At 56.9% G+C, this 57,671-nt stretch carries 39 protein-coding genes and 5 pseudogenes (2 of these 44 cut by a window edge); 9 read left to right on the forward strand and 35 right to left on the reverse strand.

The features are described 5' to 3' along the window. The 3 genes in view from M9Q49_RS07855 to M9Q49_RS07865 are tightly spaced (at most 5 nt apart) and all read right to left on the reverse strand, a layout consistent with a single transcriptional unit that may run on beyond the window. Nucleotides 1-2,313, reverse strand: the 5' portion of a protein-coding gene (locus M9Q49_RS07855) for a DEAD/DEAH box helicase (RefSeq protein WP_254508165.1). 819 nt of this gene lie to the left of the window's left edge; 2,313 of the gene's 3,132 nt are visible here — the first part of the coding sequence; its start codon is at nucleotides 2,311-2,313; its stop codon lies beyond the left edge, outside the window. Then, nucleotides 2,313-3,626, reverse strand: a complete 1,314-nt coding sequence (locus M9Q49_RS07860; protein ID WP_254508166.1) for an ATP-binding protein — start codon at nucleotides 3,624-3,626, stop codon at nucleotides 2,313-2,315. The genes M9Q49_RS07855 and M9Q49_RS07860 overlap by 1 nt, the downstream gene beginning before the upstream one ends. A 5-nt stretch (nucleotides 3,627-3,631) precedes the next feature. Beyond that, a complete protein-coding gene (locus M9Q49_RS07865) occupies nucleotides 3,632-6,277 on the reverse strand; it encodes a tellurite resistance TerB family protein (RefSeq protein WP_254508167.1) in 2,646 nt (881 codons plus the stop codon). Between the two features lie 501 nt (nucleotides 6,278-6,778). On the opposite strand from M9Q49_RS07865, the gene M9Q49_RS07870 reads away from it, so the two are divergent. Further along, the gene (locus M9Q49_RS07870) at nucleotides 6,779-8,392 is read left to right on the forward strand and encodes a hypothetical protein (RefSeq protein ID WP_254508168.1); all 1,614 of its coding nucleotides are present in this window, start codon (nucleotides 6,779-6,781) and stop codon (nucleotides 8,390-8,392) included. A gap of 568 nt (nucleotides 8,393-8,960) precedes the next feature. Next, a complete protein-coding gene (locus M9Q49_RS07875) occupies nucleotides 8,961-9,893 on the forward strand; it encodes an esterase/lipase family protein (protein WP_254508169.1) in 933 nt (310 codons plus the stop codon). Nucleotides 9,894-9,945: 52 nt separating this feature from the next. Here M9Q49_RS07875 and M9Q49_RS07880 read toward each other — a convergent pair whose 3' ends face one another. The 6 genes and pseudogenes from M9Q49_RS07880 to M9Q49_RS07905 form a co-directional block, all read right to left on the reverse strand. Further along, complete coding sequence (locus M9Q49_RS07880) at nucleotides 9,946-10,626, reverse strand: MGH1-like glycoside hydrolase domain-containing protein (protein ID WP_254508170.1); 681 nt, start codon at nucleotides 10,624-10,626, stop codon at nucleotides 9,946-9,948. 31 nt (nucleotides 10,627-10,657) lie between these two features. Beyond that, nucleotides 10,658-10,852: pseudogene (locus M9Q49_RS07885) on the reverse strand (response regulator); the annotation flags it as partial. A gap of 36 nt (nucleotides 10,853-10,888) precedes the next feature. After that, nucleotides 10,889-12,499, reverse strand: a complete 1,611-nt coding sequence (locus tag M9Q49_RS07890; protein WP_254508171.1) for a methyl-accepting chemotaxis protein — start codon at nucleotides 12,497-12,499, stop codon at nucleotides 10,889-10,891. Between the two features lie 44 nt (nucleotides 12,500-12,543). Continuing rightward, on the reverse strand, nucleotides 12,544-12,993 hold the full coding sequence (locus M9Q49_RS07895; protein ID WP_254508172.1) for a chemotaxis protein CheW: 450 nt from the start codon (nucleotides 12,991-12,993) through the stop codon (nucleotides 12,544-12,546). A 21-nt stretch (nucleotides 12,994-13,014) separates the two neighbouring features. Beyond that, nucleotides 13,015-15,273 (reverse strand): chemotaxis protein CheA, encoded by a 2,259-nt coding sequence (locus M9Q49_RS07900; RefSeq protein ID WP_254508173.1) that lies wholly within the window; start codon nucleotides 15,271-15,273, stop codon nucleotides 13,015-13,017. Between the two features lie 52 nt (nucleotides 15,274-15,325). Further along, the gene (locus tag M9Q49_RS07905; protein ID WP_254508174.1) at nucleotides 15,326-17,251 is read right to left on the reverse strand and encodes a protein kinase domain-containing protein; all 1,926 of its coding nucleotides are present in this window, start codon (nucleotides 17,249-17,251) and stop codon (nucleotides 15,326-15,328) included. A gap of 590 nt (nucleotides 17,252-17,841) precedes the next feature. Between M9Q49_RS07905 and M9Q49_RS35710 the strand changes: the two genes are divergently transcribed. Beyond that, entirely contained in the window at nucleotides 17,842-18,906 is a 1,065-nt protein-coding gene (locus tag M9Q49_RS35710) for an integrase core domain-containing protein (RefSeq protein WP_254508175.1), read from the forward strand. Nucleotides 18,907-19,313: 407 nt separating this feature from the next. After that, a pseudogene (locus M9Q49_RS35940) lies at nucleotides 19,314-19,985 on the forward strand (serine/threonine-protein kinase); the annotation flags it as partial. Here M9Q49_RS35940 and M9Q49_RS07925 read toward each other — a convergent pair. After that, the gene (locus tag M9Q49_RS07925; protein ID WP_254508178.1) at nucleotides 19,944-20,096 is read right to left on the reverse strand and encodes a hypothetical protein; all 153 of its coding nucleotides are present in this window, start codon (nucleotides 20,094-20,096) and stop codon (nucleotides 19,944-19,946) included. The pseudogene M9Q49_RS35940 and the gene M9Q49_RS07925 sit on opposite strands and share 42 nt — an antisense overlap. 462 nt (nucleotides 20,097-20,558) lie before the next feature. On the opposite strand from M9Q49_RS07925, the gene M9Q49_RS07930 reads away from it, so the two are divergent. Both M9Q49_RS07930 and M9Q49_RS07935 read left to right on the forward strand, forming a co-directional pair. Continuing rightward, on the forward strand, nucleotides 20,559-24,512 hold the full coding sequence (locus M9Q49_RS07930) for an SUMF1/EgtB/PvdO family nonheme iron enzyme (RefSeq protein WP_254508179.1): 3,954 nt from the start codon (nucleotides 20,559-20,561) through the stop codon (nucleotides 24,510-24,512). A gap of 86 nt (nucleotides 24,513-24,598) precedes the next feature. Further along, nucleotides 24,599-24,892, forward strand: a complete 294-nt coding sequence (locus tag M9Q49_RS07935; protein WP_254508180.1) for an integrase core domain-containing protein — start codon at nucleotides 24,599-24,601, stop codon at nucleotides 24,890-24,892. 286 nt (nucleotides 24,893-25,178) lie between these two features. On the opposite strand, the gene M9Q49_RS07940 is transcribed toward M9Q49_RS07935, so the two are convergent. The 5 genes and pseudogenes from M9Q49_RS07940 to M9Q49_RS07960 all read right to left on the reverse strand — a co-directional run bounded on the left by M9Q49_RS07940 (nucleotide 25,179) and on the right by M9Q49_RS07960 (nucleotide 37,738). After that, a complete protein-coding gene (locus M9Q49_RS07940; protein ID WP_254508181.1) occupies nucleotides 25,179-32,882 on the reverse strand; it encodes an Ig-like domain-containing protein in 7,704 nt (2,567 codons plus the stop codon). A gap of 437 nt (nucleotides 32,883-33,319) precedes the next feature. Then, nucleotides 33,320-33,969 (reverse strand): annotated as a pseudogene (locus tag M9Q49_RS07945) (SOS response-associated peptidase). Nucleotides 33,970-34,881: 912 nt separating this feature from the next. After that, on the reverse strand, nucleotides 34,882-35,274 hold the full coding sequence (locus M9Q49_RS07950) for a hypothetical protein (protein WP_254508183.1): 393 nt from the start codon (nucleotides 35,272-35,274) through the stop codon (nucleotides 34,882-34,884). Nucleotides 35,275-35,287: 13 nt separating this feature from the next. After that, nucleotides 35,288-36,463 carry a hypothetical protein gene (locus M9Q49_RS07955; protein ID WP_254508184.1) on the reverse strand — a complete coding sequence of 392 codons (1,176 nt, stop codon included), beginning with the start codon at nucleotides 36,461-36,463 and terminating at the stop codon, nucleotides 35,288-35,290. 81 nt (nucleotides 36,464-36,544) lie between these two features. Next, the gene (locus tag M9Q49_RS07960) at nucleotides 36,545-37,738 is read right to left on the reverse strand and encodes a sulfatase-like hydrolase/transferase (RefSeq protein ID WP_254508185.1); all 1,194 of its coding nucleotides are present in this window, start codon (nucleotides 37,736-37,738) and stop codon (nucleotides 36,545-36,547) included. A gap of 467 nt (nucleotides 37,739-38,205) precedes the next feature. Here M9Q49_RS07960 and M9Q49_RS07965 point away from each other — a divergent pair, with 467 nt between their 5' ends. Further along, a complete protein-coding gene (locus tag M9Q49_RS07965) occupies nucleotides 38,206-39,300 on the forward strand; it encodes an integrase core domain-containing protein (RefSeq protein ID WP_254508186.1) in 1,095 nt (364 codons plus the stop codon). A gap of 152 nt (nucleotides 39,301-39,452) precedes the next feature. On the opposite strand, the gene M9Q49_RS07970 is transcribed toward M9Q49_RS07965, so the two are convergent. The 13 genes and pseudogenes from M9Q49_RS07970 to M9Q49_RS08020 all read right to left on the reverse strand — a co-directional run bounded on the left by M9Q49_RS07970 (nucleotide 39,453) and on the right by M9Q49_RS08020 (nucleotide 50,505). Beyond that, a complete protein-coding gene (locus tag M9Q49_RS07970; protein ID WP_254508187.1) occupies nucleotides 39,453-40,115 on the reverse strand; it encodes a CheR family methyltransferase in 663 nt (220 codons plus the stop codon). Between the two features lie 24 nt (nucleotides 40,116-40,139). Then, nucleotides 40,140-40,307 (reverse strand): annotated as a pseudogene (locus tag M9Q49_RS35945) (hypothetical protein); the annotation flags it as partial. Continuing rightward, complete coding sequence (locus tag M9Q49_RS07975) at nucleotides 40,300-41,364, reverse strand: protein-glutamate methylesterase/protein-glutamine glutaminase (protein WP_254508188.1); 1,065 nt, start codon at nucleotides 41,362-41,364, stop codon at nucleotides 40,300-40,302. The pseudogene M9Q49_RS35945 and the gene M9Q49_RS07975, both read right to left, overlap by 8 nt. A gap of 36 nt (nucleotides 41,365-41,400) precedes the next feature. Further along, nucleotides 41,401-41,970 carry a methyl-accepting chemotaxis protein gene (locus M9Q49_RS07980; protein WP_254508189.1) on the reverse strand — a complete coding sequence of 190 codons (570 nt, stop codon included), beginning with the start codon at nucleotides 41,968-41,970 and terminating at the stop codon, nucleotides 41,401-41,403. After that, nucleotides 41,883-42,881 carry a PAS domain-containing protein gene (locus M9Q49_RS35715; protein ID WP_254508190.1) on the reverse strand — a complete coding sequence of 333 codons (999 nt, stop codon included), beginning with the start codon at nucleotides 42,879-42,881 and terminating at the stop codon, nucleotides 41,883-41,885. Before M9Q49_RS35715 ends, M9Q49_RS07980 begins: the two co-directional genes overlap by 88 nt. A 137-nt stretch (nucleotides 42,882-43,018) precedes the next feature. Then, on the reverse strand, nucleotides 43,019-43,507 hold the full coding sequence (locus M9Q49_RS07990) for a chemotaxis protein CheW (RefSeq protein ID WP_254508191.1): 489 nt from the start codon (nucleotides 43,505-43,507) through the stop codon (nucleotides 43,019-43,021). Nucleotides 43,508-43,528: 21 nt separating this feature from the next. Further along, the gene (locus M9Q49_RS07995) at nucleotides 43,529-45,247 is read right to left on the reverse strand and encodes a chemotaxis protein CheW (protein WP_254508192.1); all 1,719 of its coding nucleotides are present in this window, start codon (nucleotides 45,245-45,247) and stop codon (nucleotides 43,529-43,531) included. Nucleotides 45,248-45,523: 276 nt separating this feature from the next. Continuing rightward, a pseudogene (locus M9Q49_RS35950) lies at nucleotides 45,524-45,808 on the reverse strand (Hpt domain-containing protein); the annotation flags it as partial. A gap of 52 nt (nucleotides 45,809-45,860) precedes the next feature. Beyond that, a complete protein-coding gene (locus M9Q49_RS08000) occupies nucleotides 45,861-47,813 on the reverse strand; it encodes a protein kinase domain-containing protein (RefSeq protein WP_254508193.1) in 1,953 nt (650 codons plus the stop codon). A 517-nt stretch (nucleotides 47,814-48,330) separates the two neighbouring features. Then, nucleotides 48,331-48,651 carry a hypothetical protein gene (locus M9Q49_RS08005; protein ID WP_254508194.1) on the reverse strand — a complete coding sequence of 107 codons (321 nt, stop codon included), beginning with the start codon at nucleotides 48,649-48,651 and terminating at the stop codon, nucleotides 48,331-48,333. A gap of 110 nt (nucleotides 48,652-48,761) precedes the next feature. Beyond that, nucleotides 48,762-49,205, reverse strand: coding sequence for a hypothetical protein (locus M9Q49_RS08010; protein ID WP_254508195.1), 444 nt, complete (start codon nucleotides 49,203-49,205; stop codon nucleotides 48,762-48,764). A gap of 44 nt (nucleotides 49,206-49,249) precedes the next feature. Then, nucleotides 49,250-49,912, reverse strand: coding sequence for a hypothetical protein (locus M9Q49_RS08015; RefSeq protein ID WP_254508196.1), 663 nt, complete (start codon nucleotides 49,910-49,912; stop codon nucleotides 49,250-49,252). A gap of 5 nt (nucleotides 49,913-49,917) precedes the next feature. Next, on the reverse strand, nucleotides 49,918-50,505 hold the full coding sequence (locus M9Q49_RS08020; protein ID WP_254508197.1) for an SOS response-associated peptidase: 588 nt from the start codon (nucleotides 50,503-50,505) through the stop codon (nucleotides 49,918-49,920). A 219-nt stretch (nucleotides 50,506-50,724) separates the two neighbouring features. On the opposite strand from M9Q49_RS08020, the gene M9Q49_RS08025 reads away from it, so the two are divergent. Beyond that, entirely contained in the window at nucleotides 50,725-51,186 is a 462-nt protein-coding gene (locus tag M9Q49_RS08025) for an HTH domain-containing protein (RefSeq protein WP_254508198.1), read from the forward strand. A 501-nt stretch (nucleotides 51,187-51,687) separates the two neighbouring features. On the opposite strand, the gene M9Q49_RS35380 is transcribed toward M9Q49_RS08025, so the two are convergent. The 6 genes from M9Q49_RS35380 to M9Q49_RS08050 all read right to left on the reverse strand — a co-directional run bounded on the left by M9Q49_RS35380 (nucleotide 51,688) and on the right by M9Q49_RS08050 (nucleotide 56,239). Further along, nucleotides 51,688-52,341, reverse strand: coding sequence for a carbonic anhydrase (locus M9Q49_RS35380; protein WP_261365032.1), 654 nt, complete (start codon nucleotides 52,339-52,341; stop codon nucleotides 51,688-51,690). 523 nt (nucleotides 52,342-52,864) lie between these two features. Continuing rightward, entirely contained in the window at nucleotides 52,865-53,113 is a 249-nt protein-coding gene (locus M9Q49_RS08035) for a hypothetical protein (RefSeq protein WP_254508200.1), read from the reverse strand. Between the two features lie 814 nt (nucleotides 53,114-53,927). After that, nucleotides 53,928-54,269, reverse strand: a complete 342-nt coding sequence (locus M9Q49_RS35955; protein ID WP_390844803.1) for a response regulator — start codon at nucleotides 54,267-54,269, stop codon at nucleotides 53,928-53,930. Nucleotides 54,270-54,743: 474 nt separating this feature from the next. After that, nucleotides 54,744-55,283 (reverse strand): response regulator, encoded by a 540-nt coding sequence (locus tag M9Q49_RS08040; RefSeq protein WP_254508201.1) that lies wholly within the window; start codon nucleotides 55,281-55,283, stop codon nucleotides 54,744-54,746. A 165-nt stretch (nucleotides 55,284-55,448) separates the two neighbouring features. Continuing rightward, nucleotides 55,449-55,757, reverse strand: a complete 309-nt coding sequence (locus tag M9Q49_RS08045) for a hypothetical protein (RefSeq protein WP_254508202.1) — start codon at nucleotides 55,755-55,757, stop codon at nucleotides 55,449-55,451. A gap of 206 nt (nucleotides 55,758-55,963) precedes the next feature. Next, nucleotides 55,964-56,239, reverse strand: coding sequence for a hypothetical protein (locus tag M9Q49_RS08050; protein ID WP_254508203.1), 276 nt, complete (start codon nucleotides 56,237-56,239; stop codon nucleotides 55,964-55,966). Between the two features lie 509 nt (nucleotides 56,240-56,748). Between M9Q49_RS08050 and M9Q49_RS08055 the strand changes: the two genes are divergently transcribed. Then, nucleotides 56,749-57,303 (forward strand): ferritin-like domain-containing protein, encoded by a 555-nt coding sequence (locus tag M9Q49_RS08055; protein ID WP_254508204.1) that lies wholly within the window; start codon nucleotides 56,749-56,751, stop codon nucleotides 57,301-57,303. Nucleotides 57,304-57,350: 47 nt separating this feature from the next. Here M9Q49_RS08055 and M9Q49_RS08060 read toward each other — a convergent pair whose 3' ends face one another. Beyond that, a protein-coding gene (locus M9Q49_RS08060) for a hypothetical protein (RefSeq protein ID WP_254508205.1) crosses the window boundary here: on the reverse strand, nucleotides 57,351-57,671 show its 3' portion. It continues 99 nt past the right edge of the window; the window shows 321 of its 420 coding nt (coding positions 100-420); its start codon lies beyond the right edge, outside the window; it ends in the stop codon at nucleotides 57,351-57,353.

Below are 57,671 nucleotides of genomic sequence, written 5' to 3' on the forward strand. Positions count from 1 at the left end.
GGGAAATGGCAGCTGGACCGGTTCGGTGACGAATTCAGCTTCTTCATCGCTATCGTCTTGAATTGCCGCGAGTTGTCCTGGAGCCAGATCGAGGTGACTCGAACTCTGGAATCCCAGCGATTCGAGTTCGCTGACGGCTGCAAGGACTTGACTCGTTGCCTCGTCAATATCGATATGGTCAGCGGCGAGCGCCTTAACCAGCAGAGATTCGTCCAAGAACCGATCAAATTTTCGTAGCTCGCGAATCTTCGAGGATTTCGCGATATCAAGCGACGAGAGGGTGGCACACTTCAGTTGCGTCAGAACTTTCAGGAATGTTTGCTGCGAAAGCGGAATTTCGAGCGCGACGTCATGGTCGATTACTTTGAGGTTGAGGCCTTCGAGAATCCACCGCAAGGTATTTTGTGTTGTAGAACCGACCCAAGTGAACCAAAGCAACGAGTTGTCAGCAGTTTCAATAAAACACTTTGTACCAATCCGTGCCTCGCTCGCAGTGATCCGGGCCTCTTCGAGCAATTGCGCAGATGTTTGGTCCACATAGTTATACTGCGAAGACCCAAACAAGATTTCCCGCATCTTTTCCCGAACCCGCTGATGTACTTGGCCTCCGCCTCCCAAAAACCGAGGCGGTTTTCTGCCATGCGCCGGGCGCACCAGAATTTCGACACGCTTGGTGTCGATCGCATCGACTTGCCACCGTCTTCCACCCAGAAGCAAGTGATCGCCCTCCGTCGGAAGCAACATCGCCGGCAGCGTTCCGATCAGGCGGTCATCATGGCGCACTGAGAACTCGAGGCCGGTTTCAAAGGCACTGTAGAAGTCGAAGTCATGAACGACCCGCTCGCCATCCGGGGCCAGGATCAACGTCTTGTCGGGAGTCTGTTCGATAAGCTGAGATCTGCCGAGCGCGCGAAGTACTTGGGCAAATAACTTGGCGTCTAGTTTTCGGAAGGCACCCTCGCTTACCAGCCGCTGAAACAACTCTTCGGCGCGGGACCCACCAGTTTCAGTCAAACAGCTCAATATCTGTTGCGTCAGCGTGCTAAGATCCATTGAAGCGATTGTCGGCGGCTCAACCCAGCGTTCGCGCATGAGCTCGGCAGTTGCGATCGCCTGCAGCAGCGAAGCGTGCAATCGGTCCACCAAGTGTGCTTTTGCACTGGCCCGCCGTTCTGTCAACATGACTCGCATGCAATGGGGCTCGTCGTCCCGACGTCCGCTCCTTCCGAGTCTCTGCACTAGCGAGTTCACTGACCAAGTCGGTCCGATCTGGCCGACAGTCGTGACGTTGCCAATATCAATACCAAGTTCCAACGTAGATGAGCAAAGCGTTGTAGCGGGAAGACTACCCCTCATTGCCAGTTCGGTGTCCTCACGAATCTCACGGCTCACGGAACCGTGATGCACCCAGTACTCTTGAATGCGGCCCGATCGCTGGCAGATGGAGTTGAGTTCATCTGCGAACTGTTCAACTTGTTCCCGCCGATTACAGAAAATCAGGTTCTTTCGCCCCGCGAAGTGCTGATCAATGTTCGCCAGCAATGACGCCGGGATCTGGGCGAATCCTTGATCGTCGCCAGGCGCATCGAGCGTCTTTTCAGCTCGGTCTTCATCGTTCAAAAACGTCTGGATGCCAAACAGGACCCGCTTTTTCTCATTTGAGTCGACTATTTGTGCGACCGACGATGGCTTGTCGGGAGCAATCCACTGCTTGTAGGTTTCAATCGCGTCGCCAACTGTCGCTGACAAACCGACAATTCGGAAACTCGTATGGGTGTAGCGCCGCAATCGGCACAGCAGACTTCTGAGCTGCAAACCGCGCTCGCGGCCGATCAACGCGTGGATTTCATCAATAACGACGTATCGCAGTCCCTGAAACATGGAACTTAGAAACTGTGAGCGATTCACAAAGAGCGACTCAATCGATTCCGGCGTGATGAGAAGCACACCACGCGGATCTGCAGTTAATTTGGCCTTCTTTCCTGCGCCGACATCTCCGTGCCAACGATGAACCGGAATCTCCGCCCGCTCACAGAGCGCATCGAGCCGCCGAAATTGATCGTTGATAAGCGCCTTGAGCGGCCCAACATAGACCGCGCCGATTGAACTCGGCTGGTTTAGGACGAGGTCCGAAAGAATGGGCAGAAATGCTGCTTCCGTTTTACCGGACGCGGTACGAGCGGAAATCAAGAGGTGCTGATCGGTCTGCAGAATCTGCTGAATGGATTCAACTTGAATCGGCCGCAGGCTTTGCCAACCCAGGTCCCAAAGGGAATTCTGGATCGGTCGCGCCAAGAGTTCGAACGCGCTCATCAGAGACTGAACTCGCTGAGATCGGTTTCCGACGTTTCAGATTTGCCCTGTATGCTATGGGGATCTGTAGGTGAGACGAACTCCTTGGATCGAAGCAATTCTTGCCACTTTGTCGAAGTGTTCTGCTCGAGAATCCCCAAAAGGTTTACAAAGTCTCGCACAGTCTGGCGTGGCGTCTGAAAGTACGCGGCGCCCATCCGCTGCTGACAGTCCTGGAGGTAGCTGATGATTCCCTCGTCAGAAATCAAGTGCTTGGTCGGATCACCCCCAGCAAAAACACTTCGAACATTGCTCAACAACACGAAGCAGTCTTCGGGACTCAGATTCTGCAGTTTGATGATTGGGGTGGAGAAATCCCTGCGATCCTCCGATGCGAAGCGATTTGGTGCAAGCCGAGTTTGCAGTGCCTCGTAACTGTAGAGCCCGCGACGTTTGTCTTCGACACACTCGTCCGTTCCCGCCAGCAAAAAGCAAAGTCCTTCGGCGCGCCCTTGGAGGCAATCGTTGATGATCCGCAAAATCGCCTCGAGATTCTTGTTGCGCGCGATCGTATTTGTGAGCCGATGTGTCAGCACCACAAGTTCATCGATGTTGACCAGCAGTCCCTTGTAGCCGGCGAGCCGCGCGAAGGCGGCCCACAGCTTCAAGTAGTCGTAGCCGTTGCTGTCGTCGATAATCGTGCGTACGCCAAGGGCTTCGCGGGCTTCTGTCTTCGTGGCATACTCGCCCCGAAACCAGCGAAGCGCTTTGTCCTGCAGGTCTTCGTTGTGGCTTTGATACGCGTCGTAGTACTTTGTCATTACGGTAGCAAAGTCAAATCCAGCGACTAGGTCTTGCAGGCCACGCAGTTGCTTTGTGATTTGAAGGCGAGTGTCCTCCGCGTCACCGCCGCCAGTTTTCACTTCGTGGTCGATTTCGCCGATCCATCGCTCCACACAGCTGTGAAGTGCTCCGCCCTCGGGCTTCGCGCGGGTAGCAAGGTTGCGCATCAATTCAGCATAGAGCGCCCGACCCTCGCCTCCGGTGCCATACAGTCGTCGGTCGGTAGTAATGTCTGCCTGCAAAACGATAAATTTGCGCTGCAGTGCTACATTACGAATGAGGTTCAGAAAGAATGTCTTGCCACTCCCAAAACGCCCAACGATGAATCGTACGGTCGAGCTGCCTTCCTCCACGATTTGCAGATCCTTAACCAGCGCCTCAACTTCCTCCTTTCTGCCAACTTGGATGTGGGGGAGGCCGATTGCCGGCACAACGCCGGCTTTCAGCGACTGAAGGATGGCAGTGCGTTCCCGAACCGGAATCTTCGACATTGGGTTCACTTGCGCAGGATGTGGGAATGAATGACGAGCTGATCTCCTTCTTCAATCAACCAGTCGCCAAATTGCTCTTGAGACCATTCATTGATTGACTCGATCGCCCCGTTCAGCATTACATGGTGCGACTTGGCAAGTTCGCGAGCCTCTGTGATTGTCCATGCTGGCTTCGTGAGGAGGGCGCGGAAGAACGGCTGATAGCGAATGTCCAGGCTTGCGTCAGCCGAGTGCTCCGCATTTAGAATCGCAGCCCGATCAATGACTGCGGTCGATTCGCTAGCAGGCCTCAGTGTAGCGGTCGATAGCGTCAATGTCGAAGCGAGCGGCGCCGACGAGATTTCTGGTTCGTCTTCGACATCCATCGCATCCTGCAAGATTCGGGCAACTTCCTTTGTCTCATCCATAATTCTAGACACAGCACGCAGATCGAGGCGAAATTCCTCGGGTTTGGCAACTACGGTTTGCTTCGGAGCTTCGATCGGCTTTGCTGTTGCGAGGGGAGCAAGCAACTTGTCCAGGTCAGCTGCGTCAAGTTCCAGCTGCGAATAAAGTCGCCTCAGTGACGCCATTTCCCCAGAGGTGATCACCTGATCGGCAGCCGCAATGCCAACCAAGAATTCACCAATTAGTCTGCGCTGCTGCTTCCCTAGCTTTTTGCGGATCGCAGCGGAGACTCGAGCCTCCTTGGGCGGATTTAGGCAAAGCAACTGTCGTCGGCATTGAAAACGTTTCACCTCATCCGCGGTCAAAGTGAACTGGTCTTCAAGTTGCTTGGCGATAATCGCCAACTCTTCCTCATCCACTTTGTCGTCTGCGGCCGCGATATGCACGCCTAGTTCGAGCAATAGGGCCGCCGCCTGATAGGTTGCGGCATTTGATCGCTCGACTGACTCCCGCTCGAAAAGTACAACATTGTCGTCCCAGCGATAGTTTTTTCCCGTCAACCGCGCGTCGGGTTCAACCCCAATCGCGAGGCAGTCCGCGGTCGACAGCAATCTGTCGCACTGCGATTTGAGCAATGTTGTGCGTTGCTCGAATCCTTTCAAGGCGGCCAGTGCTGCAACTGGAACAACGGGCAGACCGTTCGAGCTGGATCGATCGGCCCAGAGCTGAATCCACTGATCCGTTTCGGGATGCTCCCCGATGCGAAGTTCGCTTGGCAGCGCCTCAAAGGCATCGGCGCTGAGAGGTCCCTTCCCGGTGCGGCTAACTTTGTCGAAAGCGCGCAATTCTTCGATGCATTGTTCCCAAATCTCCAAAAGGGGTTTGAACTGTGACGAGATTCCCAGCACGTCAGGGAGTTCTAGTAAGGAGCGGGAGAATTGACCTGCCAATTGCGATTGATTCAGCGTCGCACTGGCCGCGTGGTAGTGCACGGGGCGGCTGCGCTTCGCCGATTTGAGCAACACTCCATTTCCAAATCGATCGTAATATCGCTTCGCAAATAACTCCTTGAAGCGAGTTTCTTGACGCCGGACGACAACGCTAGACGGAGTTCGAGGATCAAGCTGCGCCGCGAGGAAGGCGACATCCACCGGCAATGGCAAAGACCTCTCCTGAAAATAGGCCAGGCATTGCGCGAGCAGCTGTTCGTCCCACTTCGAAGTCGACGAGATTGCTGAACGGAATAGCTGATCGGTGAGCCCGCCAAGCCGGCCTGCCAACGCAACAGTGATCCACAAAAGTGACGCAGAATATCGATCGAACGAGCGAGAGTCGCGATAAATCGTTCGCAGTCGCAGAACTTCTTCGATGATTGGCAGATGATCCGCCCCATCAATCAGTACGCGTCGCTCCAGCCCGTAGAAGTAAATGAAAACGTAGCCGAGTTCAATCGCTGGATCGCGTCGTCCTCCCGCAAGCCAGTCCAGGTATTTTGCGCGTTGCTGGGATGTGGCTTCTGCATAACTGGGCCAGTAAGGAAGGCGGTCCTTGGGATTTGCGCCGGGTGGAGCGATCGGCAGTGAACCGTCGATTAGTGAAGCGTCGGGGGCCTTGAATGAAGGCAGGCCTGCTGTGACGTAAACCAACGGCTCGCTAAGCGCGAACCGACCCAAATTGAGGGTTGTGCCTCGGCCGAAAAAGTCACCGGCGCCTGGTCGGAGGTTGGCGCCTTGCTCATTGAGAGTATGTCCGCCCCGGCGCGATACTGGAGAAATGAAAAAGTTGGATAGGGAAAATCCTGGTTTCTGCGGAATCGACTGGACAGTCGTACTCTCTCGTGACTTCAGCGGGACCACAACGGCTTCGCTTGCAACTGCGCCATGCGGAGGTGGGGTTGCTGCTTTCGTTGACTCCACCGTTTGCAACTTCGGAGCAGAATTAGTTTCTTTAGACTGAATCGGAGCTGAAGACGACACGGGGCTCGTCGCAGAATCAGAGTCCGCAATTTTTGGCGAATCGTTTCCCAGGAATTCTTGGAACCGGGCAAGGTTAAGGCTACGCTCACTGTGATACTTAACCGCCTCACCGATTTGCGGTCCTAATTTGCGCCATTGCCAAACGCCGAGTTCGATTAAAACTGCCGCAGCAACCAAAAACATACTGAGGCAAGCGCCGAAAGCAATCGTGAGAATGATTGCCGCCGTTATGTGCCCAGCAACCAATAGTGCAAAGAGCAAACCAGGGTGGATATCTTCTTGTCCCAACCCGTCGTCGTCGCTTGGTCCGGGAGTTGGAGATGATGAGACCGAAAACGTTCCATGGCAATTCGGGCACTGCAGCGATGTGCCAATGTGCTCGGTTCGCAAACTGAGGAGTTGCCGACAGAATGGGCAAGCTGCGTTCATAACGGCGTTAGGCTCAATTGCATTTGGCAGGCGACTCGCCGAGTATCATAGCTGCTCTATTTTTGGTTTCCACTGTTGCGACTGCAATGAACGGAATTATCGGATTCTGCGTTGAAGCGGAGCCGTCCGGCATCGGCCGTGGGACTGGACGGTTCCGTAGTGCTTGGCAGCAGTCCTCGCAGGCGGGCTCACGCCGTAACAAATACGGTTTCGGCAGATTTGCAATCTGGCGACAATGCGAGTGAACGCACTGACGGTAGAATAGTGATCAGCACTGCCTCGTACGGTCTGACCGGCAGTTGCGCCACATCGCTTGGGACGCCAAATGGAACGTGGCAATCGTTGGTCAAGGAGTGCAGCGTGTCGAAGTCAGAGATGGACCAAGTCCAAGAACAAGCCCGCCAGGTCTTCGTCGCCGCCGGGAGACTCGGCGCGGATTTCTGCGAAGAATCACGCTCGCGCGCTTTCTATTATGACGCGTCGGCTTGGGAACGGCATAAGCCGATGTTCGATCAGATGTGGAATTCGCTGCTTCAGCTAAGAGCCGCGATGCAGTATCCGCCCCTCGGTTTGGAGCAAGTCGTCGAGCAACTCAATGATGCTGCTCGTATCGCCAAGAGGATGCGCGCAGCCATCCTACCGCAACAAGCCCCGGCCAGCTGGACGGGACGGCCCATTGGCGTCGTCCTCGGGGTGACAAATCCTGGTCCGCCACAGTTCACCTCGTACATGGAATTCTTTCCCGACCTGAACACGGTTGCTGAGCGTGGTTTGAGGGCCCTGCATGGGATTGCCCAAGCCTCGTCGACGGAAGATCCTTTTGCGCTTCTGGAAATAGAACGGGCGGCGGACACTGAGGATTTCACACTCATCAACCGCTTTCCCAATACGGCCGAGGGACACGTTCGCTTTCTGGAATTCGTCTATCTGGAGATCCGCGAACAGGCCGATGCGCTGCGCGCCGGAAAGTACACGCATGCGAGTATCGAAAACCAGTTGCGCCAGGGAGTGAAGTGGAGCGAGGCAAAACGTCGCGCCCAAGAGCTGAGCGAACTTCCGGCGGCGTTGGCCCAAACCCTGGCGAGCGTGCTGAACCGGACCCTCGATCTAGGCACCGTCGCACAGATCGAAGAGCTACTGAAACCGGTCGTGCGGGCGCTGCGTGACTTTCTCGAAAGGCATCGGTCGGCGCAGTTGGCGGCAGCTTTGAAAGCGGTACGCCACGAACTAGAGATTTGGAATAGCCTCAACTCTCCCAGCGAATCCGGGTATCTGCTGGAACGAGTGCCCAAAGGGCATCGATTGCATGGAGCGATCGCCGCGCTGCAAGTCTTTTTCGGCGGGACGCTACCGCGCCAGGTGGCGGGACACTGGCGAAAATTCCTGGAACTGACGCGCTCCGACGATGAAGACGCTGAATCCGAGGCAGAGTGGTTGATAACTTGGCTGGACGGCGAGCTGAGGAAGCTGGGTACAGCGCTCAAGGCATCCGACTCGCAGGCGGGCGAGAAATCGAAAGTCCTAGAGGACCTCCTCTGGCCCTCGGACGCGTGCGCGATCGCGCTCACCGCACGCTTCCGCGGGCAGGCCCACGACGCGCTGGTAGAGCGACTGCAAACCATTCTTGATAAGCAGCTTCCCGACAGGCCGCGAATGACGATTTTGCAGTCGCTGCAGGATCGCGGCTGCGACCTTTTGATTGAGTGGCGGGACGGAACCAAGCACGGGATTCAGTTAAAAAGTAACTTCGACATCGAAGAAAAAACGTTCACGGGCACGACCATCGTGCAAATGCAGGACTCGCGTCAACACGGTCTGGCGAAACTGTATGTCGTTTTCTGCGGGGACCTCACGTCCCAGTCGAACCGCCAAAAGGTGAGATCCATCCTGAGTCGGATGAGCGCGATGAACGATCCCTACCTGCTGGGGGTCCCGCCGGAAAGAGCTTTGCCGCTCCTCTTCCCGGCGACGTGAGTTCATTTTGTGCGCGAACCCGCGCGGCAGTGTCGGTTCTGTCTTGGTCTCTCGGTTCCATCTTGATCCCAGCAGAGAGGAAATGCTGATGTCCTTGGATGACAACTGAGCTACCGATTCGCATTGATCGGCAAGCCGCGATATCCGAGCGAGCTACTGGTTTTTCGTCGCCTTTACTGATAAGTCACAAGTCCTAGAATAGTCTTGCGATGCAGTTCGGAAAGTGATTGTGGTTCCTATCGGCGTCATGGTCATGTCGCCGGCGCGATACGCAACTTCTTTCAATTGGCATTAGGGAAGGGCAAATGCCTTTTCGTGCTTAGCCGCTTGGCAATGGATAGCTTCATTCAGAATCCATCCGTCTCGGCGTGCATGGCCGCAAGTTAGTAGGGCAGGGCCTGATTCGCACCGCTCGGCCTCGTCGCGCCGCCAACGGTGAAGTGCTCATGATCCGCGGCGCCCACAAAACAATCTCCGGACTATCGCCGTCACTTTGGAAAATGCGCCGCGCTCCTATTTTGCCGGCTTTGTCGAACCAAGTGGAGCGGCGTCGCGAGCCCGGCTCAATTTGCTCGAACCCAATCAGGCTGGAAAGATCCCGGTGGTTTTGATTCACGGGCTGTTTTCCGATCCGCAAAGCGGGGCGGATATGATCAATGACTTGCGCGCTGTTCCCGGTTTTTTAGATCGTCACCAGCTCTGGGTTTTTCGCTATCCCACCGGCCAGGGATTTCTTCAGTCCGCAACGATCTTGCAAGCGGAACTGCGAGCCGTCGTGGCGGCACTCGACCCTGAACAAAGCGATCCTGCTTTGAGAAACATGGTGCTGATCGGGCATAGCATGGGCGGGCTCGTCGCCAAACTGCAGATAACTCACTCGGAGGATTTGATCTGGAACAAACTTGCCAATCGTCCTCTGGAGACAATCGTAACGACAGAGGAAGCGCGGGCGTTCCTAGCCGAGAACTGCTATTTCGATCCTTCCCCTCATGTCGATCGCGTGATTTTTATCGCATCGCCTCACGCGGGGTCGTTGTCGTCGAGCGGACTGATTGGACGTGGAGCGGCCATGCTGGTGGAACCATCACCCGCACAGGCGGCGATGCACGAACAAATGATTCGCGACAATCCTCAGACTTTTAACCCATTGATTGAAGCGCGCATGCCAACGAGCATCGACGTGCTCTCTCCTCAATCGCCACTTCTAGACGTCATGCGGAAAATGAAGCTGAAAGCTGGCATTAAGGTGCACAGCATCATCGGGTGCTCTCATCCATTGTCGCTCGACGGCCCCTCCGACGGAGTCGTGTCGGTGCGTAGTGCTTCCCATCCTGGTTGTAAAAGCGTGCTGGCCTTCAACGCGACACATGCACACGTGCATCGCGCACAGCAAACTAGCGAGGAAGTCGTGCGCATTCTGAATCGGGGATACGACTACCATGCGAGCATGAAGCCGCGCCCTGAATCTCGGGCTCGACTGGCAATCGAAAAGTCCCGTTAAGCGGAGATTTGTGAAGTTTACTCCTGATCGCTTTGTGCAGTTTACTCAAGGCCTAGGGTTTCGCTCCCACTTTGTGAAAGGCAGACATCTTGCCCGCTGCCAAGCCCCGTTCCGCGTCCAAAGAGCCGTAGAGCTGGATGAACTTCGCCACCAATCCCGTCCAGCCGGTCTGATGACTTGCGCCTAACCCTGCACCGTTATCGGCGTGAAAGTATTCGAAGAACTGCAGGCAATCCTGCCACTGAGTGTCAGACTGGAATTTCTCCGTCCCGCCATTCACCGGACGGCGGCCATGTTCGTCGCGCAAAAAGATTCGAGTAAGCCGGTCCGAAAGCTCCTTGCTCACCTCGAACAGGTTCAGCGTGTTGCCGGAACCGGTGGGGCATTCAATCTTGAAGTTGTCACCGTAGTACAGATAGTACTGCAGCAAGGCGCGGATGATCATGGCGTTGACTGGCATCCATACCGGACCGCGCCAGTTGGAGTTGCCGCCGAACATCCCAGTATTCGATTCGGCCGGCAAGTAGTCCACTCGGTACTCTTGACCATTCAGGTGGTAGACGTAGGGATTTTGCTCGTGGAATTTCGAGATTGAGCGGATGCCGTAAGGCCCGAAGAACTCGTTCTCGTCGAGCATCCTTGTCAGGACCCGACGCAGTCGCTCTGGATTGAGCACGGCGAGCAAGGAGCGATCGTTGACGCCGAAATGCTCCGGGCCGACGGGGTGCATCATCGTTCCGAGTTCCGGAATCCGCCGCAGTCTTGAGGCCATCCATCTCGGGCATCTCGATATCGAGAATCACGAGGTCGGGATTGAGCATCTTCATCTGGTCGAGCGCGAGCTTGCCCGTCGCAGCCGTGCCGGCTACTTCGATGTTGGATTGTGAGGTCAGCTCTTCCGTGACGATTCGTCGGACAACGAAAGAATCGTCAACGACGAGGACGCGAATCTTCTCCATGAATCCTGTTCCTCGTGGCTATCGCCCATTGACCGCTCAGCCCTGCAACTTTGTCACCAGATGTTGTAGCTCGACCGCCATGCGCGCCAATTCGTCGGCCGATGCCTTCGTATTTGCTGCGCCGCTAGTTGTGCTGCGCGCGGCTTGGGCGACCCCGGTTACATTTTGCGCGATCTCGCGGCTGCCGAGGGCCGCTTCATTCACATTGCGAGCAATTTCAGCCGTCGTCGCTGTTTGTTCTTCGACGGCGCTGGCAATGGTGCTTTGAATGTCGTTGATGTGGCTGATGATGGTGCCTATCTGAGCGATCGCGTCCACCGCTCCCTTTGTGTCCGATTGGATCGCTTCGATCTTGCGGCTAATGTCCTCCGTGGCCTTGGCGGTTTGCTTGGCGAGTTCTTTCACTTCGTTGGCAACCACGGCAAAACCCTTCCCCGCTTCACCGGCGCGGGCGGCTTCGATGGTGGCGTTCAGCGCCAACAAGTTCGTCTGCTGGGCAATCGACGTGATGACCTTGATCACATTGCCAATTTCGGCGCTGCTGGCCCCCAATTTCGAGACCGTAGCGTTGGTCTTCTCGGCCACTTTGACAGCAGAGGTCGCGACGCGGGCAGCTTCGTTGGCGCTCTTGGCAATTTCCCGAATGCTCGCTCCCATCTCCTCCGTGGCGCTGGCAACGGTGCCGATATTGCGGCTTACCTGTTCGGCGGCGGCCGACACGACGCTTGCTTGCGACGCCGTCTCTTCTGAATTGGCCGCCATCAGTTGGCTGACGGACGTTAACTCTTGAGCGGCGCTAGAAAGTGAATGAACCGTATTTCCCAACGACGATTCGACTTGCTTGAGCTGCGTAATATCGGTGGCATACTTCACCACTTTGAAGGGACGGCCGGCATAGTCCAGAATCGGAAAGTACGACCCTTCGATCCAAACTTCCTTGCCGTCTTTGCCCAGCCGCCGAAACCGCCCAGTCTGCTGACGGCCAGCCGCCAGGTCGAGCCAGAATTGTCGATAGGCGGCACTGCTGGAATGGGTTGAATCGACAAACAGGCTGTGATGTTTTCCTATGATCTCGTCGAGCCGATAACCCATTGCCTGCAGAAAGTTCTGGTTGGCATTGGTGATGACGCCGTCCAATCCGAACTCCACAACCGCCTGGACACGGCCAATCGCTGCCACCTGGCCTTCATTGTCGGCGTTCCGCAGGAGGGTTTCGGTCACGTCGGTAGCGAACTTGATGATCTTGAAGGGCTTTCCGTCGCGATCGAGGATCGGGCTGTACACGCCGTGAATATAGATCTCGCGTCCACACTTGGCGATGCGACGAAAATCGCCGGTGATGTCCTCGCCGCGATTCAAGCGCTGCCAGAAATCGCGATACTGTTCGCTATTGCGGGTCGCCTCATCGACAAATTCGCTGTGCCGCCTCCCTTTGATTTCGTCGAGCGCGTAGCCCACGCATTTCAGAAAGTTCTGGTTGGCGTGAATGATCGTGCCGTCCAATTCAAACTCGATCACCGCTTGCGAGCGTTGAATGGCGGCAATTTGACCCGCGTGATCGAGTTCCAGGCGTTGTTGGGCCGTCTGCCGTTTGGCATTAGATGTTTTGACAGCGGCCGGCGGTTTGGTCGATCGTTTCTTGCTCATTCTCTTTACTCGTCGTGCAGGAGGAATTCTCTGTGTAGCTCTGATTAGGTCTTGGTTGCGGGTTGGTTCGTAATCGCGACGATTCGCTCGGGGTCCAGAATCACCAACAACCGGTCGGACAATTTGTAAACGCCTTGAATGAACTCGCCGGCCGCTCCTTGGAGCGTTTCCGGCGGCAGCTCGAATTGCTCCTGCGAGACCTCGAGCACATCGCCGATATCGTCCACGAGCAAACTGACCGCGCCGTCGTCGGTTTGCAAAACGATGTTCAACGGCTCACTGATCTCAGCGAGTTCGGGTAAGTGCAACCGCCGCCGCAGGTCAATCGCCGTCACAATTTGCCCTCGCAAATTGATGAGCCCCCGCACCGCCGGGTGCGCGAGAGGAACGCTTGTCAGCGGTTGACTACGGACAACTTCCTGCACCCTTAGCACGTCGAGTCCGTAGCACTGCCCGGCTAGATAAAAGGTGCAAAATTGTTGGGGAAGGGACATTCGTGAGGGCTCGGTTGCCGGTTATTTGACTGAATGCAAATGAGGTGGTTTCGTAGCTTCGATCAAGGCCGCGACATCCAAAAATTCGGTGACCTGGTCGTGGACGACTGCCGTAAACAGCACGCCCTCGCGATTGGCGAGCGCGCGAATGGCCAGCGGATCGTTAACGATGTCCAAGATGGCCCCGACGATCAGCCCGATCCGCTCCGCACCAGCGTCGTAAACTACGACCGAGACCAGATCGCTAAGCGCCGCCGGACCTGGGCCGCACGGCGACGGTGGAACTGCTAACGCGGCCAGTCCGGCTGAAACATCAAGCAAGGGGAGTATCTCACCGCGATATTGCACGACGAGCCGTTCACCCAGTGACTCCAGGCGAGAGCGAGAAAATTCTTCGAGGCGGGCCACGTCCGCGAGCGGAACCGCCATCCGTCCGCCGGCCGTCGGAGCAAACAACAACAGCGCATGACTTTCGATGGGAGTTGTGATTTCGGCAGTCTCCTCACCCAGCGCACGTCCTCTGGCTCCCGAAATGACGCTCGCTCGCTGCGCCAACCCGACGGGATCGAGCACTAGAGCAACTCGCCCATCGCCCATGATCGCCGCACCGGCGAAGGCCGAGATTCCCTTGAACAGCTTCTGCAGCGGCTTAACGACGATCTCTTCCGTGTCCCGAATCGCCTCGACCACGAGCCCAAAGGGCCGCTCGTCGGCCTGCAGTACAACGATGTTGAGCTCGTCACCCTCTTTGCGCAGCGTGGCAAGCTGCAGTTGCTCATCCAGAAAGACCAGCGGCAGCAGTTTTCCTCGCAAGCGATAAACAGGCACGCCGTGCAGCCGTTCAATCCCGTGCTGCGCATGCTCGGCGTCGAGCCACACGAGTTCCAGCAGGTTGACCTGCGGAATCGCGTACCGTTCACCGCCGCTCGCGACGATCAGCGCAGGAATAATGGCCAGCGTCAGGGGAATCTTGGTGCGGATCGTGGTTCCCTGACCGGGAGTGCTTTCGATATCGACCGTGCCGCCGATTCGCTCTAGGTTGGTGCGGACGACATCCATTCCCACGCCGCGACCGGAAAACTGCGTCACGCGATCGGCCGTGGAGAAACCGGGCACGAAGATCAATCGCAGCAGGTCTTGCCGCGACATGCGGTCGGCGACTTCCGCCGTGATGAGATTTGCTTTGAGTGCTTTGTCGCGCACTTTCGTTTCGTCGATGCCGCCGCCGTCATCGGAGATCTCGACGATCACCTTGCCACCTTCGTGAAAGGCGACCAGTTTCAGCCAACCTTCTTCCGGTTTACCGTGCGATTTGCGGACAGCCGGCGGCTCGATCCCATGATCGACAGCATTGCGAATGAGATGCGTGAGCGGATCCCGAATTGCTTCGATGAGCGTTTTATCGAGCTCCGTCTCTTGGCCGTCGATCTCGACGCGCACTTGCTTTCCGCAGGCGACCGACAAGTCCCGCACGATGCGGGGGAACTTACTCAGCACATTGCCGATCGGTTGCATCCGCGTTTTCATCACGCTGGTTTGCAACTCCGTGGTCAGCAGATTCAATTGCTGCACGGCTCCGAGAAAACCGCTGTCTTCGTGTGATTGGCTGTGCTGCAGAATTTGATTCCGCGCGAGCACTAACTCGCCGACGAGCGTCATCAGCTTGTCGAGCAGGCCGACGTCCACGCGAATGGCAGCATCAGCGACATGGCTTGTTACCTTCTCTGCGGACTCGCCGCTGGGCACTGGAGTGTCCGCGAAGGTGAACTCGAGTTCAGCCGACGGCGATTCGCTAATCTCGAGGGTGGAGGCCGGCGGCGGCAACTCGATGCGAGTCTCCAGCGTCGGAGCGGGTATCGCCGATGTGGCTGGCAGAGGCTTTGATTCCCCAACGTTCTGTTGCCGCAGGCGATCGACCTCAGCAGCGACGCCGGTGTAGTCACCTGATCCTTCTACACCTGTCGACTCGATGTTCGAGAGTATCTCGCGAATTGCGTCCACCACCCGCAAAAGCGCCGTCGCGATCGGCGGGTTGAATGTGATTTCCCCTGCTCTCAACTTGCTGAGCAGATTCTCCGCTGCATGAGAAACCTCTTGGAGCTTGACCAGCCCCATGAAGCCAGCCGTTCCTTTGACGCTATGGAACGTGCGAAAGACTTGCGCGAGCGTGCTCTTCTCAGCAGGGTTGATCTCCAACTTGACCAGATCCGAATCGAGCAGCGCTAGATTCTCATGGGTCTCCAGCAGGAATTCGCGGAGGATTTCATCATCGGGCGACATAGTCGATTCACTGGCCCCGCGTTACCGCCGCGTACAAACCTCCTTGATGCTCTTAAAAAATCGAATCCAAAAGTGGTCCTACCACACTGGCCGGAAACGCCTTTTCTACAATCGCAATCACGCCCAGCTTCCGCACGGGATCGAGCACCCGCGATTCCGTTTCGGTCGTAACCATGATGATCGGAATCGCGGCTGTGGGCGGATTCTGCTTCAAATAGCTGACGAGCGCCCTGCCATCCATCAGCGGCATATTGTAGTCCGTCACAATTAAATCGCAAATTTCGAGGGCTGCCACGGCAATGGCAAAAGCGCCGTCGGGGACCTCCTGAAATTGCGTGAAGCCGAGTCCCTGCAGTACAGTCCGGACCTGAACTCGCGCCGTCGCACTGTCATCGACGATCAGCACTCGCAGCGCGGCGCGATTGTTTTTGCCCGGCGTTTGGCCGCTGGCAGCGGGTACCGGCGTCAATGTCATTGAGGCGCCCGTCACCTGTTTCACCGCATCCGCCAATTGCTCTGGCGTGAAAGGCTTGTGGAGCAATTGCACGCGATGCAAGGCAATCGATGCTGCGGTATCGGCTTCGCTCCCCTCGCTAGTGATCAGCACGAAACCGGGCGATTCGCCCTTGAACTCCGCGCGAATCTGTTCCGCCAATTGCAGTCCATCCAGATCGGGCAAATGAAGCGACGAGATCACCGCCTTGGGGCGCAGTTTGCGAACGAGTTCGATGGCGTCATGGCCTTTCGCTGCCGCACCAAGCACCGAATAGGATTGGTCCTGCAGATAACCCTTGATAATGGACGCCTGCACGCGCGATGGTTCGACGATCAGCACCGAGGCTTGGGAAGAGCTAGCGCCGCTCTCCATGGTTTGCTCGGAGATCCGAGTGTGAACCGTGGAGCCCGAGGAGCCACTATCACCGAACGTGATCTCGAGGCCATTCCCAGTGTCAATCTCATCGACCGGGAGATTTTGGGAAATGGTTTCTAATTCCGAAACCACTTCCGCCATCGACTGAATGCGCTCATCCGGTTCTATGGAGAGCATCCGCTGGAACAGGCCGTCCAACTCGGCGGTGACTTCGGATCGCTCCGCAGTGAGCGATGGAATCTTTCCATCGCGATGCTTGAGCAAGACCGACATCATCGTCGGTCCGCTGAATGGTGGCCTTCCCACCAGCAGAAAGTAAAGTGTGCAGCCCAGGCTGTAGATGTCGGCGCGGTGATCAATCGTGGTGGAATCAACGGCTTGCTCTGGCGGCATGTAGTCGGCTGTGCCGATCACGCCGCCAGCCATGGTTACATCGAAACCACTGGCCGGACCCGTTGCGCCATGATTAAGCCGGGCCAGTCCCAGGTCGGTCACTTTGACGACGCCCTGTTCATCGAGCAAAAGATTGTGCGGCTTGATGTCGCGATGAATGATTCCTTGAGCGTGCGCATAAGCCAAGCCGCGAGCTGTCTGCAGAATGCAATGCACTGCGAGGGAAACAGGAAAGACACCCTGATCCGCGACGCAAGCCGCCAGATCGCGCCCGTTCACAAGTTCCATCACGAGAAAATGGCCAACGTCCGATTCATCGGCGTCATACGCCATGACGACATTGGGGTGGCCCAGACTCGCAATCGTTTCCACTTCACGCTGGAAACGCTTTACGAAGATTGGATTCTGCGAGAGCTTACCCGCGAGTACCTTGAGCGCCACGAGCCGCTTCATGCGGCGGTGCCGGGCCTTGAACACCGTGCCCATCCCGCCCGCACCCAAACGTTCAAGGACGTCGTAATTCCCGATCCGCAGCGTCGAACCGCGTCCTTCGTTAAGGGCAGCAACTTGAAACCGAGTCAGCAAATCTTGAGTCGTGAGCAATTTGGCGAGTTGCTGCGAATCGTGCTGTGCCGTCGCCAGCAACGGCTGCAGTGTTTCTTCGGCGACCAGACCACTTTCCTGGAGAGCTTTGGAAAAGGCCGCAAACGACACGGATTCGATATTCGCTTCCATAGATAAATGAACCGTTCGGTTTCCGCCACGCAGGGGATTTCTCAGGTAGCAGCTTCATCGCTGACCAAATTACAGATCGAGAACCTTCGACAACAACACAGTGAGTAGGTAGCCATCGTAACCGCCGACAATACGGCTTCCAACTGAATTGAACTTCAATAGCTCTCAGCCGATGCCCCGCGGTTGATGCAACACATAGGACAAGCTGCTTTTCGTTGCCATTTGATGATGGCGATTGCGGCGCAGGTAGCCGCAGAATCACTCGAACGGGAATAGTGATGTGCGATTGCCACCTCCCTGGTCGGAACTCTCCTATTAACCGCGCTCTCTTCTTGGCCGATTTTTTGGCACGCGACTTCTGCTGTTAACCACCGGGTCATCCCCTTGCGCGAAGGGATTTTGATAACTAGCTAGAGAAGCTAGGAAAGATCGAACCGCGGTTCGAAGTCGAGCTATGTTTCAGATGGCCAGCGCTCACCTTCGCTGTGCAAAAAAGATGAGAATTCTTGGATACACAGCGGCTTTCCTAGTTTAACACGATGGTCAACGTTTTTCAGTCTCTCTGGCTTGTGATCGCCGGCGCCACGCAGAAGGAGCTCGCTCGGCAGGTCAAATATCTGAAGGTTGAGAACGAAATCCTGCGGTCGAGGTTGCCGCAGCGCATCACAGTCACGCCAAAGGAACGCGTCCGCCTGATCAAGTTCGCACACAAGCTCGGCGGGAAGGTTCTATCCCAGCTCGCGACGATCGTTCACCCATCCACGATCATGCGCTGGATTGCCGCAGAGAAGAAGAACAAGCCCAAGCCGAAGCCCCGGGGCCGGCCGCGAACTCCGGAGCAACTTCGAAAGCTGATTCTGAAGATGGCCAAGGAGAACGAGTGGGGCTACACCCGGATCATGGGTGAGCTGAAGAAGCTCGGGATCAAGCCGCCCAGCCGGAACACGGTGCGGGCCATCTTAAAAGGTCACGGGTACGATCCCGGGCCCAAGCGCGGCGAAGGAACCTGGGACGAGTTCCTCAAGCAACACGCCGCCTCGCTGTGGCAGTGCGACTTCTTCTCGAAACGCATCCTGACGCTCCGCGGCATCCGCGAGGTGTTCGTCCTGGCATTCCTGCACGTCGAAACGCGGCGCGTAGTCCTGTCACCGGCGACCTTCCACCCAGACGAGTCCTGGGTGGTCGGGCAGATGGAGCAATTCGTGCAGAAAGCTCGTAGCCAGAAGCTCCGCGTCGCCACCATCCAGCGAGACCGCGGCTCGAAGTTCACCTCTGCCGTCGATCAGGCACTACGCTCGAAGCGGGTGAAGGTGAAGAAGAATGAGTTCCTCGCCCCGAACACCAACGCCTTCGTCGAGCGGTTTGTGCAGTCGATCCAGCAGGAGTGCCTGGACCGATTCGTTGTGTTCGGGAGCGGGCACATGGGCGCGATTTGCTCTGAGTACCTGGAGCACTATCACACGGAGAGACCTCATCAGGGTGCGGGCATCGATAACGAGTTGCTGAATCGGAAGAAGATGCGAGGCCGGCCGAAAAAGAACGCTTCGTTAGGCGACATCGTGCCGCTGAACGAGATTCGGTGCTCGGAGCGGTTGGGTGGGCTGCTGAAGAGTTATTGGAGGAAGGCGGGGTAGATCATCCCAATTTCGAAGCTCTCCTACTAACCTCGCTCTCTTCTTGACCAATTTTCGCACGCAAGTTCTTCTGTTAATCGCTGGTCATCCTGTAGCTGATCCCTGTTTGTCCGCATCATAGAATCCGGCTAACATAAGGGAGTTCTTCCCCTGGAGACTTGTAATTGAAGGTCGACGAATTTGCCCGTGCGATGATCGCCAGTGGGCTATCGTCGGCTGACGAAATCAAAGCCCTTTGGGCTGCGCTGCCAGCAGGTACTCGCCCCCGCGATGGACAGGCGATGGCGCAACTCCTCGTCGAGCGCGGACTCCTCACGTCGTTTCAATCGCAAGAGCTTCTCAGCGGCAAGCCAGGCCCCCTGGTGCTGGGCGATTACATCCTCCTTGCCAAAATTGGCGCTGGCGGAATGGGCCAGGTCTTCAAGGCTCAACATCGCCACCTTGAGCGGTTTTGCGCGATCAAGTTGCTCCCAACCGCGCTCACGGCTGATGAAGCGGCGGTGAAACGCTTCCAGCGTGAAGTGAAGGCGGCGGCCCGGCTCTCGCATCCGAACATTGTGCAGACCTACGACGCTGGCGTGCAGCGTGGCAATTGGTATCTCGTTATGGAGCTCGTCGAAGGACGCGATCTCTCCGCAGCCGTCGCTTCGGGTCCGCTGCCGGTGGACCGGGCGATTGACTATGTCCGTCAGGCTGGACGCGGGCTCGCGTACGCGCACGCTGAAGGGATCATCCATCGCGATATCAAACCGGCCAATCTGCTGCTCGACAAAAAAGGGACGATCAAGATCCTCGATATGGGCCTCGCTCGCATCGATAGCGCCGCACCTGATGGACTAACACAATCAGGTCAGGTAATGGGCACGGTCGATTACATGGCGCCCGAGCAGGCCTTCGAGCCGGAGTTGGTGGATGGACGCGTCGATATCTATAGCCTCGGTTGCACTCTCTACCGACTGCTGACCGGCGGGAATCTCTACGGCGGCGACACGATGCTGCAAAAGCTCGTCGCCCATCAGAGCAAGCCGATCCCATCGCTACTCGCGCACATTGCCGGGCGAACCCTGCCCGCGAATTTCACGCCATCGCTCGACGCCATCTTCCAAAAGATGGTTGCGAAGAAGCCGGCTGACCGTTACCGCACGCTCATCGAAGTCGACATCGCGCTCGCCGGCCTCGAATTCAGTCAAAGCCCAGCCTCATCGGCAACTAACATCGACGCGCCGACATCGCTATTTACGAACCCAGCCAAGGCCGCGACACCCGTCACAACCCTCACGCCGCCAGAGTCGATCGAGCGCACCGACCAAGACGTATCACCTATTGTTACCCTGTCACAACCGCTCGTCGAAACCGAGCCTGTCTCCGAGCGTTCGATCCAGATCGCTTTCGGCCATACGCCACCGCCAGACGTTGTCACGTCTCCTGCCGGCGATCTGCCTTGGTGGCGTAGTCCCTGGGCACTCGCCTCTGGCGGAGTCGGCTGCTTGCTGCTCCTAGCCTTTGCGTTTTGGTTCATCATCCGGGACAAAGATGGCAACGAAGTTGCCCGAGTCAAAGTGCCCGCCGGGGGCACGATCGAGCGTCAGGTCGACCCGTCTGATAAGAGGCCCGGGCCAGCCGATCCCGCTACACCGAAGCCTGCCGAAACTATGCCGGAAGAATTGTCCCCGGATTACGCGGCGGAGCGTAAGGCAGCGGAGTGGGTTCTCTCAGTGAATGGTAAAGTGGCGTTCGAGGATGCGAGTGGGAAGGTAATTCGTAAGGTGTCCGAATCCTCGACCACTTTGCCCGTCGAAGACTTTGCGATTTCAGCGATCGAACTAATCAATCTCGGTTTAGACGATCAATTGCTCGCGAATCTATCTTCGTGCACGCGGATCAAGAGTGCAGATATCAGGGGCAATCGGTTTACGTCTATCGGACTGCAAAATCTCAGCAAATGCCGGCGACTGAACTATCTCTCTGTTGCAAACAATCCGATCGGGGCTGGATTTGGAAAGTTGCTGCAAAATTGGCCACACATCGAAGCTGTTTTTACCGCGAGCCGCTCTATTGATGACGCGGCAATGGAAGGAATGCCAATTCTTCCGCGTCTTTGGGTGTTGAGCCTGGAAGGCTCTTCCCTGAGCGACGATGGCTTCGCCAGTGTTCTTCGATGTTGTCCGAGATTAGGGGTGATCGATATTCAGAGCACGAAGTTTGGCTGGAAGGGGCTGAAAAGCGCACCCACCTTATGGAAAGTAGGCTGTTCAGGTTCGCGGCTAACTAGGGAGTCGGTGCAAACGCTTCTAGAACTCCCGTCTCTCGCTACGCTCTACATTGTGCCCGATTGGACAGATGGCGCGATTGCCGAATTATTGCCGCTTAAGTCTCGTCTGAAGCTCTTGGTCCTAAATTCGGATAAAAATTTCCCCGGCCTCAGCGAAGATGCGCTGCTGAGCGTTGCGCAACTCACATCGCTGCAAGAGTTCCTATATTTAGGTCCGAAGGGAGTCTGCACGGATAAGGCACTCCAGTCGCTCGCTAAACTACCAGACCTCAGACGACTCGAAATTGAGGGCCCAGCGAATAGCGAAGTCACGACCGAGGTGGTGACTGAGTTCCGTCGCCAGCGTCCCGATGTGAGATTCAATTGGCATCCGACCCAAGGCGCTCGCGATTTCCCCGCCCTCGTCGCCTGGCCCGAAGGCCCCGATGGTGGCGTCGCTCCCTGGGACTTGCCGACCGGCGCGCCGCCGCCGGCGATCATCCCTTTCACGCCAGAGCAGGCCAAGCAGTATCAAGAAGCCTGGGCCACTTATCTCAAGAAGCCCATCGAAATCGAGAATGACCTCGGCATGAAGTTCCGGCTGATACCGCCGGGGGAATTCGAGTCGCACAGCGAGAACGCAGATTCGTTGTATCGCATTTCCGATCCGATCTATTACGGCACGACCGAAGTAACTTATGGTCAGTTCGCGAAATTTGTGGAGGAGACACATTACAAGACCGAGGCGGAAATCTATCGCAATGGTCAAAATGCGACGTTCGAGCTTGATTCCAATGCCAACTGGAAATCGGCGTTTGAAACTGATCCGCGCCGCCCAGTCACGCATGTGCAACCGGCAGACATTCAAGCCTTCTGCGAGTGGCTGGGCAAACGCGATTCCGCCAATTACCGAGTCGCCTACGTATCGGAATGGGAATTCGCGACTCGTGCCGGAGGTGCCGGCGAGCAAGGTTACGAGCGCAACGGCGAAGATTGGTTGCAGTACGAAGTGCTCTCCAGCATCGACGGCAAACTCAAACTCCCGCAGTTCGTTGGCTCCAAGAAAGCCAATCCATTCGGCCTATACGACATGATCGGCAACGTTCACGAGTACTGTCTTGCCAGTGGAGCGGGCAATCATCTTTACCGCTTCGACGTGCGAGGTATGTCTCACGGCAATACGACTGAGGAGAATGGGTTTCCCAATATCGGCAAATCCTGGGGCGCGCCGCATATCAATAAGAACGTCGGGTTCCGTGTGGTGCGAACCGAGAAGCAGTTGCCGTCGCCTCTCACGCAACCTTTGCTCATTCGCCGCGGACAACCACTCAGTCCGCATGCTTCCGTTTCGCGTCCAGCGAAAATTACCGGCCTGCGAAGTTGGTCGGTCGAACCGAAGTTGCTCACCGATGGCCCTCTTTCGGTTGCCATCAATCAAGATAACCAGGTCGCGACGTCCGGATACGAAGTCGATGGGGCGACCCGACTTTGGGGGAGAAGGGGCGAGGTGAAAGAGTTGCTACTCGGAAGCGATACCTACAAGACACGCTCCGCATGGTCGCCCGATAAAAAATGGTTGGCAGTGGCCGGCTTCAACGGATCGCTCGATCTCTGGGGAGGCGCGAAACGCCAGCGGATTCAAGCCATTCCGCCAACCATAAAGCAATTCGACGGTTGCAGCGGAATCATGTGGTCACCGGATAGTGAATCCATCGCACTCTGTGGAGAAGTTAGCTCGCATTTCCGAGTTTTTTCACTCCGGACCATGCAGACCCGAGTGATCCCGGGCCCAGAGCCTTTCTATTTTTCCTGGTCAAACGACGGAAGCATGCTGGCAGCAACGCACTTCTATGGCGGCGTCGATATTTATCGCACTAGCGATTGGCAGGTGATCAAAAGCTTGCCAATTAAACTGCCGCGCGACGTCAAATTCGGCGGCTCGATCGACGCTCCGATTCTGGCAGTCTCCGCTGACGATTTCACGCGTGTCTCCTTGTGGAATGCAAAGACCTGGGAGCCGTTACCAGCGTTAGAAAGGCCAACCGAATATGTGGAGGCTCTAGCTTGGTCACCTGATGGGACGAAATTGGCAGGGGGTTATGAGGAACTAGTGGTATGGAACGTCGAATCGGGCAAGCTTCTCTGGTCGAAGGGAACCAGTTCCAGACACGGACTCGCCTGGACTCCCGAGGGAAAGCAGGTCATCACTGCCTCACAGAGCGTACCGCGATACTTTGACGCCGAGAGTGGCACCGAGATTCCTGGCGCGCCGCTGACGAGCCTGCCACTTCATTCGCACAAATACCGACCGTTCAAATCGACGCCCGATTTGGCTCGCATCCTTCTGCAACCCGATCCAGATCGCGCCGCGCTGCAATGGTGGGATGCGCGGCAAGGTGTTTTGCTACGAGAGTTCACAGGATTTCAACGACCGTTTAGTATTTCGCCTGACGGCAAGCAAGTTGCGCTGACGGGTGGTGCGGAGGCCAAAGGAAGCGTCTTGTTCTTTGTTCCGGACAAGCCCGAGCCGCAATTGAACACTCTCATCGTTGATCCGAGCAGCGAGATCACAAACATTGCCTGGTCGCCCGACGGCAAGCTCGTCGCAGCGGCGGGTCAGAAGACGATCAAACTTTGGGATGTTGCTGCGCAAAAGATTAGGGGGGAGATCACTGCGTCCGAAGTGGTGAAAGAGTTGATTTGGACCGCGGAGGCAAAGCAATTGGCCTTTTTCGGCGAATCGAAAGTCGAAATGCTGGACGTGGCCTCACTTCAACGAAAAATCGTCTATCGAGCCGCGGGAAAAGAAGGGATTTGGCGCTTGCTGTTATGTCCAGGCGAGGACCGATTCGCCGTTGGTGAAAGCAACGACAATGTCTATCTAGTAGATGGTGCGAACCCGGAAAGTGCGTCCCTACTCCCAGTTGCCCGCGACTGGGTGGTTCAGAATTGGACTCGCGATGGTTCAGGCGTCATTTGGAATCATCGATCGATGCCTGGCGTTTCCCAAATCTATAACGTCACTCCGCGCACTGTCTCGCCCAATCCCGCATTCCCTGTCGCTCAAAGCCAATACGGCTCGAAGGCGGTCTGGATGGAGCCGCATCCCCGCCTTACTTTCGCCGACGACGCGAAGAAACATGCCACCGGCGTGATCCTGCCTCTCGTCGCGAAGGATCACTGGCTCGTGCTCGGCCCGACTGGCCATTACCGTGGGACGTCGGGCGTGGAGGACCATATTGTGTATGTGGCTCAGACTGAAGAGGGCGAGTATCTTACGCTCGCGCCGTCCGAGTTTCAGAAACGGTTCGGTTGGCAGAATGATCCGGCCCAAGCCTGGCACACTGAGCCTTAGCGTGACCGTTTCGCCAAAATGCAGCGGGACCGAGAGTCGAAATTCCGGCAGCTGTAGACCAGGCACTCCGCTCGAAGCGTGTAAAGGTGAAGAAGAACGTCGAACGGTTCGTGCAGTCAATTCAGCAGGAGTGTCTGGACCGGTTCGTTGTGTTCGGGAGCGGGCACATGGACGCGATCTTCTCGGAGTACATGCAGCACTACCACACGGTGAGACCGCATCAGGGCGAGGGGATCGCAAACGAGTTGCTGAATCGGAAGAAGAAGCGAGGACGGCCGAGAAAGATTGCTTCGCTCGGTGAGGTTGTGCCGCTGAACGAGATTCGATGTTCGGAGCGGCCGGGTGGGTTGTTGAAAAGTTATTGGAGGAAAGCGGGGTAGATCATCCCACTGTTGAAGCTCTCCCACTAACCTGGCCCTCTTCTTGGCCGATTTTTTGGCACGCGACTTATGCTGTTGACCTGAAGTTCAGCGTGCTGTGGACACAGCGCAGTCTCGACAAACTTGCTTCGGTCACAGACCGCGAAAAACTTATCGAGGCGTCGTTCCAAGTCCGACAGCGACACCGATTCCACCGATTCTCGCTGGCAATCAGACGCACCAATTCTTTGGTCCATACCGCATCTCCCAGTGCATGGTCGCCCCTTTTGAAACCATCACTTCGACCTTAGAAAATCTGTTCGCCACTCGCCTTGTCGGTGTACGTATCCTTGGGCAGGCCCGCTGCGGCGACCTGCTTTGCGAAGAACGCGTCATCGCCAGCACCACCGAGGAGCACATCCACCGCGTTGTCGTGAATGACGTTCGTGCCGTCGAGACGCGACGAGCCGTTGAGACCGCCCGGCGTACCCGTGAGGTGAGCGACGCGATCGGCGTAGCTGGCCGCGGAAGCCCATTCGGCGAGGATCAGCGCGAGCGCTGCGGCGTTCGTGTCGTACACCGTCTTGCCGGAAATCAGCAAATCGCCGTTGGTATTGCCGGTCAACTTGTCGAGGCCTTCGCCGCCGACCAGCACCGTGCGACCAGCGCCGCTCTTCAGCGTGTCATTCCCCAAGCCGCCGAGCAGCAGCGACGGACCAGCGCCGCCGTTGATCGTATCGTTCCCCGCGGCGCCGTCGACCTTGAGTTCACCAGTGAACGTCGTTGCCGTTACTGTGTTATTTCCAACGCCATCGGTGATGTCCGCGGCTTCGATGCTCGCGAGCGTCACGTTACCGCGGCCCGTGTGCGTGAGCAACGTATTAGTCAGCGTCGTCGTCGCGACGTTGTCGAATACCACGAGCTTGTCGGTGCCACCGCCGCCGGTCAGCGTGGCCGTCTTCGTCCAGCCCGAGATGTCGAACGTGTTGTTGCTCGCGCCGCCAGTGAGCAGGGCGTTTTCCATCGTCGAATGGGCGATCATTGGCAACGCGCCGCGAATAAACAGCGTGTCGCTGAGCGAGTAGTTCACGTCGTTGCCGGCAATGATCGTATCGGTACCGCCGCCACCGGCGAGCACCAGCGTCTTCGTCCAAGCCGTGAGATCGAACGAGTCGTTAGCCTGGCCGCCGTTGAGCCGCAACGATTCGATGGTCGTCAGGGGCAGGTTGTAAGTGGTTGTGCCTTGCGTCCGCTTGAGCAGCGCATCGCTCAGCACGAAGTTCCCCTCGCCCGTGTAAGCCAGCGTGTCGCTTCCCGCGCCCGCATCGAGCAGCACGATCAAGTTGACGTTCGTCAGCGTGAAGATGTCAGCCGTCGGCGTGCCGGTCAGTTCGACTTGTTCGATCTGCGTAAACGTGTCGGTCGACGTGCCGACCTTCGACGAGGTTTGCGTCAACGTCACGGAACCGGCGAGCTCGAGGAACCGGTCGAAGTCCGCGCCGCCCGCAATCGAATCATTTCCGAGGCTACCGTAGATCACATCGTTGCCCGCATTGCCGGCCACCGAGTCATTGCCGTCGCCGGGATAGATGACGTCGGGACCATTTCCGCCGGAGATCGAATCGTTGCCCGCATCGCCGTAGATCGTGCTCGGCTTATTAATCGGCGATTCGATGCTGATCGAATCGTTGCCGCTGCGGCCGAAGATGAGGATGCTACCGAACGAATTGAGCGGGAACGTGCCGATCGCGATCCGCGGCGCGATGTAAACCGTCACCGCGCCCGGATTGAACGGCACGGTCGTCGGTGCCGTCGTCTGCCGCACGACAATCGCATCGTTGATGTTTTCGTTGCCATTGATGAGCAGAATCTTCGGCCCTTCGGGATTCGTCGGATCGTTGATTAACATCGCACTCCCGGCCGGCGTGCTCAGAATGTCCAACTTATAATCTTCCACTTCACCGTTGAGCGCTTCACCGGTCGGCAAAGTGCTGCCCGCCGTGCTGATGCGGAACCGAGCGTACGTACCGCCCGCGACAGCACCATCGGGCACGGTCACCACCAGTGAATTATTTCCCGCGACCACATTCAAACCGCTGGCAATCTTCTCGCTCGCATCGAACACATTGTTGCGATTGAAATCGATCCAAGCATCAAGCTTGCCCGCAGCCGAAGCGTTGACCGTGATATTCGTATTCAGCCGAGCCACCAACGTCGTCGAGCTGAACGTCACACCTCCTTCGTCGTCGGTCTGGAGGAGATCGTCCCCGTCAGCACCAGTCGAGAATTGGCTGACGAGTTCGAAATCGCGCGAGCCAAGCAACGGACCGGAATTCGCCGTTCCGCCGATGAAACCAGCGCCTTCGAAGTGCGAAGCCACGCCATAGCTGGCCGGCGCATCACCGAAATCAAAGTCATCAACGGGCGTCACCGTGAGCGAAACCGTCACGACGTTCGAATCGAGCGCGCCGTCATTGGCTTTGTAAGTGAAGCTGTCCGGCCCGTAGTAATTCGCGGCCGGCGTGTAACTGAACGAACCATTGGGGTTCAGCGTCAGCGTGCCATGCGCCACATCGCCGACCAGGATGGCAGTCAGCGTCGCTCCGTAATCGACGTCCGAATCATTGCCGAGCACACCGGTCGCGTTCACGGTCAACGTGTTATCTTCAGCAATCGTGTACGAATTTCCCGTCGCCACCGGCGCATCATTTTCACCGTTCACGGTGATCGTCAGCGTGCTGTTCGAGGTCAGCCCTGGTTCGTTCTCATCGGTCACCGTGTAGGCAATGACGACGGTCGCGGTTTCACCCACGGCCAAGGTGTCGAAGTAAGTTCCAGGAGTGAACGTGATCGAATTGCCGGCCATCGAAACGAGGCCCGATGCCATGATCGCCGGCGCTGCTTCGTTGCTGCGCGTGATCGAGGTGACTTGCACCGAGGCTGCCACCAGGCTCAGCACATCGGTTGTGTCTGGATCGGTATCGTTCGTAATGACGTTCGTCGTGACGGCAGCATTTTCCGTGGTGCTGTTTTCATCAATATTTGCCGTCGGCGCGTCATTCACACCGCTGATCGTCACGGTCACGGTCTTCGTCGAACTGCCGCCGTCATCGTCCAGGACGGTGAAGGACAGGGTTTCGGTCGTCGATTCGCCTGCTGCGAGATATTCGAACGAGCCGTTCGGATCATAAGTAAACGTGCCGTCGATCGCGATGCTGTAAACGGCCCCGAGCGGGCTCACACCACCATCCGCAACGGCCGAATGCGTATCGAGCGTCCCTACATCGGTGAGTCCGGCCAGCACGTTGATCGGCGTGATCGGCGTGTGTTCATTGGTCGTTGCCGATTGTGCAATGGCAATTGGATCGACGTTGTTGACCGTTACGTCAATCATCGCCGGTTCAGCCAGGCTCCCCCCATCATCGTCGCTCAACGTCGCCGTGATCGCGTGAGGATCACTGCTCGTATCCGACGGATTGTCGTCCAAATACTGATGCGGCAACGAGAAGGCCCTTGTCGTTGGATTCCAGTTGATGCCATCTTCCGCCAAGGTCAACGCGGTTGTTCCGAGCGAGAACGCCTGCGTGTTAGCGGGCGACAGCGAGTCGCCCCAGTTCAGATCGAGCGTGAAAGTATCGAGCGTCCCCACATCGACGACCGTGCCCGTCAGTGTCGTGCTGCCGTTTTCACTAATCACGCTGCTCGACAATGCCAGAGCAAGTGTGGGAATGACGTTATTGACCGTAACACTAGTCGACGTGGGCACATTCGCCCCGCCATCGTCGTCCGTCACATTGACCGTAATCGTATAGGGATCGCTGCTCGAACCTGACGGATTGTCGTCCAGATACTGATGTGGCAACGAGAGGACCCGCGTGGCCGGATTCCAGTTAATGCCATTCTCCGCAAACGTCAAAGCCGTCGCGCCAAGCGTAAACGTGGCTGGCGCATTGCCGGGCGAGAGGGGATCGCCCCAGTTCAAATTCAACGTAAACGTATCGAGCGTACCTGGATCGGTAATCGTTCCCGTCAGCGTCGTGCTGCCGTTTTCTTGAATAGTCGCGCTCGACAAACCCAGGGACAGCGCGGGCACTACGTTCTGCACCTTGACGGTCAACTGGCTCGTCAACTCGCTCACCGCGCCAGGAATCAGGGCCAGCCCGTCGATCTCCCCCACGCCATTGGGGCCGATCAGAGTCGCCGCACCTGTTTGCGGATCGATCGCCCACAGGCTGTCGAAATAGGTCGCCAGCAACCGCTGGTGGCTTGGATCGTATTCCAATCCAAGGTACCCTTCGCCGGCGAGCGAACTGATTAGTGTGACTGCGGCAGTAGTCGTATTGATCCGGAACAAGTTGCTTTCCGTTGCCCCATACAGCACCCCATGCTCGTTGTCGTAAGCCAATCCGCGGAACTGCACACCCGTATTGCCGATGGTGGAAATCGCGCCGTTGGGAGTCACGGCCAGCAGCGGATTGCTTGAGCCGCCCAAGGAAACCGTGTACAGAATGTTGGCTGCTTCATTGGCTGCGAGCGAATGCCAGTTCGCGGCGCCACCTTGGTTGTTGATGGGAGTGAAGACGCCCGAAGTTGCATTGATCGAGCCGAACGCCGCCCCCGAGCTCGTGAAAATGTCGGTGGCGTAAAGCGCTCCACCCAGCGCAGCCAGTCCGATCAGGCTTGGATCGCCGCCGACGACCGTGTGGATGAGTGTGGCAGCGCCGGTTGTGGTATTGATCGAATACAAGCCATTGGCGGTTGAGGAAATTCCATACAGAATGTCGCTGATATCGTCGTCCGTTAGCGTTACGCTAATGTTGTAATTATCGCTGGGTGTGCCCGTCGGATTGTCGTCCACGTACTGATGTGGCAACGAGAAGGTCCGCGTCGTGGGATTCCAATTGATGCCGTTCGCCGCCACCGTCAAGGGAGTGGCACCGAGCGTAAAGGTTTGCGGATCCGGCGAATTCGGATCGCCCCAATTCACGGTGAGCGTGTAGTTTCCACCCACGTTCAAGTCCGCAAAGCTTCCCGACAACGTCGTGGTTCCGCCTTCGCTGATCGTCGAACTCGAGAGCGACGTAACGAGGTTCGTTGGCGCGACCGCATACGCATAGACCACGTTCTCGACGTTCAGAGCCATCGTTTGCGTGAAGTTGTTGTTCAACGTCAGCTGATCGGTCCCACCCAAACCGTTGACGGTGATGGCGGTAATCCCCGCGAGCGACACGGTCGTCGTCTCGATCGTGCTGCCGCTCAGAACAACGTTGGGACCGACCGTCGTAAGCGATACATCGTCGGCGTTCTGTGTCAGGTTGAACGTCAGAGTTCCGCCGGTTGTCGTATACGAAAGGGGATCCAAGCCGGTGTAATCGATCGTACCCCCGCCCGGGACCGCAACACTGCCGTCGTTCGCATTCGTGTAACTGAAGACGTGATCGCCGCTCGGCGCATCGGTGATGGCCAGCGTGTCGTTGCCTCCCGCACCGAGATTCAGGGTCGTTTTGCCGGTAAGCACCGGAATGCCTGTCGCCGTAACGCTGTTGTTCCCGCTCCCCGCATTGAGCGTAACGTCGGTCACGCCGGCAAACTTAATTGGAATGCCTGTCCGCCCAATACTGCCCAGGAATCCTGGGGTGGCGCCTGTCAATGAATAATTGAGATTGCCAGTATTGCCCTGATCGTTGATTGGCAGAGTCGAAGGGTTTCCTTGTCCATCGAGGCTGATTGGATTCGTGATCCCGTCCAGCTTGTTGGCAGCGCCAAGATTGTAGACGTCAAGACCGTTGCCGCCATTGAGCAAGTAGGTGGAAGTCAAGCTGTTATTCAGGACGTTGAACGTATCAACCTGACTACCGCCTTGGAGGACGTCCATGCCCGTGAACGTCAGTTTGCGGGCAGTTTCCGAGTTGCGTTCGTAGGTGTTGCTGGCAGCTTCGTTGATGGTCCACGTACTGGGGTCACCGATGCCTGTCAACTGATCACCGGCGGTGCCCGTCTTGGCATTGATGACTTCGACGCCACTAAACGCCGACACGCGTCCACTTGCGGTCAAATTGCCGTTGAATCCTGTGGTGTCGGCCGACGGAGCACCCAAATCGACGGTCGCTGGATTCACGCCGGTGATGTCCAACGTGTCGGTGCCAGCGCTGAGATTGAACCCAATCGGGTTCGTGACATTGGTCAGCGTGGGCAGGCTGGCGATCGTCAATTTGTTATTACCGCTACCAGCATTGAGGCTGATGCTGGTCAAGCCCGAGAACGTGGCAGCAAAACCCGCGGTCCGGCCGATCGTGGTGGCCGTCAACGTATAGTCGATCGCGGTCGTGTTACCCTGGTCGTTCAGCGTCAAGTTGGCGCCGCCGTTGGCGGCACTATCGTTGATCGTGATATTGGCAATGGAATCGAGCTTGTTCGCCACAGAGCCCAGGTTGATCTGGTCAGCCCCTTTGCCACCATTGAGGGTGTACGCAACCACGGTGTTGTTGCGAACGTTAAGGGTATCTGGTCCGTCACCGCCGGTCAGATTCTTAAAACCCGAGAACTTAAGATTTGTGGCCAGCGTGCTCGAGCCAGCATCATCGATTTCCCACGTTGCGCCGGCAGCAATGGCGCCGGTGAGCGAACCCGATCCGTCTCCCACCAACTTTGCGACGTTGGAGAACGCGATGGTCTTGGTGGTTTCCGTGCCCGTAGCGCCAGTCCCGGCGACGGCAGTCACGGTCACTGCTGAATTAGCGATGTTGGTCAAATTCAGCGTATTGGTATTTGTACCGCCATCGTAGTTCACGTGATTGGTCAGCGCTGCAGGCTTCACGGTTAGCGTGTCGTTGCCGCCGCCGCTGTTGATGTTGATTTGGCCGGCAAAGGATCCCGCGAGAATGCTGATCGACTTGTGGTCCGCGGAGAGAGTCCAGCCTGCGGGCGCTAAGGAGAATTTTTCCACCGCATCGCTGACGGTAATGTTGCCGCCAATGACGGACACAGTCAGGTCATTGTCTTTGCCAGTGGCAGCGGTATCGGTAATGACCAGATTGCCGCCAGAGAGCGTCGCCGTCAACGTACCCGATCCAGCAGGCACCGTATCCAGTACAGAGTCCAGGCTTGTGCCAGCTGGTAAGGTGGCAAATGGAGTCGCAGCAGCAAAGTTTCCGCCCGCAGTGATGTCGTAAATGTTTGCGACGTTGTCCGCCGCCGCCAGGAAGCGTCCTGTCCCGTCAAACGTTAAACCATTGAAGGCTAGTCCTGTCGCGAATGCGGTCGCGGCGCTAAAGCTTCCCCCGGCCGTGATATTGAATACTTTTTGGCCAAATCGGTCACTCACGTAAATCGCGCCGCTGCTAGATTGCACGATGTCCGAAACGGTACCTAACCCGCTGGCAAATGGAGTTGCACCTGACAAGTTTCCGCCGGTCGCCAAGTCGGTAACCTGACCGTTGGAATCTTCACCAACCAGGATTCGCCCATCGGACAATTGCACCATGTTTCGAGGACCACTCAGCCCCGTGGCATAGGGTGTCGCGCCGGTGAAGTCGCCGCCCGCGGTGATGTCGGTGATTTCTCCCGAGTTAAATTCGGACACGAGTAGACGGCCGTCATTGGCCAGAATCAGGCCAGTGGGCACTGTTAAACCCGTGGCAAACGGGCTGATGCCACCGGCAGAGTTTACGGCGACAACGGCTCCAGAGTCGAACAAAGCAACGTAGGCCGTGCTCAAGTCCTCCGACCACGCGATTTGTCCGAAAGTCCGGTCGCCAAGACTCGCGAAGGGGCCGGCAGCCGAAAAATTTCCGCCACCAGTCACTTCGTACAAAGCTTCCGGAGGCAGCACGGTGCTGGCAAACACATCCCCCGGCGTGAACGCCATCATGGCGCGGCCTTCGAGCGATTCCAAAAAAGCGCGGCGGACTCGCTGGCGACTGGCGGACTGCTGCGGCTTACGAAGGCGCGACTTGCCGAAGGGATTCACTGTCGAAACTCGATTCCAAAGCGCGCTAAGCGGGCGAGTCATTGCCGGTGTCTCCAAGAAAATTCAAAGCAGAATTGCAAAAGCAGCCAAACAGCAGATACCGAACTCCTGCGCGTACACGCAGCAACAGCTAGCAGGGCTGCTCGGTGGAGGAGGATTCCCTTTTCTTCAACCATAGGGAAGGCACATGATAACTGCCACTTTGTCGCACGAAACCACCCGAACGGGGTTCTTAACGACCGCAACGGCTGGCTTTTGGCGGCATTATCAACTCATTTCGACAGCGTTAAACCCATGGCTGATATGTGGTTTCACAAGCGAACATCTTCTGGGAATCTACAGGAATCGCACCAAAAGGGATTTCTAGAATTGCTGGCGAGGAGGGGCCTTCGGACGAGCCCGAGCTGCAAGAAGCCTCCACGCTACTAAATCCATTCCGCGATGCGGTTAGACTACGGTGAATGGAAGATACTTAGTCGTCACGGCGCGGCAACGCACTCCGCTACTTCGTTGCGAGAGTTGTTGACCACCTTGCTAACGCGGCGAGCGGATATCCCGGCAGTTTCGTAAGGCACGAGTGGAATCTCATCTCCGGCTAGCCAGGCCTGGCGATCTTCCGGGTGCACAATGACTGGCATGCGGTCGTGGACCTCAGCAGCGAGTGAATTTGCTTCCGTAGTGATCAGCGTAAACGTCTGCACGGGCTCAGCGCCAGCGACCGCTGGATCCTTCCAAGCTTCCCACAAGCCAGCGAGCGAAAACAACTTTCCGCCACCGAACTCATAGAGGTACGGCAGCTTCTCCTTCCCCTCGCGCAACCATTCGTAGTATCCGTCGGCCGGCACCAAGCAGCGACGCGACTTGTACGCCGATCGAAACGCCGGCTTGGTCTTGATCGTGTCGGCCCGGCGTTGAGGCAAGAGAACGCGATCTTGGCGTCCTTCGACCAACTGGGAATCAGTCCCCACTTCAGCTGCACGATCTCGCGTTGGTCGGCTCCGCGCACGGCCAGGACGAACTGGCCTGGCGAAACGTTGTAACGAGGCACCGATTCAAACCCCGGCAGCGGAGCCTGGAACTCGTTGACGATGGCGTGCAGGTTTGTTCGAAGGGTGATGCGTCCACACATGAGTGATTAACCCCGACCGCCTTCACAGCACGTTTCGCAGATCCGGTGGCAGCGCGAGCACTGGAACTTTGCGCGGATTTCGATGAGTTGACCGCCGCAGACTTGACAAGCAGGCCTGCATTCAACGGGTGGTTTAGTATCGGGCTGACTTTAAAACTCTTTATCGGCCATTTGACTCATCCATTTCGTCGATCCCGCAGCGCCAGTTTGTACTCACGCTCCGATTTGCAGTTCAGCATAAGCGAGTCCCGGTCTGCACGCTGCTGGGCGAGGTAATCCAGCACCTGCTGAAGTCTCCCTGTGCGCAACCCTCTTCGTAACAATGCTCTCTTTTTGAAATTCTCTAAGTGGCTTTGAGAGCAGCACTTGCTGATTCCGAGTCCCGTTCAGTGGCCAAAACGGTTGCAACCTTCTTCGAACTTGTGACGCATCCGGTTAACAGTGGCGCGCATTCTCTGCTCGCTCTCGAGCATTGTTGAGCAAAGTCAACGCGCCCGACCAACCGACCAAAATCGACGTAAGTTTGAGATGGCCGACGGTCCCGGCGGGGTGCAAAAAAGAATGCACCGCAGTGTGCGGTAGCAAGCGAAATTTCTTCACCGACCAACCACTGTATTTTTGAAAAACCTCACACCGAACTAACCTCCCTGTGCGCAACCCTCTTCGTAACAATGCTCTCTTTTTCGATTCTTCTAAGTGCGTTTGAGAGCAGCACTTGCTGAGTTCGAGACCCATTCGGTGGCCGAAACGGTTGCAACCCTCTTCGAACTTTTAAGACAACGAGTTAACAGCGGCGCGCATTCACTGCGCTTTCTCGTTTCAGATTTTCGACATCCACGTTTGGCTACACACGGATTACGGTGTAGCTAATTTTCTGAACAGAGCGGTCGAATCAGGAGGTTCGAGCAAAGTTCAGCATCTACGGTAAAACACCTCACGAACGAACAGAAGCGCGAAGGCGCCATGCAGCACTACCCCCGGCCACAGCAACAGGCCCACCGACTGGTTTGTCGCGCCCATGCCAACCAAGTAAATCGTGATCAACCCGTTATAGGTTAACATCCCGAGCAGTGGACTCATCGGGCGAAAGTTGTCGTCGCGATTGAATGGCAACCTCGGCCAACAACCGACGCCGAGGGCGACCAGCGCGAAGCCGGCGACGCGACTAACTGCGAGCCCCGCTCCCACGACCTCTTCTTTCAACAAATACTGGACAAAGAGCATAGGGGCGACCATTAACGTCAGCCCCGTTACCATTTCCACGATCGCGGCTGAGACGAGTAGCCGGTGCGTCACGATATTCATGCTGGACCGGACTCTACTGAGGCGGGGACAATCGTACCAGTATCCAGCGCTCCGTTTTGCTATTTTTGTGTAGCAACGCAGGGGCCTCGCCTTGGGTGAGGTTGCCCAGGCCGGCTTCCATGACATTGGTCGTGTTGCCGCCAACCGTCCATGCAATGCGTTGCGTCTTGGGGTCGACGCCGCCGTGAATTGGGTATGAGCGGTCACTCACTTCGTCCGTATAGTTACCGCGGACGACGCCCTTCGGATTGACGGCGATCTGCAGGATCAACTGTGGATGCTGCTGATCGTTTTTGACCATCGCGAACACGCCGACGGGGAGCCACTTTTCGTCGGCCGAAACCTGAGCGTCGGTGCCGGCCTGAGCGAGGTCGGAGGCCTGTTGGCTGAACTCTTCCGCGGTGCCTGCCGCCACGCCGTCGATCACCACGTTGCCGTTCAAACAGGTAACGTTGTTGCCATAGTCATACGACACCGGCTTGTTGGCGTAATTGCAATGCGCGGCGACCGCGCCCCAGGCCGCGGGAGTCCAGGCGGAACCGGCGGACCAATTCGTGGCCTTCCAGGCATCGGCGTGTGTGGTGTGCCAGGTTGCGCTATACATGTCAGGCCGATCGAACGAGTTCCGCACGGCCGCATAACCGGCGGCAGCTCCCGCAGCGCCTGATGCTTGCGGCTGATTGCGATTCGCGGCAGCAGCTCCGGCCGCAGCACCTTCGGCGCCCGAGGCTGGAGGTTGATTGCGACCAGCGGCCGCCGCGCCGGCAGCAGCGCCTTCCGCGCTGGAAGGTTGAGTGTTCTTGTTGTTCAGCGCGTCAGCCCCCGCAGCTTTGTGCGGATTCGAGGGCTGTTGCTTGCTCTCGGCCCAGTTGCCACCTGGCGGCTTACCAGCGCCGGGTCGACCCGCGGAACTGTTCCCCTCTGGCCGCCCTTCCGGCTTGCCAGGTTCCGGCCGGCCACCCTTACCGGGTTCTGCACGACCCGGTTCTGCACGACCCGGTTCTGCACGACCCGGTTGAGCTCGACCTGGTTCCGATCGGCCCAGCTCGGGCTTCCCAGCGCCGGGCCGTCCGCCACCTTGCTTCCCTTCACCGGGCCTCTCGCCGCCTTTGCGGGCCTGGCCCTGAGCGAAAGAAACCGTGAGGCATAACAACAATCCAATCGTGATTCCCAACCATTGCCGTGTCATGATTCTTCATTCCTACGAAGAGAATTCGAACAAAAGAACACAATGCACGCCGTCCAACGGTTGGGCATTTCTTTGCTGTTACTATTTGCTGCTGCGAGCTTCGATCATTTTCTGAATCTGGGCCTTCACCGCTTCCATGTTAAAGCTGGCTCCCTTTTGCATCGGCGGGAACTCGACGAACGTCTCGGCGGCCTTGCTCACTTCCTTTTGCACGAACGTGAACCGCCAGAACTCGGTTGCGAACCAGTTGTAATAGGCGAGCGAACCTTCCTTCCCCTTGGGCAGGCCTGTCCGTTCAAATGGATCGAGACGAAGATTGACCAGAATCGGCCAGTCGACCTTTTCCGTCGCGCCCAGCCAGCCGCCGGGCTGATCGGTGAAGCGATACTTGTAATCGTTGATGCGGACGGCGCTGAGCGTCCCTTCAGTGAAGTAGAAGATTTCCTGGCGATTCGACTTGGAGGTTTTCCCCGTGATCAGGTCCAGCTGGTTGTAGCCGTCGAGATGGACTTTGTAATCCGTGCCGTCCAGCTTCGCCCCCTTCTTGAGATCGGCAACAATCGTGGAGTTGCCTGCCGCGGCGGCGAACGTCGGGAACCAATCCAGACCGGAGAAAATACCATTTTCGACCTTGCCAGCGGGCACTTTGCCGGGCCAGCGCACAATGGCTGGCGCGCGGAAGCCACCTTCCATCGCGGTCCCTTTGCCGCCGGCGAACGGCGTTTGACCACCATCGGGCCAGGTAAAGTTCTCAGCGCCGTTATCGGTGCTGAAGACGATGATCGTGTCGTTTTCCAAACCGTTGTCTTTCAAATACTTCATCACCGAGCCGACGATGTCGTCGAGCTGCGCCATGCCGGCTTCTTGAATGCTCCATCCATTTTCGGGCGTGCGGAGCGACTCGTATTTTTCCGATAGGTGCGTGATAACGTGCATCCGCGTGGGATTGAGCCAGAGAAAGAAAGGCTGATTGGCTTTACGGGCCTTGTCAACAAACTTCAGGGAGAGATCAAGGATTTCGTCGTCGACGGTTTCCATCCGCTTGGGATAGAGCGTGCCGGCGTCTTCGATCTTCTGCTTGCCGATTTTCCCCCAGCGGGGCTGCACGGTGGGATCGTCGGTTTCAGTGGCCCAAGAGTGGACCATGTTTCGCGGGCCGACGGTGGCCTTCAACGCGGGGGGATAGTTACGATGCGACGGATCTTCCATCGCATCCAAGTGATAGAGATAGCCAAAGAACTCATCGAAGCAGGATGAGAAAAGTAGTAAGTCCACAACGAATTCATGCTCGCTTGAGTGGCCTTCGAGTTTGCGGCAATCACTTCGGACTGATTCAACCTTCCACCAGGTCGGGAAAATGGCGCGCACCTGAATCAAACCCAAAAGCGCGACGGCCAACCGAACTGATGCTCGGCATCGACAGATTCAAAAACGACTTCTGTCCCGCCAAAGAAAACCAGAATCAACCCCATTGCGAACTGCCGAATCGAGAGAAGAGAAACGCATGTTACTGCTGCGGATCCCGCTTTGCTAGGCGCAGTGCTGAACCTCTTCGAACTTCTGGGTCAACTAGTTAACAGCGGCGCGCATTCTCTGCGCGCTCCCGAATGTGGTTGAGCAAAGTCAACCAGCGCCGGCACCACGACCAAAATCGACGTAAGTTTCATATGGCCGACGCGTCCCCCGGGGTGCAAAAAAGAACCGACACTCACGATTCACAGCCGAAAACACAGCATAATTCGATGACCAACATTTTTCAGTCGCTGCTGCTCGTGATCGCCGGCGCCACGCAGAAAGAGCTGGCCCGCCAGGTGAAGTACCTGAAGGTTGAGAACCAGATCCTCAGGTCGAAGTTGCCGAAACGCATCACGGTGACGATGGCGGAACGGAATCGCCTGATCAAGTTTGCCGCGAAGCTCGGCGGCAAGGTTCTACGGCAGCTGACCACCATCGTCGCGCCGTCCACGATCCTCGGCTGGATCCGGGCCGAGAACAAGCAGAAACCGAAGAAGCGGAAGCGGGGCCGGCTGAATACGCCGGAGCAGATCCGCGAGCTCATCCTGCTGATGGCTAAGGAGAACGAATGGGGCTACACCCGGATCATGGGTGAACTCAAGAAGCTCGGGATCAAGCCACCCAGTCGGAACACCGTCAAGAAGATCCTCAAGGCCGCGGGCTTCGAACCGGGTCCACGCCGCGGCGAGGGAACCTGGGACGAGTTTCTCAAGCAGCACGCAGTATCCTTGTGGCAGTGCGACTTCTTTTCCAAGCGGATCCTGACGCTAAAGGGCATTCGCGAAGTCTTCGTCCTGGCGTTTCTGCACGTCGAGACCCGGCGGGTGATCCTCTCGCCGGCGACGTTTCATCCCAACGAAGCCTGGGTCGAGGAGCAGTCAAAGTCCTTCGTGAAACTAGCCCGCGGCCAAGGGTTACGCGTGCGAACACTCCAACGCGACCTGGACAGCAAGTTCACAGTGACGTTTGATGCCCAACTCAAACGCAATCGGGTGAAGATTAAGAAGGGTGCCTACCGCGCCCCGAACACCAACGCATTCGTCGAGCGGTTTGTTCAATCGATCCAGCAAGAGTGCCTCGACCGCTTCGTGATCTTTGGCGAGACGCACATGGATCATGTGTGCGAGGAGTATCTGGAGCACTACCACACCGAACGCCCACATCAGGGCGAGGGGATCGCGAACGAGTTACTCAACCGAACGAAGAAACGTGGACGACCGAAAAAACAACCTGCCCTCGACGTTTCTTTGCCGTTGAATGAAGTTCAGTGCTCGCAACGACTGGGCGGACTGCTGAAACACTATTTTAGAAAAGCTGCTTAGTCTCGACCGCGCGGTGTGATGATCTTAGGACCGGAGATATGCTGGGGCCCTGATTCAACCACATCCTCACTTCACTGCGTTCGCACCCTCCTAATTTCCAGCGAGCCAAGCTCCGCCCGCACACCGAGGGGGCTCGATAAGGGCGAAAACTCTCAGGGCAGCGGTAAATCTTGGGGAGATGGCTTCAATTGATAAAAGCCGGACTTAAGGGATTCCGCACGTGTGAATGAGTCATTGAGATTGAGCGTGGTTTCTGCCCCGCCCAAAACGAGATATCCATCGGCTCTGATCACTCGCGCAATACGACTGAGAATCGTGCTCTTCACGTCGTTGTCGAAATAGATCATCACATTGCGGAGTAACACGAGATCCCAAGGGGGCATGGTCGGCCACGACCGCACAAGGTTCAAATGAGAGAAGCAGACGGCCCCACGAACGCGGTCTTCGAGTTGCCAAAGGCCAGCTTCCTGTCGAAACCATTTCAGCAAGAGCGGCATCGGCAGCCCGCGGCTAACTTCTACTTGCGAATAGCGCGCAGCACGAGAGCGAGTGAGCATCTCCTGCGAGATGTCGGTCGCTGAGAAGTTGATGTGCCAGCCAGCGAGTTCAGGGAAGTACTCGTGAAGCAGAATCGCGACCGAATAGGGCTCTTGTCCGCTCGCACTGGCGCCGCACCAGATATTCAATTGCCTCTGGAGCTGACGGCGCTCGATCAATTGCGGGAGCACGATCTTCCGCAGTGTCTCGAAGGGGTGCACGTCGCGAAAGAAACTGGTCTCGGTCGTGACCATTGCCTCGACCACTTCGGTGGCCAAGCTATTGGCCCCACTACTTCGCAATCGGTCAACCAACTGATCGACGCTTGCGATGCCGTGCCGTTGCGCCAGCGGCCAGAGGCGTGACTTAACCAAATACTCCTTGCCTGGCTCGAGAATCAACCCGCTCTGTTCGCGCAGCAGTTTGGAGACAAATTCGTAGTTCGCAGATGTGAGCGAGATTTCAGCCACGGCTGACTCTCACTCGGCGCACGATCTCACCCGCCAGCAGGGAAATGGGAAGAATCTTGTCCGCCAGACCAGCGCGAGCGACGAAGCCCGGCATCCCCCAGACCACGCTGCTGGCTTCGTCTTGAGCTAGGATTTGCCCGCCGGCAGAGCGAATCGCTTCGCAGCCTCGCAGGCCATCTTGTCCCATGCCCGTCAAGATGACGGCGAGGCAATGCGGACCATAGACACTAGCCACCGAGCGCAGCAGTGGATCTACCGCCGGACGGCAGGCATTTTCCGCCGGTTCTTGTTGTATCTTGGTGCGGATCCGGATCCCCTCGCGTGCCAGGGTCAGGTGATAATCGCCGGGTGCGATCCAGGCCTTGCCGGGTTCAAGCTCCATCCCCGATGTGGCTTCGACAGTAGGGATGCGGGAGTTTCCGGTCAGCCGTTCGGCCAGCATCTGCGTGAACATCGGCGGCATGTGCTGGACAATTACGATGGGAACAGGAAAGTCCACTGGCAAGGCGGCGAACAGCTCCGCAAGCGCATTCGGCCCGCCGGTAGAGGCGCCGATTGCGAGCAGGTCGATGCGGGCTGGCGCAGGCCGAGCGCTTGGAATGGAGGGTGCCGCCGGAGCTTTGACGTTGACGACACTCGGTTTTGGCTCCCGTTTGCAAAGCGCACGAATGGCGGGAATGAGTTCGCTGCGGATAACCTGCCGCGATGCTTCCAGGCCGCCAGCTCCGCCCGGCTTAGCGAAGAAGTCGGAGGCCCCGCGGGAAAGAGCTTCAAGCGTCGCTGCGGCTCCGAGTTCCGTCTGGGAGCTGAACATGATCACGGGCGTTTGAGGATGACTACGGTGGAGGTGAGTCAGTGCCGTGAGCCCGTCCATCTCCGGCATTTCGATGTCCAGGATGACGAGATCGGGATTCAGCGTTCTCATTTGGTCGAGCGCGATCTTGCCCGTGGCAGCCGTACCGGCTACTTCGATGTCCGTCTGCGCTGCCAATTCCTCCGAGACGATTCGTCGGACAACGAAGGAATCGTCAACTACGAGGACGCGAATCGTTTCCATGAATCCTGATCCTCGTGGCTATCGCCTGTTCATCAATTAGCTCTGCAGCTTCGTCACCAAACGTTGCAGTTCCACTGCCATACGCGCCAGTTCGTCGGCGGAGGACTTCGTGTTCGCTGCGCCACTGGTCGTACTGCGTGCAGCTTGTGCGACTCCCGTTACATTTTGCGCGATCTCGCGGCTGCCGAGGGCCGCTTCGTTCACATTGCGAGCGATTTCGGCCGTCGTAGCTGTCTGTTCTTCGACGGCGCTGGCAATGGTGCTCTGAATGTCATTGATTTGGCTGATGATCGTTCCGATCTGAGCAATCGCGTCTACGGCTCCCTTCGTGTCTGATTGGATCGCCTCGATCTTGCGGCTAATGTCCTCCGTGGCTTTGGCGGTTTGCTTCGCAAGTTCCTTGACTTCGTTGGCAACCACGGCAAAGCCCTTGCCCGCTTCACCGGCGCGAGCCGCTTCGATGGTGGCGTTCAGCGCCAACAAATTCGTCTGCTGGGCAATCGACGTGATGACCTTGATCACATTGCCGATTTCGGCGCTGCTTGTTCCCAACTTGGAGACGGTTGCATTGGTCTTCTCTGCCACTTTGACGGCAGAGGTTGCCACACGGGCGGCCTCGTTGGCGCTCTTGGCAATCTCCTTGATGCTCGCTCCCATCTCTTCGGTGGCGCTGGCGACGGTGCCGATATTCCGGCTACCTGCTCCGCGGCAGCCGACACCACGCTGGCTTGCGAGGCCGTCTCTTCTGAATTGGCTGCCATCTGTTGGCTGACTGACGTCAATTCTTGAGCGGCGCTGGACAGAGAATGAACCGTATTTTCCAACGAGGATTCGACTTGTTTGAGCTGGGTAATATCGGTGGCATACTTCACCACTTTGAACGGACGGCTGGCGTAATCCAGAATCGGAAAGTACGACCCTTCGATCCAAACTTCCTTGCCGCCTTTGCCCAGCCGGCGGAACCGCCCCGTCTGCTGACGGCCGGCCGCCAGGTCGAGCCAGAATTGTCGGTACGCGGCACTGCTGGCCTCGGTTGGATCGACAAACAGGCTGTGATGTTTTCCTTTGATTTCGTCAAGCCCGTAACCCATCGCCTGCAGGAAGTTCTGGTTGGCATTGACGATGACGCCGTCCAAACCGAACTCCACGACGGCCTGCACTCGACCAATCGCCGCGACCTGGCCTTCGTAATCGGCATTCTGCAGGCGAGCCATGGTGACGTCGGTGGCGAATTTCACAATCTTGAAGGGCTTGCCGGCGCTATCGAGGATCGGACTGTACACGCCGTGGATGTAGATCTCGCGGCCACCCTTGGCGATGCGGCGGAAATCGCCGGTTATGTCCTCGCCGCGGTTCAAGCGCTGCCAGAAATCGCGATAATGATCGCTATTGCGGATCGCCTCGTCGACAAATTCGCTATGCCGCCTCCCTTTGATCTCGTCGAGCGTGTAGCCCACGCATTTCAGGAAGTTCTCGTTGGCGTGAATGATCGTACCGTCTAGCTCAAACTCGATCACCGCTTGCGAGCGTTGAATGGCGGCAATCTGACCCGCGTGATCGAGTTGCTGGCGCTGTTGGTGGGCCGTAGGCCGTTTGGCGTTGGATGTTTTGACAGCTGGCGGCGGTTTAGTCGATCGTTTCTTGCTCATTCTCTTTACTCTTCGTGCAGGAGTGATGCTCGGTGTAGATCTGATTGGGATTTGGCTTCGGAAAGGTTCATTACCGAGACGATTCGCTCGGGGTCCAGAATGACCAACAACCGGTCGGGGAGCTTGTAAGCGCCCTGAATGAACTCACGGGCCACTCCTTGGAGCGTTTCCGGTGGAAGCTCGAATTGCTGCTGCGAGACTTCAAGCACGTCGCCGATGTCGTCCACGAGCAAACTGACCGCGCCGTCGTCGGTTTGCAAAACGACGTTCACCGGTTCATTGTTCGCTCCAACGTCCGGCAAGTTCAAACGCCGTCGCAGGTCAATCGCCGTCACGATTTGTCCGCGTAAATTGATGAGTCCTCGCACCGCAGGATGCGCGAGCGGGACGCGCGTCAGCGATTGGCTGCGGACCACCTCCTGCACTTTCAACACGTCGAGCCCATAGCACTGCTCGCCTAGATAAAAGGTGCAGAATTGTTGCGGAAGCGACATCGGTTATTGATCAGTTACTCGTTAGTTTGTTGGCTGCAAATGATGTGGTTTCGTGGCTTCGATCAAGGCTGCGACATCGACGAATTCGGTGACCTGGTCGTGGACGACGGCTGTAAATAGCACGCCGTCGCGATTGGCGAGTGCGCGCACGGCCAGCGGATCATTAACGATGTCCAATATCGCGCCGACGATCAGCCCGATCCGCTCCGCACCGGAGTCATAAACCACGACAGATACAAGATCCGAGGGCGACGCCGGTCCCGGGTCGAACGGCGACGATCGGACTGCCAACGCGGCCAGCTCAGCTGAAATATCAATAATGGGGAGTATCTCACCGCGGTATTGCATGACGAGCCGCTCTCCCAGCAGTTCTAGGCGAGAGCGAGGAACTTCTTCCAGCCGGGCCACGTGGGCGAGCGGAACCGCCATGCGGCCGCCGGCGGTGGGAGCAAACAACAACAGCGCATGACTTTCTATTTCCGTGGGGCCTGTGGAAATCTCCTGCTCTCCTAAGGCTCGGCACCTAGCTCCTGAAATCACGCTCGCGCGCTGCGCCAACCCGACCGGATCGAGCACCAGTGCGACTCGCCCGTCACCCATGATCGCCGCACCGGAGAAAGCCGCGATTCCCTTGAGCTGCTTCTGCAACGGCTTGACCACGATTTCTTCCGTGTCCCGAATTGCATCGACCACGAGCCCAAAAGGCCGCTCGTCGGCCTGCAGCACGACGATGTTGAGCTCATCACCCTCTTTGCGCAATACGGCAAGTTGCAGTTGCTCGTCCAGAAAGACCAGCGGCAACAGTTTTCCGCGTAAACGATAAACGGGCACGCCGTGCAGCCGTTCGATCCCGTGCTGCGCGTGCTCAGCGTCGAGCCAGACAAGTTCCAGCAGGTTGACTTGCGGAATCGCATAGCGCTCGCCGCCGCTGGCTACGATCAGCGCAGGAATGATGGCCAGCGTCAGGGGGATCTTGGTGCGGATCGTGGTGCCTTGTCCGGGCGTGCTTTCGACGTCGACCGTGCCGCCGATTCGCTCTAGGTTGGTGCGGACGACGTCCATCCCCACGCCGCGTCCGGAAAACTGCGTGACGCGGTCGGCCGTGGAGAAACCCGGCACGAAGATCAGTCGCAGCAGGTCTTGTCGCGTCATGCGGGCCGCGACTTCCGCCGTAATTAGATTTGCTTTGAGTGCTTTGTCGCGCACTTTCGTTTCATCGATGCCGCCACCGTCGTCAGAGATTTCGACGATTACCTTGCCGCCTTCGTGAAAGGCGACAAGTTTCAGCCGCCCCTCCTCCGACTTACCCTGCGCTTTTCGGACGGCCGGCGGCTCGATGCCATGATCGACGGCGTTGCGAATCAGATGAGTGAGGGGATCACGAATGGCTTCAATCAGCGTTTTGTCGAGTTCCGTCTCTTGTCCATCAATTTCGACGCGCACTTGTTTTCCGCAGGCGACCGACAAGTCACGCACGATCCGCGGAAACTTGCTCAGAACGTTCCCGATTGGTTGCATCCGCGTTTTCATCACGCTGGTTTGTAACTCCGTGGTCAGCAGATTCAGCTGCTGCACGGCGCCGAGGAAACCGCTGTCTTCATGCGATTGGCTATGTTGCAGAATCTGATTCCGCGCGAGCACTAGCTCGCCTACCAGCATCATCAGCTTATCGAGCAACCCGACGTCCACGCGAATCGCCGCATCAACGACGTGCGTGGATACCTTTTCCGTGGGCTCCAAGTTGGCCGCTGGCGAACTCGTCAGCGTGAAGCCGATTTCTCCCGACGGCGATTCCTCCGAGGAATTGTGCTCGGTGCCAATCTCTTGAGTAGAAATAGGTGGCGGCAGTTCGATGCGAGTCTCCAACGTCGGAGCTGGAATCACCGAAGTCGATGGCTGAGGCTTCGAGTCCCCATGCTGCTGCCGCAGACGATCGACCTCGGCCGCGACCGCTGTGTAATCTCCGGATCCCTCTCCGCCCGAGGACTCGATATTTGTCAGAATCTCGCGAATCGCATCTACCACGTGTAAGAGCGCGGTGGCAATGGCCGGGTTGAATGTGATTTCACCAGCTCTCAACTTGGTGAGCAGGTTCTCCGCAGCGTGAGAAACCGCTTGGAGTTTCACCAATCCCATGAAGCCAGCCGTTCCTTTCACGCTATGGAACGTGCGAAAGACCTGCGCCAGCGTACTCTTTTCGGCCGGATTGATTTCCAGCTTGACCAGATCAGAATCGAGCAGCGCTAGATTCTCATGGGTCTCCAGTAGAAATTCGCGGAGGATTTCATCGTTCGACGACATAGTCGATTCACTTGCCCCGCGTTACCGCCGCGCACAAACCTCCTTGATGCTCTCAAAAAATCGAATCCAAAAGTGGCCCCACCACAGTGGGCGGAAACGCCTTTTCGACGATCGCTACCACGCCCAACTTTCGCACGGGATCAAGCACCCGCGGCTCCGTTTCGGTCGTGACCATGATGATCGGAATCGCGGCCGTGGGCGGATTCTGCTTCAAATAGCTGACGAGCGCCCTGCCGTCCATCAGGGGCATATTGTAGTCCGTCACAATTAAATCGCAAATTTCGCGGGCGGCCACGGCAATCGCATACGCGCCGTCAGGGACTTCCTGAAACTGCGTGAAACCGAGTCCCTGCAGCACTGTCCGGACTTGAACACGCGCTGTGGCACTGTCATCGACGATCAGGACCCGCAGTGCAGCGCGATTTGGTTTGCCTGGCATTCGGCCTGCAGCCTGCGTGGGTGTCAATATCATCGAGGCACCCGTCACTTGCTTCACGGCATCGGACAATTGTTCTGGAGTGAAGGGCTTGTGGAGCAATTGCACGCGATGCAGGGCGATCAGGGCCGCGGAATCGGCCTCGCTACCCTCGCTGGTGATCAGCACGAAACCGGGGGATTCGCCCTTGAATTCCGCGCGAATCTGCTCGGCTAATTGGAGTCCGTCAAGATCAGACAAATGAAGCGCCGAGATCACCGCCTTCGGGCGTAGTTTGCGAACGAGTTCGATGGCGTCATTCCCTTTCGTTGCAGCGCCGAGAACCGTATGTGATTGTTCGTGCAGGTAGCCTTTGATTATGGAAGCTTGTACGCGCGAAGGTTCGACGATCAACACCGACGCCTGCGAGGTGCTGGGGGTGCCGCTCTCTATGGTTTGCTCGGAGATCCGAGTATGAACCGTTGAGGCCTCTGAGCCACTATCGCCAAACGTGATCTCCAAGCCTTGACCAAGGTCGATATCATCCTCCGGGAGATTCCGGGCGATGGTTTCCAATTCCGAAACGACTTCCGACATCGATTGCATGCGCTCATCTGGCTCTTTGGCGAGCATCCGTTCGAACAGGCCGTCTAACTCCGCCGGTACTTCGGTTCGCTCCGCAGAGAGCGACGGAATCACGCCGTCGCGATGCTTGAGCAGAACAGACATCATCGTCGGCCCGCTGAAAGGTGGCCTTCCCACTAATAGAAAGTAAAGCGTGCAGCCCAGGCTGTAGATGTCGGCCCGGTGATCAATCGTTGTGGAATCCACCGCCTGCTCAGGCGGCATGTAATCGGCCGTTCCAATTACGCCGCCAGCCATCGTCACATCAAAACCACTGGCTGGTCCTGTCGCGCCGTGGTTAAGCCGGGCCAAGCCAAGGTCGGTCACTTTGACTACGCCTTGTGCATCGAGCAACAGGTTATGCGGCTTGATATCGCGGTGGATGATCGCTTGTGCATGCGCGTAAGCCAAGCCGCGAGCTGTTTGCAGAATGCAATGCACAGCGAGGGAAACGGGGAAGACTCCCTGATCTGCCACGCAAGTTGCCAGGTCGCGCCCGTTGACAAGTTCCATCACGAGAAAATGGCCGACGTCCGATTCATCGGCGTCATACGCCATGACGACATTGGGGTGACCCAGACTCGCGATGGTTTCTACTTCACGCTGGAAGCGCTTTACGAAAATGGGATTCTGCGAGAGATTGCCCGCCAGCACCTTGAGTGCCACGAGTCGCTTCATGCGTCGGTGTCGAGCCTTGAACACCGTTCCCATTCCGCCCGCACCCAAACGATCGAGAACGTCATAATTCCCGATCCGTAATTCCGAACCACGGCCCTCACTGAGGAGATTCACTTGAAACCGCGTCAGCAAGTCTTGTGCGATCAGCAATTTCGTGAGCGATTGTGAGTTGCTCCGAGCCGACACCAACAATGAGTTCAGCGCTTCCTCGGCAACAAGCCCACTTTTCAAAAGGGCCTCGGAGAAGGTAGCGAACGACGCGGTTTCGAGGCGGGTGTTCGAATCCATTGGGGAAATGCCGCCCTAAACATGAATAAGGATCTAAGAGTCAGTCCCACACGGGGGCTTTGGAATCAACATTATCACTTGGCGGGGAGATGAGACTCAAGAATTACTTCTAAACCAAGCACCGAAGAGCGGTGATTGTACTGAGGAAGTGCATCGCAACTCAATGCATCCGCCTTGCCCTGCAGCGAGTTCACCACTTCGGCACCGGCAACGGGCAGCGCGAGGTTGCGAGCCAGATTTTCGCCCCAATAAAACGGCCGCATTTCAGACAACTGCCAGCTGAATACGAACAGAGATGATCACCACTTCGGCTTCGTGCACGCCGTCGTCGCGGTGAGTACCTTCCGCGGCAAGCTTGGCGGCGCGCCGACCTGCTGCAACTGGCTCTGGTCGAAGTGGCAACGGCAATTTCGCCGAGCACGGCAAAAGCTTCTTGGATCGCTTGCCACGCCTCGCACCAAAATGAAAGCACGACATCGAATCGCAGCAAGCCAAAATATCTAGGCTTTCCCCGAAGCTACCCCAGAATCTGCGCCAGCACATCCACAGCCGCCTTCGCCTTCTCCAGTCCGCCGATCTGATCCACAAACTTCTTCACCTGGATCAGCTGCTGAATGTTATCCATGGGAACGGCCATCGGCTTGCGACCGCGCTTGCCAATCTTGCCACCATTCTTCTTGGCATTGGAAAGTACGGTGCTGACGAACTGAGGAGACACGGTTGCGCCGGACTTGCTCAGCGCCTCAGCGATCTCTTTCGGAGGCGCTGTAGGATTCGCGGCCTTGTAATCGCGGATGGCGGCGGACTTGTTGGTGCCTGAACTTGCTTTGCGGGCCATGATCAATTCTCCGAAGTTAGAAGGGAATTGATCTAAACTAGTCAGGCATGCATTGTGACACTATAAGTCAAACGGGTGGTAACTGCGCCTGTATACGCACGCAACCTCTGTTAACTCCACACCGGTTTGGCATCATCGAGCGGCGTTCCGTCCTCCCGCTTGGTAAGTATGTTTGTGACCGCTGCATCCGTAGCAACTGTAAACCCGTGTTCATGCAATGCTCGCTGCAGTTCGAGAAAATGCTGCTCAATTCGAGCAACACCGCGCACTTCGTATATCTCGCAGAAGACATTGGAGCCAGCGATTTCGTCAGCTGTGCAATCAAAATGTCCGTCGGTCACGTTCCATTCAACGGCACGGATTCGGAGGTAGGGGGTCTCAGTCGAATTGCGTTTTGCCTGTTTTGTGAAAGTAAGGTACAGGCCAGGATAGGGCACGAATGGTAGCGTGATGCTTCCTTCTGCCCTCAGGATCTTGTGCTGTTTGTGCTTCGTGCGGGGCCGAATTGGTCCAGCTGCCAAAAGGACGATATTTACTTTGAAAGTCGAATCCACCGTAATACCTCTTCCTCGCAGATTTCATCGACCGGAAGTTTTCGCTATTGAACTGGATATTCCTTGGGCCTCACTCTCACATATCCCCAGCCAACCTGCCCTGTGATCGCTTCGCGCAAGTCATGCCCGCCACCCAGAATCAGAAATGCCGTCTTTCCCCCCGCCACGATTCGCTTCACGATTGCGCCGTCGCGGGCTTTGACCCTCGCGTCGTCAAGTTTCTCAGAGTCATTTGCCTCGTGTTCGGCGCCTTCGGCCGGCAGCAGCTTGATCGGCTTTCCATCGAGCAGAAGCTCAGCTGCTGCACCAAGCCTCAGCAGCGTTCGCTCGTGACTAGAATCCTCGGTGCCGTTGCGTCGCAACAGAGTGTGGTAGGGAGCCAAGGATTTAATCTCGGCGGCAACTATTGCTTGGTTCCGATCTGTTAGGCCTTCCTGGAACACCTCCGGCACGCCAGTCAGCACCTGCAACTTTGATTTGTGAACCGCCGCGACTTGCTCCAGCAGCTTGGCATGTTCGACGTCAAGTTTTGTGCCCTTTAGCCCTTCCGCCTTGCCGAGGGCTTCCTTGCTGACATAGTGCCAGTCGAGCACGTGAACGATCAGTTTTTCGCCAGGAAGAACTCGCTCAACCTTGGCGACGCCGGGATTCTTGGCGATCGCCTCGAGATCAACGCCGATGAGTAGCAGGAGCAGGATGGCGGGCATATCACTTACGGCGCGGCAACGCACTCCGCTCCTTCGTTGCGAGAGTTGTTGACCACCTTGCTAACGCGGCGAGCGGACATGCCCGCGGTCTCGTAAGGCACGAGTGGGATCTCGTCACCAGCGAGCCAGGCCTGCCGATCCTCAGGATGAACAATGACTGGCATGCGGTCGTGTATCTCGGCGGCGAGGGAATTAGCTTCGGTAGTGATCAGAGTGAAGGTTTGCACTGGCTCGGCACCGGCGACTGCTGGATCCTTCCACGTTTCCCACAGCCCAGCAAGCGAGAACAACTTGCCGCCGCCGAACTCATAGAGGTAAGGCAGCTTCTCCTTCCCCTCGCGCAACCATTCGTAGTATCCGTCGGCCGGCACCAGGCAGCGACGCGATTTGTACGCCGAGCGAAACGCCGGCTTCGTCTTCACGGTGTCGGCTCGTGCGTTGAGGCAAGAGAACGCGATCTTGGCGTCCTTCGACCAGCTTGGGATCAGTCCCCATTTCAGTTGCACGATCTCTCGTTGGTCGGCTCCGCGCACGGCGAGCACGAACTGGCCTGGTGATAACTCGCTCACGCAAACATAGGTCGAAATCTGCATGCGCCAAGAAATCCTGTGGCAGCACTAACTCAAACAAGCGCGTCGCCTGGCACATGTGCAATTGGTCGGCACACACGGGGCACGATCCGCGAAACCTCAACACTTCCTTCCCTGATTCTCAAAACAGCGCTTGATGTTCTTCCGAACTCATGGCTCATGTGTGTCTGTCCGCAGGCTGTTCTGCGGGCAGCAAACTGCAGCAAAAAGGGAGAACGAACGATGTCCCAGAAAACCAGCACGAAGAAACCCGCCAAGGCCACGAAGAAGTCAGTAAAGTCGAAGGCCGGCGCGAAGATCAAGCCAGCTGCGACGCCTACGACGAAGCCCGGTGAATGCCCGAAGGGCGGCTCGCACGAATGGACGGAAGAAGGGAACGAGACCTATTGCTCGAAGTGCAAAGAGCCGAAACCGAAGCGTGGTAAGGCCAAGGCAGCGAAGCCGGCCGGGGAAACGAAGATGTCCGCCCTCGACGCCGCCGCCGAAGTTCTAGGGTCCAGTTCCGAGCCGTTGAACACGAAGGCGATGATCGAAGCCATGGCGGCGAAGGGACTCTGGACGAGCCCCGGCGGCAAGACACCCCACGCCACGCTTTACAGCGCGATCATCCGCGAGATTTCGGTGAAGGGGAAAGAATCCCGGTTCAAGAAGACGGATCGGGGCAACTTCGCCTTCAACGGATAGACGTCGAGGCCACAGTTGGCCACACGACGCCCCACGTTCAAAGCGTGCGGCGTTTTGTCGTTGGTGGGCCAACTTCCCGCGCCACGCAAACGCGGGCCACCGGCGCAAAGACACGGCCGGCGCTGGTGTTTGCACCCAAATCTTTCGCGAATCCGAGCGAACAGCGTTTGATGGCCTTCCCAAACCATGGCTCATGTGTGTTAGAACAACCAACTACACCCAAGGCAACCATGTCCGACAAGCAACTTCGCCACTCCTTCGCCACCATGGTCCAAACCGCTCTCAAGATATCCGCGACGCCTATTACAACGCCGTCAGCGGACTGCGGACCCTAGCCACAGCGTTGGAGGCGCGGACTCAGAATGCTCGAACACGGAGATGAACGAACTGCTCGCTGAACACTTGCTTGCCTGCCAAGCTTCGGAGCTGATGGACAACAGCCAGCTCGGTCGGGTGCTCTAGGCGAACGGCCAAGAAATGCGAGGTCTGCCACCTGCTCGCTTACATCTCGATGTGCACTGGCTTCACAATTCCGCTTGCCAAGTCGTAGACCCCGCCAGCAACATGCAAGTTTCCGCTGCGCACGAGCCGCCTGATTACCGGGGAAGACTCGGCAATCAGTATCGCTTGATTGCGCACATTCTCTTCGATGGCCTTCGCCAAGTTGCTTTTAGCAACCTTCACCGCAGGCCGGATGTGCTGAAACAGGCCACTTATTTGCCCCGGGACCTCTTCTCCTTGAATGGTGGCCGCCACAGCCCCACAGCTCGTATGCCCGAGCACGTACAGTACCTGACACCCGAGAATATGCGTGGCGAATTCCAGGCTCCCTATGATTTCGCTGCTGGCGACATTTCCCGCGATGCGAGTGACGAACAAGTCACCGAAGCCTTGATCAAAAATGATCTCGATTGGCACACGCGAGTCAGCGCAACCCAAGAATGCAGCGAACGGCGTTTGCCGTGGAGCCACTTCCTGTACTCGCAACAGGTCGCGATTCACTGCGAGTGACTTCTGGGCAGCGAATCGTCGGTTGCCTTCATAGATTCGTTCGAGCGCATCAAGTGGCGAATCCGGACTCGATTGAGTCGGCGCAGTGAAAATATTGGAATCGGCACTTCGGTAGTTCGTGCACGATTCAGATTCTAAAGACATCGTGAACTCTTAGCCCTATGGGAAGAATGAAATATCAGGTCGCGGAGCGGCGAATCGGTGTCGGTGCGCGACGAGATTTCCCGGCAGGCAAAACTCGGTGTGCAGCAATCAAAAAAACGCAGTGATCGAGTAGATTCGGCGGGCAGGGCAGCACCGATTGCGTATTTTGATTCACGAATTATACTTCGCTCGTTTATACCAAATGACTCTGCGATGACAAGGGCAGGCATGAACAAGTCCCCACCAAGTGCGATAAACACTGCTTCGCATCCAGCCTCGCCATCGTGGACCTTCATGACCAACCACACACATGTGCTTTGGTGCATCTATCAGGAACCAGAAATTCGCCTCCGAGATGTGGCGGAACGCGTGGCAATCACCGCACCACTCAGCCAAACGCAAACCAAGTCGGCGACATGCATTCAGCTCCCGCTCCTCATTGGGTTGTCCGCGATGCGATAGCAAATTTCATTCGCGGCATTGTGATGTCGCACATTCTCACGTCGCTACCGCAATGAAAATCTCAGCCGGCAATCTTCTTCCGGCAGCATTTCGACGCGAAAGGCACGTCTTCGGCGTGGTGCGCTGCGATTTTATCGAACACGTCCTTGCGTGCGTCTGAAGCCACAGGTTTTGGCTCAGAGTTTCTCGCGTGCTGGCAATGTGGGCAGTACCACTCACCGAAATAGCCCACGCGGCCCAGCATGAGTCGCACCGGGTAAGAGGTTCCGCCGACCGCGATCTGATATTGATCCAACTGAAACGTCTTCATGTGTGCACCTGGCGGGGCTGGCTGGGTACACGGGTCTCATCGTCCGGGCGGGGAATACCCCTATACGACAAATCGTCGCATGGCGGATGGCCGCCACTTCGCATTCAGGAAAAAGAGCGAGCCCACCGGAAGAGCGGCGGGCTCATGTGCTCTTTTTGACGGAAACAGCACGAATAGACGATAACATCGCGGTCGCCGAAATGTCAAACTGCGGGTGCTGGATTTTAGTGGACCTAGCTGGGGAAAGCAGAATTAAGGGGAATCGGTTACTAGAAAGCGGGCGCGATGGGGTCGCCCCCGGCGTTACCTTCCGGTCGGTCTGCTCCAGGGGCCAGAGGAACCTCGACTCCCCATCACCGCCACTCCGGTAATTCGAGTGGTTAGCTCTTGGCCAAAATTTGGCCACTCCTGCTCATATATCAACTCGTAATTTTCTCTGGAACCACCAGCGCGAAATAGCTCCCCACGTACAGCACCGTACTGCACACTAAAAAAAACTATGCGAACTGCACCGCAGCCGCCGTGGCTAGTCAGGTATTCCGTTTAATACTGCAATTTTGGCTCGCAGCAGAGTCGATTCTTCCCCTGCCGCTGACGGCGCACCGTGAACAATTACGCTCGTCGTTCGAGTCCATCGGTAACAATGTTCTTCGCGCGTTATGAAGGCGACTTGCCGATTCGAACTGGTGTCGAACAATTCCAACTGCGCAATTTCGCCGTGCAAGGTACGCCAAACGAAGCGCCTGGTACTTTCCGATCCGCTCATCGCTCTTTCCCGTCCCATCTCGCTGACCATAGTGCGTTGGAGAGGTTGCTAATTTGGAAGCGTTATCAGCGCTTGCTTCACGGCTTCTAAGATGTCATCTATCGTCGCCCTGCCTTTGACCATGAAAGAGTTCACCTTCTGCGCTCTTGCACGTTCAATCAGAGCGCCTTCCTCGATGCCGGTCAACACTACGACTGGAATTGAGAAGAGCCGAAGATACGACCGGATCACTTCCAAAAGCGATGGCCCGTCCATTTCTGGCATCTGCACGTCGGTGATGATTAGGTCGGGGGTTTCGGCAAGAACGTGCGCAAGTGCTGCGCGACCGTCGGGAGCCTCGGTGACCGGCTTTCGAAAGCAGCTTTGCCAGGGGTGTACGAAACTCTTCAGAGTCTTCGACGAGGAGAATGTGAGCCATTGGTTAAGGAATAATCAACGTGCTCGGCAGGCAAGCAGAATCACCCAAAGCCTGCCGGAATGGAGGGCACTGGCGTTCGATAGCAACATTCACGCCATGAAACCGTCGCTGAAAAAATCAGCCGCTTGCCGGGACTTGCCCGCAGCTGGGCGGCAAAAATAGAATTGCCGGAACACGCTTTCCCCAGCCATGCTCCCCAAAGCCAAGGAAGTCAGCCGTGACACCTGATTCATGCTTATGCTCGAAATGTGGCAGCGTCATCCACCCTCCTCAGGAAGTCGTCAAGGGGGCGAAGGGCCGAACGCTTCGCGCTGGGGTATGGTGGTGGACCAGTGACCTCGCTGGCTCTTCGGGCGTGATGGGAGTTGAAGACGGTCGGTCTGCGATTGAAGGCTACACCTTCACGCGAATCGCTGATCTACAGACCGCCAAGAGCGTGGGAGCGACTAGCTCTTCTCCTTGATGTCTTTCTTAATTTGGCCAACATCTTCCTTAACTTCCTTCAGCTCTTCTTTGATTTCCTTAACATCTTTGTGAACCTCTTTCATCACGTCTCTTGCTTCAGCAATTACTTCCCCTTGTTTCTTAATCAGATCTTCCGATTGCTCAAGTCGCTTGTCCATTGTCACTATCTTCGCAAGTAAGTCTTTAATAAGTAGAGGGTCCGTTGTTTTAACAAGGTGGCTGTCGAACCCTGCCTCAATGGCTTCTTCGGGTTCTGAGTAGGCCGTAAATGCAATCAACGGCACGTCGCGCAAATGATCGTCTAGCCGGATCAATCTCGCTAGATCGTAGCCGGTCATTCCGGGCATTCCAATATCCGACATGATGCACTTGGGCTTGCTCGATCGCGCGGCGCTCAAGCCTTCTAGTGCCGAGTAGGCGATTCTCGCCTTATAGCCCCAGTTCCGAAGCAGCAACGCGAGCACTTGCGCAGAATCAGCATTATCGTCGATGACGAGTACATCGTTGCCTTCGAGAGACATTCGTGTTCCGATCCGCTTGGCTGCTCTTGGGCCGAGACTGGCTGGAAGCTACCTTAACGTAATACGTGCAAGTCATCCATGCTGCTTTCCTCTTGTGCAGTTGCTGCGCCGCTGTGCCGCAGCGCTTAACTTTACACAGGACAGAGGTTGCCTGCAGGAACGCAATTACGGTTGGGCAGGTGCAGAAACCCGACATCGCACGGGGGCTCGTCCTTCGCCACCAATCCTGCCGTGTTCGGCGATGAACTCTGCGCCCTCGTCCATTCCCAGCGTTTCGACATACAGATAGATTCGCTGCATGCAGCGATCACCTTCTTGATTGCCGTCGTATTCGTAGATGGCCATCTCGGTCGGGCTGCCGCCAACCAGTCGCCCAATGAAGATGGGAAACTCGATTTCCTGGGTGGCGAAGAGCTGCGTCGCGTTCAGCGGTCCGCCGACAAAACTCACGATGAAACTAATGGGAGCGGTCATGCACGCGATTCTAGCCATGGTGAGTTGTTGTCGTCTGTCGCTCGAAACGCTACGCGACCGCAGACAGAGCTAAACAAGACGCGACAGGAACCTGGCCGACCACATCAAACGATTGTCGAAGGACTTCGGCTACAAAGTCGTCACGCCCAAGAGCTACACGCGGAAGTCAGCGCCGAATTAAGTGGACCTAGCCGGGGAAGGCGGAATTAAGAGGAAAAACGGCGAAGCGACAGTTTTAAAAGCGGAACCTCCCACGCTATTGGCCTCACCTTCCGGTCGATCTGCTCCAGCGGCCAGAAGAGCCGACTGCAAAACTCACTCTGCCAGCGATAGTGCTCAATAAACGTAATACCGCCACCAGTCGACCCAGCCAACGGAGTCCCGCCCGGCACCACCAGCGCGAAATAGCTCCCCACGTACAGCACTGGCAGGAGCAGCAGCACGATGGCGACGATCAGGGGTGCGCGGGATTCGCGTTTCATGGCCGCATTCTAAACGAAAAAACCCCGGCACATGCTTTGACACATACCGGGGCTGTCCGTGTGAGCAAACCCTGCCGGAATGCCAACAACGGCCAATCGAAAACACCCACCGCAAGCGGACAGCAAGAGAATCCGTTCAAAGTCGCCGGGCGCTTGCGGCGGGTTTAATCTGGCAATCCTTTCAAAATGGCTATCTTTGCTCGCAACAGCGTTGACTCTTCACCGGATGCTGGTGGCGCGCCGTGATGCAGGAGAGTGGTTGTTCGGGTCCACTGGTAATTTCGGTCGTCGCCCGTAATCACTGCAATCTGACGACTGCAGTACCAGCATGCGCTCGCCGCACCCATCATACGTCGCGGTCACAGCAAACCGTTTCGTCTGACACGGATTTCGAAGGCGGGCGATTCAACGGAACGGGGATTGCTCTCCTGGCACGCAAATTTGAATTGCATCGGCTGCCGACCACATTACTTCGGACCGACTCGATCGAACTGTACACGGAAAACACGATGGAAACGCTGCTCGAATTGCTGGAAGACGAAATCAAGGACATCTACAACGCGGAGAATCAACTAACTAAAGCCCTGCCGAAAATGGCCAAGAAGGCCGCTTCCGAATCACTCGCGGATGCATTTGCCGCGCACCTCGAAGAAACCAAGAGGCAAATCGAGCGGTTGCAAAAAATCGGCGACTTGATGGGAATCAAACTCACCGGAAAAAAGTGCAAGGCGATGGAGGGGCTGATCGAAGAAGGTAAAGAAGTACTCGAAGAAGATGGTAAGTCGGCGGTGATCGACGCAGCCTTGATCGGGGCTGCTCAACGCGTCGAACACTACGAAATCGCTGCGTATGGCACCGCGAAGGCGATGGCCGAGCATCTGGGGCTGGAAAAGGTTGTGAAGTTGTTGCAACAGACGCTGTCCGAAGAATCGGCCTGTGACGAGAAACTCTCCAGCATCGCCTTGGAAGAGGTTTTGCCTGCGACGGATGGCGTCGAGGAAGAAATTGAAGAGAAAGAAGTCGCACCTCTTAAGGCGAAACGAAAAAAAACGGTTGCGCGCTGATAGCCATTCGGGCTAACGAATTATGTAAGACGTCTAGGTCGCACTGTTTACTCAGGGCGGCCAATTATCTCCGGGCAGAAGTATCGACGGAATCCGCGTCCAAACTTCAGCTCGCCGATCAGCGCCTCGAAGTAGGACGACGAGCACAATAGAAGCGACTTGCCGAGCTCACGCGCGAGGACGGTCGCGGCGAAGATCCATTCGAGGCGTTCCTTCTCTCGCTCAGTGAGCTTGGGTGCATACGTACATAGTGCTCCATCTTCATGATTGAATGAGAACACGACTTGAAATGTCTGTTGAACAGCCAATGCAGCTAACTTCCCCTGGTCGTCGTGGTAGGTGACGTTGAGTGCAAAGTCATCTGGATA

The organism is Anatilimnocola floriformis, assembly GCF_024256385.1.
In the GTDB taxonomy this organism is placed as follows: domain Bacteria; phylum Planctomycetota; class Planctomycetia; order Pirellulales; family Pirellulaceae; genus Anatilimnocola; species Anatilimnocola floriformis.

Excerpts from the sequence above, each read along its gene's own strand:
- M9Q49_RS07900 (WP_254508173.1), bottom strand. The coding sequence starts at position 15,273 with ATGTCGCCCGATGATGAAATCCTCCGCGAATTCCTGCTGGAGACCCAT.
- M9Q49_RS08015 (WP_254508196.1), bottom strand. The coding sequence starts at position 49,912 with ATGCCCGCCATCCTGCTCCTGCTACTCATCGGCGTTGATCTCGAGGCG.
- M9Q49_RS08045 (WP_254508202.1), bottom strand. The coding sequence starts at position 55,757 with ATGACCGCTCCCATTAGTTTCATCGTGAGTTTTGTCGGCGGACCGCTG.
- M9Q49_RS08035 (WP_254508200.1), bottom strand. The coding sequence starts at position 53,113 with ATGAAGACGTTTCAGTTGGATCAATATCAGATCGCGGTCGGCGGAACC.
- M9Q49_RS08000 (WP_254508193.1), bottom strand. The coding sequence starts at position 47,813 with ATGGATTCGAACACCCGCCTCGAAACCGCGTCGTTCGCTACCTTCTCC.
- M9Q49_RS07880 (WP_254508170.1), bottom strand. The coding sequence starts at position 10,626 with ATGATGCACCCCGTCGGCCCGGAGCATTTCGGCGTCAACGATCGCTCC.
- M9Q49_RS07890 (WP_254508171.1), bottom strand. The coding sequence starts at position 12,499 with ATGAGCAAGAAACGATCGACCAAACCGCCGGCCGCTGTCAAAACATCT.
- M9Q49_RS08055 (WP_254508204.1), top strand. The coding sequence starts at position 56,749 with ATGGAAACGCTGCTCGAATTGCTGGAAGACGAAATCAAGGACATCTAC.
- M9Q49_RS07950 (WP_254508183.1), bottom strand. The coding sequence starts at position 35,274 with ATGAATATCGTGACGCACCGGCTACTCGTCTCAGCCGCGATCGTGGAA.
- M9Q49_RS08025 (WP_254508198.1), top strand. The coding sequence starts at position 50,725 with ATGTCCCAGAAAACCAGCACGAAGAAACCCGCCAAGGCCACGAAGAAG.
- M9Q49_RS07860 (WP_254508166.1), bottom strand. The coding sequence starts at position 3,626 with ATGTCGAAGATTCCGGTTCGGGAACGCACTGCCATCCTTCAGTCGCTG.
- M9Q49_RS07895 (WP_254508172.1), bottom strand. The coding sequence starts at position 12,993 with ATGTCCCTTCCCCAACAATTTTGCACCTTTTATCTAGCCGGGCAGTGC.
- M9Q49_RS07955 (WP_254508184.1), bottom strand. The coding sequence starts at position 36,463 with ATGACACGGCAATGGTTGGGAATCACGATTGGATTGTTGTTATGCCTC.
- M9Q49_RS07975 (WP_254508188.1), bottom strand. The coding sequence starts at position 41,364 with ATGGAAACGATTCGCGTCCTCGTAGTTGACGATTCCTTCGTTGTCCGA.
- M9Q49_RS08040 (WP_254508201.1), bottom strand. The coding sequence starts at position 55,283 with ATGTCTCTCGAAGGCAACGATGTACTCGTCATCGACGATAATGCTGAT.
- M9Q49_RS08020 (WP_254508197.1), bottom strand. The coding sequence starts at position 50,505 with ATGCAGATTTCGACCTATGTTTGCGTGAGCGAGTTATCACCAGGCCAG.
- M9Q49_RS07940 (WP_254508181.1), bottom strand. The coding sequence starts at position 32,882 with ATGACTCGCCCGCTTAGCGCGCTTTGGAATCGAGTTTCGACAGTGAAT.
- M9Q49_RS07990 (WP_254508191.1), bottom strand. The coding sequence starts at position 43,507 with ATGTCGCTTCCGCAACAATTCTGCACCTTTTATCTAGGCGAGCAGTGC.
- M9Q49_RS07965 (WP_254508186.1), top strand. The coding sequence starts at position 38,206 with ATGACCAACATTTTTCAGTCGCTGCTGCTCGTGATCGCCGGCGCCACG.
- M9Q49_RS08050 (WP_254508203.1), bottom strand. The coding sequence starts at position 56,239 with ATGAAACGCGAATCCCGCGCACCCCTGATCGTCGCCATCGTGCTGCTG.
- M9Q49_RS35380 (WP_261365032.1), bottom strand. The coding sequence starts at position 52,341 with ATGTCTTTAGAATCTGAATCGTGCACGAACTACCGAAGTGCCGATTCC.
- M9Q49_RS08005 (WP_254508194.1), bottom strand. The coding sequence starts at position 48,651 with ATGGCCCGCAAAGCAAGTTCAGGCACCAACAAGTCCGCCGCCATCCGC.
- M9Q49_RS07930 (WP_254508179.1), top strand. The coding sequence starts at position 20,559 with ATGCCGGAAGAATTGTCCCCGGATTACGCGGCGGAGCGTAAGGCAGCG.